Here is a 47,491-nt window from a genome sequence, read left to right as displayed (position 1 = left end):
CGTCCAGTAATTGATCTATGATTGCAAGCTCGACCGGCAACTTTCTAACAGATTCCGGGAGAATGGCATCCCAGATGGTCAATTGCTCGTCTCGAAGTTTCAACATTTTCTTCACCTCTTGGAAGGATTCCCGAGGGCTTCTGTTGAACTCCTATAGCAAAGGAATTCTTCCCTCGGGGTGTGGAACTTTGTTATCTCGTCAATAACAATTTCCATTTTGAGGTGCTGAATTCCTTTTAATTATGCTCAAAACACCCTGACTTTTTCAGGGGAAACTAGCTATGTATTAATCACAAACGATGTATCTACCATAAATATATATACTGCAACCGATGAGCAACCGTAGTCTATGTAGAGCCGTACCTCCGCCCTTACAACCGACCATTGCGCCTGTACAACCAACCTTTGCGCCTGTATAACCTTTGCACCTGTACAACCTTTGCGCCTATGTAACCGTACCTCTGTGCCTATACAATCGTATCTTTTCGCCTATAATGGAAAAATCCAACCAAATGCGCCGATCAGGCACCGGGAGCCGGTCTATATTGGATATATCCAGTCTTTTGGTCCGCAAAAGCCGAATAAGCAAGTATCTCGGGCCATTTCAGTGGAGAAAATCCAACATACGGTCCGGAAAGGAGCGAAAGGAGCCGGCATCCTGCCGAAAATCCAATATAGCCGCTCGGGGTCATGTGAGGTACCGGACGGACTACATGAAGGGTGAGCAACAAGACTGGCGATAAAGAAGCGTACTGAGCGGACTTCATGACGGGGCAGCGGCAAGGCTGGCGGCAAAGAAGCGTACTGGACGGACTACATAACGGGTCGGCAGCGAGGCTGGCGGCAAAGAAGCGTACTGGACGGACTACATAACGGGTCGGCAGCGAGGCTGGCGGCAAAGAAGCGTACTGGATGGACTACATGGCGGGACAGCAGCAAGGCTGGCGGCAAAGAAGGGTACTGGACGGACTACATGACAGGGCAGCGACGAGGTTAACAGCAAAGAGGCGTACTGGACGGACTACATGATGGGTCGGCAGCGAGGCTGGCGGCAAAGAAGGGTACTGGATGGACTACTTGGAGGTGCACACTGCCGTACCCGGGGCGGCCCCTCCGGGCGGAGCTCACGTTAACCGGCTTTAACGCGCGGAGTTCCCGTCTGTTCCCTTCTTCAAGCCGAACGGCAACGCGGGTTCGCCCGTTTGAAGGCGGGTCCGCCCGTTAGCCGGAAGGGGCCCAACATAGACGGTTCAGCAGCCATCCCGAACACGGCCCTAAAAACACATGGGTCAGCCGTAAACAAAACGCGTTCCGCGGGCGCACCTGCGGAACGCGCGAACCGTCACGGCTTCCTGACCGGAAACTTCGGCTGTTGCCCGGAAAGGACGCGAATGACTTCCTCCGCGGCCATGCGGGCCATGCGGTAACCGGCCTCGACGGTATTGGAGCCTACATGCGGGGACGTTACGACGTTGGGGAGACGGACAAGATCGAGATGTAACGGAGGCTCGTGGATCAGCGTATCCAGACCGGCGCCTGCGATTTGTCCAGTCGACAGCGCTTCGTACAGATCTTCCTCGACGACCAGGTCTCCCCGGGCCGTGTTGATCAGGTAAGCCGTTTTTTTCATTTGCCTCAATGCGTCTTTGTTGATCATCCCGATCGTTTCGGGCAGGGCGGGCGCGTGCAGGGAGATGAAATCCGACTGCGCATACAGCTCCGGCAAGGTTACGTACTTGACGCCATATCGATCCACCAGCTCCTGGCGGACGTTCCTGCTGTACGCAATCACCTGCATATCGAAGGCGACGGCCCGCTTCACCACCTCCGTTCCGATCGCGCCCAAGCCGACGATCCCGAGCACTTTGCCTCCAAGTTCCGTGCCGGTGATGCGGTTCCAGCCGCCTTCTTTAACGCTCGCATTCATCTGCGGGATATGGCGTGCGACACACAGCATCAGGCTCATGGCCAGCTCCGCCACCGAACGGGTAGGAGCCCCCGGCGTAACGGTGACCGGAATCCCCAGACGGGTAGCCGCCTCCACATCGATGTTATCGTAACCGACGCCATACTTCGCGACGATTTTCAAGGTTGGCGCGCCTGCCTCCAGCACCTTTCCGGTCACTTCGTCGATGCCGGTAATCAGCGCATCCGCTCCCCGGATCAATTCCGCCAATTCCGACTCTTTCAAAGGCCGGCCCTCCGGATTCCAGACGATTTCCATGCCTGCGTTTTCCAACAACGCCTTCGCTTCTTCCGAACGGGAAAAAGAACGCGGCAATGCCAACACTTTTGCCATAATCAGATTTCCTCCTTAAAAAAATCCGCACTGCGCACGGTACGCCGATCAAACGCACCACGGTTCACCGATCAAGCATCCCTTGATCCGCCGAATAAACGCACAACAGTCTACCGCACTCTACCGATCAAGCGACCCTGGTTCACCGATCAAACGCACCATGGTACGCCGATCAAGCGATCCCTGGTTCGCCCAGCAATCGCACCCCGATAGGCCGAACAAACGCGATTCAGCCCCGGTTCCGCCGAAGCTTCCCCGGGGCCTTCCATCGCGCGTTCCGGAATCAGACCGCCACTTTCCGGCTCGGCACCGCATTCGACGGCGTTTTGACCGCGATGGTCATGACGACGGAAATGACCAGCGACAGCGCCATGAACATGTAAGACGCATCGGGCGAACCGGTCGCTCCGTTCAGGTAGCCGACGATGTAGGAACCCGCAAACGAGCCGAGCGCGCCGAAGCTGTTGATCAAAGCGGTTGCGCCGCCGGCGACGTTGCGCGGCAGCAACTCCGGAATAATCGCGAAGAACGGTCCGTACGGGGCATACATCGCGCCGCCGGCCACGACCAGAAGGGCGTAGGACAGCCAGAAGTTCGACACTCCGATCAGATAGGAACCGTAGAAGCAAACGGCGCCGACAAGAAGACAAATCCAGACCACGCCTTTGCGGTTCAACGTGCGGTCGGCATAGTAGGAAACGGCCAGCATGAGAATGACGGCCAACAGATAAGGGACGGAAGAAAGCCATCCGGCCGCCACAATGCCGGTATTGCCCGCCTGCTTAATGATCGAGGGGAGCCACATGACGAATCCGTAAACCCCGATGCTCCAGAAGAAATATTGAACGGACAGCATGATCACCTTCGGGTTTTTAAACGCTTCCCGGTAGTTTTTCACGGTTTTCATGCCCTTTTGTTCTTCCTGAAGCGCCTTTTCCACATCCTGCTTCTCGCTTTCGGACAGCCACTTGGCCTCCCTCGGCTTATCCTGAACGAGTTTCCACCAGAACAGCGCCCAGATCACGGAAGGCAGCCCTTCCAGGATGAACATCATGCGCCAGCCGAAACCATGCACCAGGTAGCCGGAAATGATCGACATCCACAGCACGGTCACCGGGTTGCCCAGGATCAGAAACGTATTGGCCCTGGAGCGCTCCTCTTTCGTAAACCAATGGCTCAGAAAAATCAGCATCGCCGGCATAACAGCGCTTTCCACCACGCCGAGGGTAAAACGGATCACGTACAAAAATCCGATGTTCGTAACCATCCCGGTTGCGGCCGCGCACAGCCCCCACAGGATCAGGCACCAGAAGACCAGTTTTTTGGCGCTTTTCTGGGCGGCGTAGGCGGCTCCGGGAATTTGGAAGAAGAAATACCCCAGGAAAAAAAGCGCTCCCAACAAAGACGACGCTCCGGCGGTAATCTTCAAATCTTCGGCCATGCCCGACGCCGCGCCGAAGCTGTAATTCGCCCGGTCCAAATAGGCGAGGCTGTACGTGATGAAGACAACGGGAATGATTCTAAGCCACCGGCGGGGTGCCAGTTTTTTCGTTTCCATTTGGTTTTCCCCCTATTGACGAATGCAGAATGAACTGATAAACGCTTCCAATTGAGGACGAGTCGGCAGCCCTTCCGAATCGCCCGCGGCCGTGACGGCCAACGCGCCGACGGCGTTGCCCCGGCGAACCGCTTCCCTGACCGGCAAGCCTTCCAGCAAACCGCTGATCAATCCGACCGCAAAGCCGTCCCCGGCTCCGACCGTATCCACCGCTTGAACCCGAAAGCCTTCGACGATGCCTTCTTCCGTCGGGGTGCGGTAGTAGGCGCCTTCCGGCCCCAGCTTGACCGCCACCAGCTTGACGCCCCGATCCAGGTAAAAGGCGGCGATATCCCGCGGCTCCGACCGTCCCGTCAACAGCTTTCCCTCGCCGATTCCCGGCAAGACCCAGTCCGCCCGGCAAGCCAGCGAATTGACGACTTCGATCATTTCCGCCTGGCTGCTCCACAGCCGCGGGCGGAGATTGACGTCGAACGATACGGTGCGGCCCGCCGCCTTCATGACGTTCAGCGCTTCGTATGCCAGCTCTCTCATGCTTTGCGAGATGGCGGGCGGTATCCCGGTCAAATGAAGGTGCTTGGCGCTGGTCAAAGTAGCCGGTTCTACGTCGGCAACGCACAGCGTGCTCGCGGCCGATCCTTTGCGGAAATAGTGCACCTGGGGATCTCCGTTCTCCACCTTGGACTTCAGTTGAAATCCCGTCGGGTACCGATCGTCCGTCATGACCATGTCCACCTCGACCCCTTCCTTGCGAAGGGACTCCACGATGAATTTGCCAAACGGGTCGTCTCCCACTTTGCTGATCCAGCGCACGTTGTAGCCCAGTCTGGCCAAGCCTATGGAAACGTTCGTTTCGGCTCCGGCCAACGCTCGGGTAAAATGCTCGACCTGATGCAGTTCGCCGGGGCGGTCGGCCATAAACATCGCCATCGCCTCGCCGAATGTTACGACATCGCTTGCTTTCATTCAACATCCTCCTATGCTTGCGCTATCATGGCCGCGTACCGCCGCAAAGCCTCGACCGTATCCTCGCCGCCGTCGACCGGAAATTCGATCGCCCGCGGCACGTCGCGGGGCAGCAAGGCGACGATGCGCCGCCAACCGCTGCCGGCTTCCTCCGGAAGAGGGACGGTTACCGTATCTCCGTTCACGGTTTCCACGTGCTTCAAGTGAACGTAAACGACGTACGGCCGCAAGGCTTCGGCCGCCTCCACTCCGTCCCACCCGGTCCAATGCCAGTTTCCGGCGTCGAAGGTCATGCCGACGGGCAATCCCGCTTCCCGGCAGTCCTCGAAGAAACGCTGAAGCTTCCGCACGTCGCCGCCGTGGGGCGTTTGATCGTTTTCCACCGTCAGCTTTAAAGCGCTTTCTTTCGGTACATGACGCGACCAGTAACGTTCCAGCTCCGTCAGATCGGATTGTCCCGGCCTGTAATGCCCGAGCGACACTTTCAGCCATGCCGCTTCAAGCGCGAGCGCCTCCGGAACGATGATATCCAGCATCTCCGCATTCAGCGAGCCGTTTGGATTCCATAGTTCGACCGGAGCGGAATAAGCGCTTACAAGCCGCTCGTCCTGAATCCGCCGCTTCAGAGCCGACAAATCCGGGGGATGTTCTTTAAAAAGCTCTCTCCGGATTTCAATTCCGTCGCATCCCGCCGCCTTGACCGCCGGAACGCAGGCTTCCTGTCCCCGGCGCACGGCGAGCGTCCCGAGAGACGACGTCGTGGCAAACACCTTCATCTCCAATTGCTCCTATCCCTTTGTTACCGAAAATTGTAAGCGTTTAATGGAATCGGTTTACGGAATCGGTTCCATTAAACGGTTTAAGGGAAGCCGTCTCCCCGAAAGACGGCTTCGGATGTGAACTTGCCGATTCATTTGCGCAAATGAAGTATGGTGGAATCGATTTACGGAATCGGTTCCACAACTTAAAATTACAACAAGGACGGGATCCTCGTCAATACGGTTTTTGTTATATTTTTTTTAATTGGGACGGGGTCGAACCTCTTACGATCAATTTTCCGGGCAAGGCGATGCGCTCCTTCTCGCCGTCGTCGCCGCCGAGCCGCTGCAGCACTTTCTCCATGGCCTTTTGTCCGATTTCATACGTAGGCTGTTCGACGGTCGTGATGCCCGAGCCGACCACAGGCGCCCAGTCCGAATCGTCGAAGCCCGCAATGCCCATATCTTCGGGAATGCTCAGCCCCCGCTTTTGCAAAGCGTTGATCAGCTTCAATTGCGTAATGCCGTTTACCGCAAACAGCATGCGGGATTGGCCGTCCGTTTCGGCGATAAACCGATCCAGTTGCGCCTCCAGTTGCTCGCTTTTCCGGATTTCGAACTCGTAAAGGTCTTTCGCGCTGGGGTGGTCGGCGTTCCGGAGAACGTCCGAAAAGGCGAGGAACCTTTCCGTACGCGAGCTGACATGCTTAATCGGCTGCGAGAAGAATCCGATTCGTTGATAGCCCTGATCCAGAAAAAAACGCGTCGCTTCGGACATCGCGCCGTAATTGTCCGTTCCCACCATATCGAAAGCCAAACCCGGAATTTCGCGGTCGATCAGGACGACGGGAATTTGCTCGTCCGCCATTTCGCTGAGGATGTCCTTGTTATGACCCGTCGGGTGGATAATCAGACCGTCAATGCGGTGGGCATGCATCATGGCGATATAATTTTTTTCTTTGACGGGATCGTTGTCGGTATTGCAGACGATGATGCTGTAGCCGTTCCTTGTGCATACGTCCTCGGCGCCGCGAAGCACGGACGTGGAATACGGATTGGAAATGTCGGCAAAAATCATTCCGATGGAATAGCTTCGAGCCTGGCGAAGGCCTCTGGCCATCCGGTTCGGCCTGTAACGGAGCTCCGCTATCGCCTCCTCGATCCGCTTGAGGGTGCCGGCGGATATCGACTTGTAATCTCCGCTTAAATAGCGGGAAATGGTCGTTTTGGACACGCCGGCGGCTTTGGCTACATCGGCGATCGTCGCTTTTTGCGGCGATTTGGGTGACTCGTTGATCGAACTCATGGCTTTTCCTCGTCTTACATCGGATTTTGACCGCTTGGCCTTGATGACGACCGCTTTCGTGCGGCCTTGCAGTACAAGTATAGCAAGATGATCCATTTGTTCCAAGTTCGGCTTGATTCCCCTCGTTGCGGCTTTTAGGAATCGATTCCCCTAACCACCGACCCGCGTCTATTCGGCATCGCCAAGCGCGCACCTTACCGCTCACGAACCATGCGGTTCGTCAAGGCGCCCAGCTTTTCGATCTGAACGGTGACGATATCGCCTTCCTGCAGATAGACTTGCTTCTCCGGAGGATAGCCGAGCACGACGCCCTCCGGCGTGCCCGTCAAAATAACGTCGCCTGGCTCCAGCGTCATATGGCGCGAAATGTAGCTGACGAGCTCGCCGCAATGGAAGATCATGTCCGACGTATTCGAGTTCTGACGCACTTCGCCGTTGACGATGCAGCGGATGCCAAGTCCGTTCGGATTACCCACCTCGTCGGCCGTCACCAGATAGGGACCGAGCGGCAGGAACTTGTCGCATGTTTTGCCCAGCAGCCACTGCGGCGTCCGCATTTGCAAATCCCGCGCCGAAAGATCGTTCGCATTGCAATAACCGAACACATAGTCCAGCGCCTGCTCCTTGCCGACGTTTTTGGCGGTTTTGCCCATCACAATCGCAAGCTCCGCTTCATAGTCGACCTTCTCCGAGACGGCCGGCAGCGGGATGTCTTCGCCATGTCCGGCTAGCGCATTGTTGAACTTGCTGAACAGAATCGGATATTCGGGAATGGGGGCGTTCGTTTCCTCGGCGTGCTTGCGGTAGTTCAGGCCGACACAGACGATTTTGCCCGGATGGGGGACGCACGGCCCCAGCGTCAGATCGGCTTCCTTCAGCCAGCCGTCTTCGGCCTGCTCCGCGATCGCTTGCAACGCGGAAACGGCTTGCGGTCCGCCTTCGATCGCTTCATGCAGCCGGGTCGGCGCCCGGCGCCGCCCTTGGCCTACAGCGCTTTCGACATCCAACACGCCGCGGTCCGTTCGGATTCCAAGCGCGTAATGCCCGTCTTTCAGAAAAGTCAGCAGCTTCATATCCCGTTGCCTCCTAAAGTTCGATCCGCTTCCATGTTTTCGATCCCGCCACGGCTTTCTCCTGCTCCTTAAGCTTTAAGGAACGCTGAAGTGCTGCGGGGGCCGGCGGTTTCCGCCTCACGGGTAAAGGGTCGATACCGACAAAAAAAATGACTCCCGACGAATGCGGGAATCATCTCCCGGCCACTCAAGCCATGCGTACGCTTTCTTTAAAAGGTCCGCGTAAGGGGGGCGGTTCAATGAGAGCGACGGTCCTCAGTCCGATGACCTTTCCGTTACAGCAACTTTAAGATGCGCTGCTCCTCCGGCGTGAACACGCGCGAGCGCGTCAGAAATCGCTTGCCCTCGGGCCCTTCCAGAGAGAACATGCCTCCCCGTCCGGGAACGACGTCAATGATGAGCTGCGTAAACTTCCAATATTCATACTGCGACTTGCTCATGTAGAAAGGTGCGCCGCCGATCTCTCCCATATGAACATCGCTGTCCCCTACCATAAACTCTCCCAACGGATAACACATGGGCGAGCTTCCGTCGCAGCAGCCTCCCGATTGATGAAACATGACCGGACCGTACTTTGCCGTCAGAAACGCGATCAGCTCCAGCGCAGCGTCCGTCGCGACGACCTTGCGAACCGGTTCGTCCTCCCTGGCCATTCGCAGGCCCCCTTTAGAAAAGGCCAAGCGCGTTCGGACTGTAGCTGACGAGAAGATTTTTGGTCTGCTGATAATGATCCAGCATCATGAGATGGTTCTCGCGTCCGATTCCCGAGGATTTATACCCGCCGAAAGCGGCATGGGCCGGATAGGCATGGTAGCAGTTGGTCCAGACGCGGCCGGCTTCGATCCGGCGGCCGACGCGGTAAGCGGTTCGGATATCGCGCGTCCACACGCCCGCTCCCAGTCCATAAAGCGTGTCGTTGGCGATGGCGATCGCTTCCTCCTGGTCCTTGAACGTCGTGACCGCAACGACCGGACCGAAGATTTCCTCTTGGAAAATCCGCATCTTGTTGTGCCCTTTCAAAACCGTAGGCTTGATATAAAAGCCGTTCGCCAGCTCGCCGGACAATTCGGCCCGTTCTCCGCCAATCAGGCATTCCGCGCCTTCCTGCTTGCCGATGTCGATATAGCTTAATATTTTCTCCATTTGTTCGGTAGACACCTGGGCGCCGATCATCGTGGACGGGTCCAGCGGATTGCCCTGCTTGATCGCCGCCACCCGCTTCAATGCCCGCTCTATAAATTCGTCATAGATCGATTCCTGAATCAACGCGCGGGACGGACAGGTGCACACCTCTCCCTGATTCAACGCAAACAGCGTGAACCCTTCCAGCGCCTTATCAAAGAATTCATCATCCTTAGCCAAAATATCCTCGAAAAAGATATTGGGAGATTTGCCGCCCAGTTCAAGCGTCACCGGAATGAGATTTTGCGAGGCGTATTGCATAATCAGACGGCCCGTTGTCGTCTCCCCCGTAAACGCGATTTTGGCGATCCGGCTGCTGGACGCCAGCGGCTTTCCGGCTTCCAGCCCGAATCCGTTTACAACGTTCACGACGCCGGGAGGCAGCAGATCCCCGATCAGCTCGATTAATACCAAAATCGAGGCCGGCGTTTGCTCCGCCGGCTTCAGCACGACGCAATTGCCGGCCGCGAGCGCGGGAGCCAGCTTCCACGTCGCCATGAGCAGCGGGAAGTTCCATGGAATAATCTGACCGACGACCCCCAGCGGCTCGTGAAAATGGTACGCCACCGTATCGTCGTCGATTTGGCTGATCGATCCCTCCTGCGCCCGAATACAGCCGGCAAAATAACGGAAGTGATCGATCGCAAGCGGCAAATCCGCTGCCAGCGTCTCCCGGATGGGCTTGCCGTTATCCCAGGTTTCGGCGACCGCAAGCGCTTCCAGGTTCTGCTCGATGCGATCGGCGATCCGGTTCAGGATAACCGCCCTTTCGGCGGCGGAAGTGCGCCCCCAGGCCGCTTTCGCCGCATGCGCCGCATCCAGCGCCAGTTCGATATCCTCCGATGTCGAACGGGGAACCTCGCAGAAAACCTCGTTGTTCACGGGCGATACGTTGTCAAAGTATTGTCCCCGAACCGGCGGAACCCATTTGCCTCCGATATAATTCTCATAGCGCTTCTTGAATGTGACCTTCGAGCCGTTTTGTCCGGGCGGAACATAGACCATAAACAATCCTCCTTTATCGTCATTGCTATGATCTTATTCCTTCCGTCGTCCGAAAAGTACAAGGCCGGACCGATTCTCGGCGCCGAAGGGAACACGCCGGCAGCACCGTCCCGCCGCGGCCGCCGGACGGCTATTTCCGGATCGGGACCGGGCTCTCGCCGGTGCGCCAGATGTGGAAAGTCTCCCACAGTCCTTCGGTAAGCTCCTGCAGCTCCCAGATCGTGTTGCCGAGCATCCTTGCCGCGATGCCCGCCGAACCGGCCAGACGGCTGGCGCCCGCCAGAAGCCCGGAATACGCGTCCATCCGCTGTCTGATCGCCGCCAGCAAAGCTTCGTCGGCCGAGGTGTGGATCATCCATACGGTGGCGGCATGCGTGTAATGCTCGAAGGCGCCGGAGGCCTGCAGCCGGTCCTTTCCGGGCTCCGCCGCAAACCGGTCGCAGGCGGCCAACTCGCCGCCCACGTAAATATCGGTGAAGGAAGCGTAAGAGAGGTATTGAAACGTTTCTCCCCGGGCGGTTCGTCCGGGCGTGAGCAGGTCCGCATAGAACAAACTGGCACCCGAAGTAAGGCGGAATTCGGTGTGCGCGCGGTATCGGCTGTTCCGGAAAGGGATGAGCGGCTCCGGCATGTAGTCGAGATGGGCGCCTTCGGCCAGGTCGGCCCGCATGTTCACGGTTGCGCCCCGGAAAGGGCTCGGGTGAATTTTCGTAAACGACTGGTTGGTCAAATAAACGCGCGCGCCGGGCTTGAGCAGGAAGCGGTACTCGTACGCGTCCCCGTCCAGCATGCCCGGCGAACAGTCCATCATGCAGACGTACAAACCGGTTCCACCGGGCAGGGTATGCGTTTTGGAGATTTTCAAGGGTGCCGCCTGCCGGCGTTCGGTCATGACCGTTTTTCCGTTGGCCAACGCAAACGTGCCTTGAATGAAAGCCGTTCCCTCACGATACGGCATGGCTGTGGCTGTGCGGATGCATAGGGCTGATCTTGCGGTCTCCGTCGTGACCGGGATGATGGACGTCGGCATGGCCGTGATCGTGACGGCTGTCCGTGCCCGCGAATTCGTGCTCGATCCAGTGCGCGATCGCCTCGAGCCCCTCGCCCGACATCAGGTTGGCGAGCACATAAGGCCGGGTGCCGCGCATCCGCTCCGTATCTTCGCGCATGACCTGCAAGTTCGCGCCGACGTGAGGCGCCAGGTCGATTTTGTTGATAATGAGCAGATCGGACCGCATGATGCCGGGACCGCCTTTGCGGGGAATCTTTTCGCCCTGCGCGACGTCGATGATGTAAATAAACCGGTCGACCAGCTCGGGGCTGAACGCCGCCGCCAAATTGTCGCCTCCGCTTTCGATAAAGATCATCTGCAGGTCCGGGAACCGTCCCGTCAGCTCCTCCACCGCTTCGAAATTCATCGACGCGTCCTCCCGAATCGCCGTGTGCGGGCAGCCGCCGGTCTCCACCCCGATAATGCGGTCTTCGGGCAGCGCTTCCGCCCGGTTCAGAATGAGCGCGTCTTCTTTCGTATAGATATCGTTGGTGATGACGGCAAGGCTGTACCGGTCGCGCAGCCGTTTCGACAGCTTCTCCACCAGCGCCGTTTTGCCGGAACCGACCGGCCCTCCGATGCCGATGCGCATCGGCCGGTCCCGCTCGATGGACGGCGTTTCCCATTGGTCATGCGAATGATTGGCTCCTTGGCACATTGCAAATCCCTCCATGATTTAAAATTTGGCTGTTCGATTGTTCCGCGTCAGGACATGAACAGCCTGGAATAAAGCGTTTCGTGCTTCATGGCGTAAATTTCCTGGGCGAACGCGAAGGAGCGGATCGGCGGCAAGGCCGGCGCATCCTCCAAGGCGTCCGGAACATGGCGAGCCAGCCAGCGGTCCCATTCCGCCGCGATGACCGGAATACACCGGGCAATCACCGCCTGGCCTTCGGTCTGCCCGATGGACATGAGCCGAATCGCGCCGTTTACGAGCGTGGAGACGGAAGCGTACAAATACCCGCGCACCGCGTCGTCCCCCGGGACCCCAAGATGCCAGACGATCCAGGCGTGCACGACGGGCAGCGTACAGCCGCCGCTCCGCTCCGTCAGCCGCTTCAGCTCGCCGATCCGCATCTTTGGGTACAGCGTTTCCGCCAGCTTGAGCAGCCGCTTGCCCATCTTCGCCGTTCCGTCCCGGGATTCCCTCGCGCCGCGCTGGACATACACGATCCGGTCGGTTTCGGCCACAGCGTCCGGATTGCCCCGTTCCAGCGCCGCATACACCCGATAGACGGCGCAGCCGTCAACCGGCACGAGGCTGTGTTGCAGTGCATCCTCTATGTAGGTCTGCAAATCCGCCAACGTCTTAATCCGCCCGCTCTGCACACACGTCTCCAATCCGAACGAATGGGCGAACGCACCGATCGGCAAAGCCGAGTCCAGCATCTGAATATAGCTGAGCAGCCGCGTTCCGGAAAGCTTCGCCTCCGTCACTCCCGTCGCCTCCTTCGCTAGAACAAGCGGTCAGAACAGAAAATACCGCTGCGCCATCGGCAGCACCGCCGCCGGCTCGCAAGTTGCCGGCTCGCCGTCCACGGTCACGGTGTACGTCTCCGGATCGACCCGGATGTCAGGCGTCGCGTCGTTATGGATCATCGCTTTCTTGCCGATGTTCCGGCATCCTTTCACCGTCTCGATCCGCCGCCTCAGCCCGAGCTGCTGCGGCACGCCGCGCTCGAGCGCCGCCTGCGAGACGAACGTGATCGATGACGCCTGCGCGGCCGGACCGAAGGCGCCGAACATCGGCCGCCCGGTCACCGGCTGCGGCGTCGGAATGGAGGCGTTGGCGTCGCCCATCTGCGCGTAGGCGATCATGCCTCCCTTCAGCACCAGCTCCGGCTTGACTCCGAAAAAGGCGGGTTTCCACAGCACGAGATCCGCCCATTTGCCCGGCTCGATCGAGCCGACCACGTGCGAGATGCCGTGCGCAATGGCAGGGTTGATTGTATACTTGGCGATGTACCGCTTGATCCGGAAGTTGTCGCCGGGTTCGGCCGCGCCCGATTCGGAGCGCAGGATGCCGCGCTGGCGCTTCATCTTGTCGGCGGTCTGCCACGTCCGGATGATGACTTCGCCGACCCGTCCCATCGCTTGCGAGTCGGAAGAGATGATGCTGAACACGCCCATGTCGTGCAGGATATCCTCCGCGGCGATCGTCTCCGGTCGGATGCGGGAATCGGCGAACGCCACGTCTTCGGGAATCGAGCTGTCGAGGTGGTGGCACACCATCAGCATGTCGAGGTGCTCCTCGATCGTATTGACCGTAAAAGGACGGGTCGGGTTCGTGGAAGAAGGAATGACGTTCGCCTCCCCCGCCGCGCGGATAATGTCGGGAGCATGCCCGCCCCCCGCGCCTTCGGTGTGATAGGTGTGAATCGTCCTTCCCTTGATCGCGGCCAGCGTATCCTCCAGAAACCCGCCTTCGTTAAGCGTGTCCGTATGGATCGCCACCTGCACGTCGTAGCGGTCCGCTACCGACAGGCAGTTGTCGATCGCCGCCGGCGTGCTGCCCCAGTCTTCGTGCAGCTTTAGGCCGATCGCGCCGGCTTCGATCTGCTCCTCCAGCGGCCGGGGGAAGCTGGCGTTGCCTTTGCCGAGAAAGCCGAGGTTGACCGGGAAAGCCTCGGCCGCCAGCAGCATGCGCCCGATATGCCACGGGCCGGGCGTGCAGGTGGTGGCGTTCGTTCCGGTGGCGGGCCCGGTTCCGCCGCCGATCATCGTCGTGACGCCGGAAGCGAGCGCCGTTTCGATCTGCTGCGGGCAGATGAAATGAATGTGCGTGTCGATGCCGCCCGCCGTCACGATCATTCCTTCCCCGGCAATCGCCTCGGTGGACGCGCCGATCACCATGTCGGGACGGACGCCGTCCATCGTGTCGGGGTTTCCGGCTTTGCCGACCCCGACGATCCGGCCGCCGCGGATGCCGATATCCCCCTTGACGATGCCCCAATGGTCGATGACGAGCGCGTTCGTAATGACGGTGTCCAGCACCCGATAGCCGTTTTCTTCCCCGTCGCGAACCGCGCCCGAAGATTGGCCCATTCCGTCCCGGATCACTTTCCCGCCGCCGAACTTGCACTCGTCCCCGTAGACGGTATAATCCCGCTCCACTACCGCCCACAGATCCGTATCGGCCAGCCGTACCGCGTCTCCTGCCGTCGGGCCGAACATCGAAGCGTACTGTTCCCGGGTCATGTTTGCCATCAGCCGTTCCCCTCCCAACTGCCGAGAATGCCGTTCAGCCGCTTCGGGTCCGGCTTCGGATCGAGCGGACCGGACACCAGGCCGGCGAAGCCGTAGACGCGCCGATTCCCGCCGAAATCGGTCAGGACGACCGGCTTCTCCTCGCCGGGCTCGAAGCGCACCGCCGTTCCGGCCGGAATGTCGAGCCTCATGCCGTAAGCGGCCGCCCGGTCGAACGCCAGCGCGCGGTTCGTCTCGAAGAAGTGGAAGTGCGATCCGACCTGCACCGGACGGTCTCCCCGGTTGGTGACGAGCAGGCGGATTTGCCGGCGCCCTTCGTTGATGGCGATCGTCCCTTCCTTCGTTCGGTACTCTCCCGGTATCATGCGTCTCCCCCTATCGAATCGGCTCGTGCACGGTGACCAGCTTCGTTCCGTCCGGGAACGTCGCCTCCACCTGCACCTCCGTGATCATCTCCGGGACGCCTTCCATGCAGTCCTCCCGGCGCAAAATTTCGCCCCCGGCGCTCATGAGCGCGGACACGCTCATCCCGTCGCGGGCCCGCTCCATCAATTCCGCCGTCAGCAGAGCGAGCGCTTCGGGAACATTCAGTTTGAGCCCCCGTTCCTTGCGACGCCGGGCCAGATCGGCGGCAACCGTAATCAGCAGCTTTTCCTTTTCCCTCTCGGTGAAGCGCATGGAAACCTCCTTCTCGCCAATGGTATTGTGTAATTATTTGTAACATAAATTACGAGTAATGAAAATCATTTTTTGTTTTTACCGCAATATCTTTCTAAATTTATTACATTATTCGTTATTTTATTCGAATTTTCACCAATGGAAAAAGCCGTATTCCGTGTTATATGTTATATTTATTGACATACATTTTTTTCTTGCCTATAATACGCTCAACGATTGTTGTTCCGCACATAACCGCACATAACAGAGAGCGGATCGGACAATGTTCGTATTTTTGAGAACAAAAAAAGGAGTGGGCGCGGTTGAAGAAAGGCATGTTTCATGGGGCGGCGGCTTTCATTCTGATCCTCTCGGTCGTTCTGGCCGGCTGTGCGCAGAAAGCAAACGAAAGCGGGTCCGGCAGTCCGGCCGCCGCATCAAGCGGAGGCTCGCCGGCGGCGTCGCCGTCCGGGTCGGGGAGCGCATCGGAATCGGGAGATACGATCAAGGTCGGCATCCTGCATTCCTTGAGCGGCACGATGGCGATCAGCGAAGTGTCCGTCAAGGAGGCGGAAGAGCTGGCGATCGAAGAAATCAACGCGAAAGGCGGCGTGCTCGGCAAAAAAATCGAGGCGATTGTCGAAGACGGCGCTTCCGACTGGCCGACGTTCGCCGAGAAAGCGCGCAAGCTGCTCTCGCAGGATAAAGCGGCCGCCGTATTCGGAGGCTGGACATCGGCAAGCCGCAAAGCGATGCTCCCGGTGTTCGAGGAGCTTAACGGACTGCTCTGGTACCCCGTTCAGTACGAAGGGCTCGAATCGTCCAAAAACATTTTCTACACCGGCGCCACCACGAACCAGCAAATCGTTCCGTCCGTCACGTGGCTGCTTCAGAACAAAGGAACGAAATTTTTCCTGCTCGGCTCCGACTACGTCTTCCCCCGCACGGCGAACAAAATCATCAAAGCCCAGCTTGCGGCCGAAGGCGGACAGACGGTCGGCGAAGAATATACCCCGCTCGGGCACACCGAATTCAGCACCGTCATTTCCAAAATCAAAGCGGCCAAACCCGACGTCATCTACAACACGCTGAACGGGGACAGCAACGTCGCGTTCTTCAAGCAGCTGAAAGACGCGGGCATTACGGCCAAGGACATTCCGGTCATGTCCGTCAGTGTGGCCGAAGAGGAAATCAAAGGGATCGGCGCCGACGTGCTGGCCGGCCATTACGCGGCATGGAACTATTATCAGACGACCGACACGCCGGAAAATAAAACATTCGTGGCCGCTTACAAGGAGAAATACGGTCAGGACCGGGTAACGGCCGACCCGATCGAGGCCGGTTACAACGCGGTGTACCTGTGGGCGGCGGCCGTCGAGAAAGCAGGTTCCACCGACGTGGACAAAGTGCGCGAAGCCGCCAAGGGGATCGAATTCAACGCCCCGGAAGGGAAAGTGACGATCGACGGAGAGACGCAGCACCTTTACAAAAAGGTCCGGATCGGCGAAGTGCAGCCGGACGGGCAATTCAAGGAAGTCTGGTCGACGCCAGATCCGGTGAAGCCCGATCCGTACCTCAAAGGCTACGATTGGGCCCAAGGGCTCGGCAACGGAGGCTGATTTTGCCGCGCGGAAGCTTGCCGGAAGCGGCAGACCGGCCACCCGGCCGGCTGCCGTTTCATGATTACGACCGGCAGGAAGGAGAATGAGGAAGATGGAAGCGTTCGCCTTGCAATTGTTCAACGGCTTAAGCGCCGGTTCCATCCTGCTGTTGATCGCGCTGGGCCTTGCCGTCACGTTCGGGCTCATGAACGTCATTAATATGGCGCACGGAGAGCTCATGATGGCCGGCGCCTACGCGGCGTATATCACTCAGAACCTGTTCAAGGACTATTTGCCCGCCTCCTGGTTCGACAGCTACTTTATCTTGGCGCTTCTAGTATCTTTCGTTGTGTCGGCGCTGATCGGGCTTGTTCTGGAAACGGCGCTCATCCGCTTCCTGTACGGCAGGCCGTTGGACAGCCTGCTCGCCACATGGGGCGTCGGCATGATGCTTCAGCAACTGGCCAGATCCGTGTTCGGAGCGCCGAACGTGGCCGTCATCAGCCCCTCCTGGCTCGATGGAGGGTGGCAGGCAGCCGGCGGCGTTTTGCTGCCTTACAAACGATTGTTCATCATCGCGCTCGTCGCCGTCGTCCTTGCCGGCATGTATCTGTATATTTACCGGAGCGCGGAAGGCCGGCGGATGCGGGCCGTGATGCAGAACCGGGACATGGCCGCCTGCCTCGGCATCTCCACCCGGCGCGTCGACGCCCTCACCTTCGCGCTCGGCTCCGGCATCGCCGGCATCGCTGGCTGCGCGCTGACGCTGATGGGACCGATCGGGCCGTCGCTCGGCACGTACTACATCGTCGACGCCTTTATGGTCGTCGTGATGGGCGGCGTCGGAAAGCTGATCGGCACGTTCGCGGGAGCGCTCGGCATCGGCCTGGCCAACACCTTGTTCGAAGCGTGGACGAACGCCTCGCTCGGCAAAGTGCTCGTGTTCGCGTGCGTCGTGGCGTTTCTGCAATGGAAACCGATGGGGCTGGCGGCCATGCGAACCCGTTCGCTCGACTAAGAAAAGAGGAGGTGCGACATGTACCCGAAAATTCGAGCGTTGCCCCGGCCGCTGCTGCTCGCCGGATACGCGGCCGTCCTCGTCCTGCTGCTGGCCGCACCGTTTGTCCTTTCGGACTTCCGCTTGAACCTGTTGTCGAAGTTTTTGGCGTTTGCCGTTTTGGCCGTCGGTCTGGACCTAATCTGGGGCTACACCGGCATTCTCAGCCTCGGTCAGGGAGTATTTTTCGGACTCGGCGCCTACTGCATGGCGATGTACCTGAAGCTGGAGGCGAGCGGCGGACGGCTTCCCGACTTTATGGAATGGAGCGGCTTGACGCATCTTCCCTGGTTCTGGGTGCCGTTTCAACATCTGGGGTTCGCCTTGCTGATGGCCGTGCTGCTTCCGGTGCTGCTGGCGTTCGCGCTCGGCTTTTTCACCTTCCGCAACCGGATTCGCGGCACTTACTTTTCGATTCTGACCCAGGCGCTCGTCATCATCGCGGTCACCCTGATCGTCGGCCAGCAGGCGTACACCGGCGGGACGAACGGCATCACGGGGTTTCGGTCGCTGCTCGGCTATTCGCTGTCCGATCCCATTATGAAAACGTACCTGTATTTCATCACGGCCGGCGTCCTCGTCCTCGTCCTGCTGCTGTCGCGCTGGCTCGTCGGCACCCGGTTCGCCCGCGTGCTGGAGGCGATTCGCGACGGAGAGAACCGCGTCCGGTTCATCGGTTACGACCCGGCCGCCTACAAAATGTTCGTATTCTGCCTGTCCGCCGCGTTCGCCGGCCTGGCGGGCGTCCTGTTCGTCCTGCACGTCGGCATCATTTCGCCTTCCATGATCGGCATCGTCCCCTCCATCGAAATGGTGCTGTGGGTGGCGATCGGCGGCCGGGGCACGCTGATCGGCGCGGCAATCGGCGCCATCGCGATGAACGGGGCCAAAAGCTCGCTCAGCGAAATGTACCCCGAATTCTGGCCGCTGCTGCTCGGAGGATTGTTTGTCGTTGTCGTCGTCTTCCTGCCGGGCGGATTGATGGGTCTGATCGGCCGGACCGGCGCATTTTTCCGGAAGAAGGTGTCCGCTTATGAAACCCAGCCTCGTGCTGTCCTTGGAAAAAGTAACCGTCAGCTTTGACGGCTTCCATGCGGTGAAAGAGATGGACTTTTCCTTAACCGAAGGGGAGCTGCGCTTCCTGATCGGCCCGAACGGGGCCGGCAAGACGACGCTGCTCGACGCGATCTGCGGCAAAGTAAAGCCCGCTTCGGGCAAAATCCTCTATTACCCGGAGCATCGGGCGGAGCCGATTGATATTGCCCGCAAAGAGGAGCATCGGATCGCGGAGCTCGGCATCGGCCGCAAATTCCAGGCGCCGTCCGTGTTCTCCAATCTGACGGTTCGGGACAATATGGAAATCGCGATGTCGCAAAAACGCGGGATCATGGCCGCTTTGTTCGCCAAGACGACCGCGGAACAGCGGGAGATGATCGAACGCGAGCTGGAACTGATCGGCCTCGCCGACAAGGCATCGTGGCGTGCCGGCAGCCTGTCGCACGGGGAGAAGCAGTGGCTTGAAATCGGGATGATGCTGATCCAGGGACCTCGCGTACTGCTGCTCGACGAGCCGGTGGCGGGGATGACCGACCGGGAGACGGACAAAACGGGCGAACTGCTGCAGGAAATCGCGAAAAAAAGAACGGTGGTCATCGTGGAGCACGATATGGAGTTCGTCCGGAAATTTTCCAGCCGGGTGACCGTCATGCACGAAGGCTCCCTGCTCGCGGAGGGCACCATCGAGGAAGTGCGCGCGGACGCCCGGGTGGCGGAAGTCTATCTCGGCAAGAAGGCGGTGTAACATGCTCAACGTCGAACATCTCGTCTCCGGGTACGGGGAAAGCATTGTGCTGCGGGGCGTCAACCTCGAAGTGCCGGCCGGCAAAGTGGTCTGTCTCATGGGGCGCAACGGCACCGGCAAGACGACCTTGGTGAAGACGCTGATGGGGATCATCCGCGCGCGGGAAGGCCGCATCCGCTTCGAAGGCAAGGATCTCACCCGCTCCGCTCCCGGCGCCCGGGCCCGTCAAGGCATCGGCTATGTGCCGCAGGGAAGGGAAATTTTCGCGCAGCTCAGCGTCAGGGACAATCTGCTGCTAGGGCTTGAAGCGGCCCGGGACGGCAGACGGGACGTTCCCGAAGAAGCCGTCGCCCGCTTCCCGGCGCTGAAGGAAATGATGAACCGCCGGGGCGGCGATCTGAGCGGCGGACAGCAGCAGCAGCTCGCTTTCGCGCGGGCGCTCGCCGCAAGCCCGAAGCTGCTCGTGCTGGACGAACCGACCGAAGGGATTCAGCCGTCGATCGTCAGCGACATCCAGGACGTCATCCGCGAGCTGAAAGCGGCGGGAACGATGGCGATTCTGCTGGTGGAACAAAGCTTCGAGTTTGCCAAAAGCGTAGCGGACTATTTCTGCATCATGGAGAAAGGCGTCATCGTCGCTTCCGGAACCGTCGACGAATTGGACGAGGAAGCGGCGGGACGGCATTTGGCGGTATAGCTGGGAACGACTAACTTCCTTTCCTAAACGCAATTTCTACTTGTTCAACCATCTCCATGATCAAATAGCGGAAATGACGGTCAAATTGTAAACGTCAAGAAACAAAGCCCAGGCATGCCTCTCGCTTGGGCTTTGTCAGGTTAAGTTATAGGTAAATGCGACTCTGAAATTGTTTTCCCATTACGAGCGACACTCAGCACTCCACATGCACCGTATGCCGGAACGTAGCCTATTGACCAACATTTATCCTGAGCCTTGATTGATCATATCCGCGTGCTGTCCGTCGTCCGAAACGTCCAAATCGAATGAAGCACGTAGTTAAAAACCGGAACGGCAATAAGCGACACGGATTGTCCGAAAAGATAGCCGTAGTTCAATAAATGGACGGCGACGTACATCAAGCCCGAATTCAACAACAGGCCGCCGACGGACACGAGGACATAACGAACCCATCTGCCGGCGATCCCCGCCGAATGCGCACGAATGGAAAACGTCCAGTAAAGATTCAGGTAAAAGGAAAGGATCACCGTGGCGATAAATCCGATCGATGTGGCATAGACGGGTTCGGTCCCGAACCCTTCGACCAGTCCGATGAGAATCCCCCAATGGACGAGCGTGCCGACGACCCCGACCACGGCGTACTTGATCAATTTTCGCATATTCAGCAAACGGTTATTGCCGCTCATGGCCTTCTCCTACGGTCGTGCTGATCAAATAGCGGGGACGTCTTTTGATTTCATTGTAAATCGCCGCGATATATTCACCGATTATGCCCAAACTGACCATGATGATGCTTCCGATAATCAATTGAAGCAAGATGACGGTCGTAAAACCGGTAACCGCGCTGCCGGTGATTTTTCGAAACAACGTCTGTCCGCCCAGCAAAACCGCACCCAGCAAAAAGAAGACGCCGAAAATACTCACGGCCCGCAGCGGAAGCGAGGAGAAGGAGATGATCGCCCCGACCGCAAGCTTGATCAAAGCATATAAACTCCACCTGCTGGGTCCGTTGATCCGCTCCATGACGTCGAATTCGATCTTGACCCGGCGATAACCCATCCATTGCGTCATTCCCCGGAAAAAGGTATTGATCTCCGGCATCGTCTGCCAAGCCTGCAACACTTTGCGGTCGAGCAATTTAAAGTCGGTGGCGCCTCTCAGATCGTGGCCCGTAATGAGGCTCAGCAATCTGTAAAACAACCGGGAACCCGCCGCCTTCAACACCGTTTCCGATCCCCGCGTTTTCTTGACGCATTCCACAATCTCCGCTCCGTTGCGCCATTCCGCGACCATGGAGGCGAGCAGATCGGGAGGATGCTGCATGTCGGCGTCCATGACGATAACCGCGTCGCCCCTGGCGTGCTCCAGACCGGCGCAGATTGCGGCTTCTTTCCCGTAATTGCGGCTTAGGAGGATGCCCCGGATGCGAGGGTCGGCTTCCGAGACATGGCGGATGACCTCCCATGTCGAATCCGACGAGCCGTCGTCGACGATGATCACCTCGTAGGAATCCGAAACCGAAGATAGATGCTCGGTTACGGCGCCGACCGTCCGGGATATTCCGTCCGACTCATTATATGCGGGAATCACGACACTGATTTCGGGACGGCTTCGATCCATTGAGCCTTTGCTCATGTGTTTCCACCTCTATTCCGGCTGCTTTCGGGTTCGATGATTTTGTACAACCGCCAGTTTCCGTTTGCGTACTCCTGCACCAACTGCGCCCAATCGGCTCCGTGCTGGAACAGGTTCGGGTACACGGAATTGATGGTGCTTCGGGGCGCCCCGGGCGACGGCTTGGGGAGCAGGATGTAGTCCACGCCGTGCCGCCACGGCTCCGACATGGATTTTCGGAACGTACGGTCGCTCGTAATGAGAAAGCGTTTCGGATACTTGGTGTTTACGATAATCGTGTAGGCGCTCGCGGAATCCATCATGATCGTTTTGTCGGGATAATGCTTGTCCAGGTCTTTGGCGATCTGCTTTTCCTGCTTCTGCGTTTCATAGTAGAGACCCAAAGTAAGGGTCGTATGTTCATCCGGGGCGATCTCCGGATCGGAAATGGCATAACCGAGCACGCCGGCGCTCATGACCATGGCCGCCATGGCAATCGAAACCATGGTTTTTTTATATTTCGTTTTGCTGATTTCATACGGAATCCAGGCGACGGTAAGCGGGAGCACATACATGAAATACCGAAACCAGGCGAAGCTGGCTCCCTTCAGCAACATGAGCCATTGAAGCGCCGGAATGCTCGCGAACAGCAGGATCAGGATCAGCATGTCCCAGCGGAACAACCGTTTTTCCATCAGACGGATCAGACACACCAGCAAAAACGGAATGGAAAAATAAGATGTTTTTTGGACGACGAGGCTCAACGATTTTAACGGGCTGGCGAACAATTCGGCAAAACGCTGGTCTTCGCTCAGCGGAGAAGCCTGCGCAAGATTGGAATACTCCGAGTTCAGGAAATACAACGAGTTGTCCATAATAATGTAATTGAAACCGATCCACATCAGCCCGGAATAAACGGCGGGCGCCAACAAAATGCACCAGGTCCCTTCGATGACGCGAAAACGGTATCGGATGCCTCCCTGCAGTTGGCTGTAGCTTCTCATAAAAAGGATGGCAACCACGCTGCCGGCTGCCACCGCGACGCCGAGGGGAACCGCTTCGTAACGGGTCCAGAAGGCCATCGCCATGCTGAATCCCGCCTTGATCAAATGCCCCGGCTCGTCATTGTCCAACCAGAACAGAAATTGGATAATCATGTAAATGAGAAAAAAGTTAAAAGGAGCGTCGCTTAGCCCTGTAAATCCAAAATAAAAAATCAAGGGATTGAAAGCATACAACAGGGAAAAGGCAAGACTCGGCCCTTTCCCCAACCCGAAACGGCATCCCGCATAAAACAAGTACGACGAGGTCGCCGCGGCAAACAGGGAGCTCATCAGCACGCCTGCGACTCCCGCAGATGCAAGCGCCGGAATAAGCGGACTGAACACCAGGAACGCGAGTTCGACCATGCTCGGCAGAGGCGGCCAAACGAAACCGATCGCCGCCAAATGCGGATCGCGGCTGAACAGGACATAGTATGCGTTGGCCACACGGCTCATCGCATCCAAGTGCATGTAGCCAAGAACATAACTGTAATAGAAGCCAACGGCGAATTCCGCCGCAAATACGCCCAGGAACAAGAGCGCCGCCATCTTCTTTTCCGTCACATTGCCGCCTCCTTGCCGGTCGATCCCGCGTATTCCTCGGCAAAGCCGTGCTCGGTTTTTTCCCAGTAAGACGGTTTGGTGATCAATTGCCATAACGCTTTGACGGCCGCAACGCTCATCAGCCCCCAATAAATCGGAGTCGACAGCGCATACTTCACGAGACCGTACGAGAAGGTTTGGTCATTCTTTTTGTGCATTTCGTTGATGATCCAATACATCCCCGCCGCGTTATTGAACACGAAGAAAAAATTGCCCACCAGCAATCCGACGGAAGCCATATAATAGATCGGTCCCGGAAAAAACAGGGGCACAAAGCCCGCTTTCCAGCCGAACCACAATCCAAGCATGATCCAGAACAACGGATTCAGCAAAGGCAAAACCGGGGTCGCCAACACCATCACCTGAAAGCCGATGAATCCGTTCCTGCCCAGTTCCTTCCACAAACGGACGGGGTTTCGCATATGAACCAGCCACGTTTGCATGTAGCCTTTAATCCAGCGGGAGCGTTGGCGAATCCAGTTGCCGACCCTGCTGTTTGCTTCTTCCCATGTGCGCGAGTCGATGATCCCCGTTTTGTAGCCTTTTTTGTACAGGCGTATCCCCAGATCCGCGTCTTCCGTCACATTGAACGGATCCCAGGCATTGATCGACTTCAACGCCTTCATTTTGAAATGGTTGGAGGTTCCTCCAAGCGGAATCGGGATATCGAGCTGCATGACCCCGGGAAGCAGCAGTTCAAACCAGACGCTGTATTCCGTCGTAAACCATCGGGTCAACAAATTCTGCTCGCTGTTGAAATAGTTCAATTTGGCCTGAATGCAGACCACGTTCTCAGGCATCTTGCTGAAGGCGAGATGCACTTTCTTTAACTGATCCGGATCCGGCCGATCTTCCGCATCGAAGATGACGACATACTCGCCGCGGGCATGGATCAACCCGTAATTGCATGCTTTCGGCTTCGTTTTCGGGTAGCTGTCCGGAACCACGATAATGGAATAATATGGGGGGAGGTTCATCGAATGCAGCACTTCCAGCGCTTCGGTATCGTCTTCCTCAATCAGCAGCCTGACATCCAGCTTTGCCTTCGGATAATCCAACCTTTCTATATTTTTCATTAATGTGGGAATGACCTTGCTTTCCTTATACATCGGTACAAGGATGGTATAAACCGGGAGTTCGCGTTCATCAAGCTTGTCCAACTCTTCCGGGGAAATGCGGATTTGCGCCGATTTTTGCGCCCCCTTCAAGATAATGTAGAATTTGAACAGCGTCATCCCGAAATAAAAAGGCTGGATGAGGCAATTCAGGACGATCAGTGTGGCCAGCCAATTCCATGCCAGTCCCGACAGCAAACCGAAAAACAGCAGACCGAATACCAGCAGCTGGGTTCGCGTGAACGTCACGTGGGCCGAATTGTCCGGCTGCTCGGTAATGATGCTTTTAATGCTGATATCCATCAGCTCTTCATGGTAAGCCTTCTTCCAAAATTTCTCCATCTCCTGACGGGTGGCCAGCACCTGCTCGATCGGTCGGGACAAACAATCTTCGATTTTGCGGATTTGGGCATCGGACAGAGGGGTGCCGACAGCGACCAAATACCGGTTTGATCTTTCGGCAATCACCACCGCATTCATCTCCCGGGCGAGATCTACCGGAAGTTTCGGAAGCGAATCCAACTGAACGACATGCCCGATCCGGCCGATTCCCGTCTGGGTGGCAAGGGCGCGATACAGTTTCTCCGGTTCGATGAATCGAAGGGACATCAAAATATCCCCGAGCAAGCCTCCGCTTTTCCTTTGGAATTCCAATGCCTGATCCAACTGCTCCTGTGTAATGTGGCCTTGCTCCAGCAGCATTTGTCCCAGCCATTGTTTCGGCGTCTGCGTCTGCAGTACCTCCGCGAGCTGCTCGTAAGAAATGTATCCCAAATCGACAAGAAGATCCCCTAATCTCCCCCCGTAACGTTGCTGATGTTCAATGACGGCGTTCAATTGCTCTTCCGTTATGAAACCTCGGCTCAACAGCAATTCTCCGATTCTGGCCCTTTTGGGAGGCAGCCTCGTTTCAGGGGCGACATCGGAACGTTGGCTGTTTTCCCTGCGGCGCAGTTCCTCGAGAAGCTGCCTTTCCTTCTCCAGTTCTTCGTCCCTCTGTTCAAGCTCAGTCCGGAGCTGCCGATCGATCAGATGCCTGAGGCTGTTAATTTCTTCCTGTAGACGCTTCAGTCGTCTGTCCGTCTCCCGGATGTTCAGTCCCCATAATGTTTTTCGTATTTTCATGGCTTCTCCCCATGTTGCAGCTGACTCTGATCTTCGCATTCTATCGGTTAAGCCGCTCGGATAGAGCAGCCAATCTTGCCCTGATTTGTTTGCGTTCCTCGGCCAATTTACGGGATTCGCGAATCATAAGGGCTTCCAGCCTTATTTTTTCCGTTTCCAGCATCCGCTCCGCCCGCTCAACATCAGCAGGGTTATAGCCGTAAATGCTCCTTCTTATTCTCATAATCCAACCCTCCAATCCCGTAAAAAAAATAAACCGACCCCATACGATAATTGGGTCGGTTGCACTACTCGCTCCCAGCCATTCAAGTGCCCAGTTGAGAATGACTGATCATCGCTTCCACAATGATTTATTCTATAAAAATTTCGTTTACACATCCGATTTTCTAAAAAATCGCATTTCGGGTCTGTTGCGGACATGCAGGACCATAGTCATGCTTTTATTATATACGATCGAAAAGTGATTTCAATATTCTATAAAAGGAATTCAATGATCATACAAAAATTACATATATTGAACTTCATATAAAGAAGATTGGAGAAATTCCATAATATTGATTTCTTTCGCATGAGAGCATTGTAAAATTATAAACAAATTTTATGCGCGTACCGATATATGAAATGGTAAAATAGTCCTAGTTTCTTTTCCGCAAAGGAGACCTTCGAGTATCCGATTATTCTGTTCGTGAATCACGCGTTTTGATAGCCATGTATATCTAGGAGGAGGACATTCGATGCAGCGTGGTTTTAAAACCAAATTGATGCTGATCATGGGCATTTTCAGCATCGCCTTGACGCTCAGCGTATCGTTGGTGAACCAGCATCGCTGGAAGGATAATTTAATCACAAACTACATGAGAGAGGTCTCTTTGGTCGAAGACATCATCGTCAACGCGGTCTCGGATGCCGACAAAGCGTTTCAAATGCTGGATAGCGATATCGAGAAAAAGATGAAGGAATATTCGGACCGGCTGTTGGAGAAATACCGGGAAAACCCGAATGTGGCCTCATGGGATTACCAGGCGCTAAAAAATGAATTTGGCGGGATGGACGTCTACATCATCGATGACACGCAAACGATCCTTTACAGCAGTTTTGCCAAGGATATAGGATTGAATTTCCGAGAAAAAGACGGCACCTTGGGTCCATTCGCACGGATCTTGAGAGACAGGCTGAACGGAAACCAATTCGTAGCGGACGGCTTGGACCAGGAAACGAATACGGGCAAATTAAAAAAATTCAGCTACGTCCCCACGCCTGACCATAAATATTTGATCGAACTTGGCTTGTACCTGGAAGACAATCCGATTTTCAAGAGCTTTAACTTCCTTGAAGTCATCAATAAATTAAAAGAAAAATATTGTTATATCCATGACATCACCGTGTTTACCACTTCGGGAAAAGCCATCGGCAAACCGGGCGAAGATGGAAAGTCGCTCCTGGTCGCCGACGAAAACAGGCCTTTTTTCGAAAAAGCGGTCCGTGAAAAAACAATACAAGAAGTCAAAAGAACATTAAACGGCGATCCGATCACTTATCGCTATGTCCCATACACCATTCAGTTTGAAACGGATGTGGCCAAGCATACGGATCACCGAATTATTGAAATTGTTTACAACGAAAAAGAGCTGAACAACCAACTCAAGCAAAACAATCAAATCTTCTTGCTCCAACTATTGGCTACCATCGCCTGTGCCTTGATGGTCTCCTACATTATCACAAGGTTGGTTGCAAGACCTATGTACCTGGCATCCCATGATTTGCTGACGGGCCTTTCGAATCGCGCGGTTTTCGAAAATTCGCTCACGTCGAGTATTGAGAAAAACAAGAAAAAAGGAAGAAAAACCGGGTTATTGCATATCGATCTTGATAATTTTAAGAAGATCAACGATACGCTTGGACACGAAGCGGGAGATTACTTTCTCAAAGAAGTGGGCGGGAGAATCCGCTCCGTTGTTCATGATCCGGACGATATCACAGCACGTCTTGGAGGAGACGAATTCGTGGTCATCCTGAACAATATTACGGATGAAAATACAGCTTCGGAAGTTGCACTTCAACTTATTCAAGAGTTACAGCGCCCAATCGAAATTAAAGGGACGGATGTCATCAAAGACTTTAACATTACGGCATCGATCGGCATTGCGCTTGCTCCCGATCATGCTCAAGACGCGGACGAATTGTACAACTGCGCGGATCAAGCGCTCTATCACGCAAAACGCACCGGAAAAAATACATTTAGCGTGTACAGCGAAAATATTCCCGGATAGTTGAATACGGAATAGCCGGCCGTCGTACCGTTTCAAAAAATGGAGACGGCCCCCTTGCATCATGGCCAGGAGGCCTGCCGGTATTCCCCCTAACTGACAATTTCGTTCAGGCTCTGCTTTTTGGGAGGATTGGCTTTCTTAACCAACTTGCCCCCATCGAAATGCCGGCCGTATGTTTTGACGAAGGACGTAATTTCTTCGGGAGAAGGAAGCGGTCCCTGATGTTCCCACGTTAAAAAATAGGACTGCACTTTACCGCTATAAAACACCCAGCTAAAAAATTTACGGGCGAACTGGTGGAACCCTCTGGTCCTGAATCGATTCATACACTTTGCGTCCTTCCAAACGGTCATGGTTTGACCCGTTCCTCCTTGCAGTTGACCCGTCAGCTCCGCATATAACAAGTCTTCATTCTTGATCATTCTTTTCATAATGAATTGATTCAATATTCCATTGATGATCAGTCTCGGAATATTGAATTGTTCCCCTCTAGTAACGGAAATTACCGCACCCGGGGGCAATTCGATATTTCTGTCTCCCAAAGTAAATGTCGCCCCATACTTATTATGGGGATCTTGATGTTTGACCCATGTTCTCATGGCAATCCCTCCGATATTCATATCCGCCGGTCGTTATGTAGAGCATTTCGGACCTTTTAGCCCATGACTTTATTCGTCATTCTTGCTTTTAGTATAATAAATAAGAGAAGAGGTGCCAATAAAATCCAAAAAACAGAAACGAATCCAACGCCATTGTAAAATAATCGAGTAGGAGGAGGCGGTTAACCCCCGTCCTCTCACACCACCTGGCATGCGGGTCCGCACCAGGCGGTTCCAAAAGGTTGACGAAGTACCATGTAGCGAGTAAGCATGCTTTTCAGCCCTTTCGCTTCCCAGTAGGAAGTCGGGAGGGCATTATTGATGTTCCGGGACATTTCCCACGGTCCGCGTCGGGAGTTGGCCATGGCGAAGCATGCCCAATCCGGCACCCCCAGTGCCCGTAATTCACGGATTCGGGTTCTTACCCGTTTCCATTGCTTCCACAAGCACATCCTCAGCCTTCGGCGAATCCACTGATCGAACCGCTCACAATGGTTCTTCATCGATGCCAGCCGGAAATAACTGACCCATCCCATGGTGTACTGATTCAATCGTCGGATTCGCTCTTCCATCGGAATAGGGCGCGAACGGCTCGTGATCTCCCGTACCCTCTCCTTGAATCGGGAGATGGTTTTCGGGGCGAGCCGAATCGTCGCCTCTTTGTCCGACAGAAAGCTGAAGCCCAGAAATTTGCGCTTCCATGGGCGGTCCACCGCACTTTTGTCCCGGTTCACCTTCAGTTTCAGCTTCCCCTCCAGAAAGCGAATCGCCGATTCCATGACACGTTCCCCGGCACGTTTGCTGGCTACGAAGATGTTGCAGTCATCCGCATAGCGGACAAATCTCAGTCCGCGTCTGGTCAGTTCCTTGTCCAGATCGTCCAGCAGGATGTTCGCCAATAGCGGGCTGAGCGGCCCGCCTTGCGGTGTTCCTTCTTCCGTTCTCTGGCACACTCCGTTGATCATCACTCCGGCATTCAGATACGCCCGGATCAGTTTCAGGACGCGCTTGTCCTTCACTTTCCTTGCTACCCTTGCCATGAGCATGTCGTGGTTCACCCGATCAAAGAACTTCTCCAGATCGAGGTCCACCACCCATCTGTAGCCGTCACGGATGTACCGTTGTGCCTGCATTACCGCGTCATGCGCCCTCTTCCCCGGCCGAAAGCCGTAGCTGTACCATGAAAAGTGAGCGTCAAAGATCGGATTCATCACTTGCAGAAGCGCCTGCTGGAGAAAGCGGTCCATAACGGTCGGGATGCCGAGCAGCCGTACGCCGCCTCCGGGTTTGGGGATTTCCACCCGCCTGACGGGTGCTGGTCTGTATGTCCCCGCAAGGAGTTCGTTCTTCACACGGTCCCAGTGGGTGTTCAGGTACGATTGCAGTGCCGCCACCGTCACTCCGTCCACCCCCGGTGCTCCTCCGTTCCGGACGACTCGTTTGTACGCGAGCCGCAGGTTATCCCTGTCCAGCATGCGTTCCAGCAAGTCCCAATGGCCTTCGCGAGAGGAAGGTTCGACTTGTGCCGGTGCAGAACTCCGCGCTCCAACAGGCCCTTGCGGCTTCACCGCTGCTCCCTGTCGGCAGCTCCCTTGCGGGATCTTCTGCTTTCTTCGCTCTTCACTCGAACGCATCGGCTTCCTCTCTCCTTTCGGTTCGGCCCTTCCGCTTTCCGGCGTCCCGTACTCGCGTACTATGGCCTCTGCTGACTCCTGCGGGTTCAGCGCAACCTCCCGGTTGCGGTTACGAAGTCTCTTCGCGTATTCCGCAGGCCTCCCCAGATAAGAACGTCATCTGTCTGCCCGCGACCACCCAAGTCTACAGGACTAGCCCTTGGCGGCTTTGGATTTCGTTGTGTTTTGGCAACTCATCCGACTGGCCCTGCCTCAAATCCAGTTCGTGTACCTTGACCCGTGCGTTTGCCTTAGGCTTCCTTCAGATTCGGCCTCGCGGCCGACACCCTTGCCCTCGGCTAATGGTAGGCGCTCGCCAGCCCCCATTCCGGACTTTCACCGTAGAGATGACGCCCATGCTGGGCGTACAAAAAAACGCGCCGGACCTCTGGGTCCTGCGCGTTCGATATGCCGCAGGGAGACCGGCGCGAGAGGCGGTGCGGCGCGATATGAGGATTTACTTCTCGTACGCCCGAATCTCCACCACTTCGGCACGGGGGCCGCCGTTAGTCGACTCGATGACCAGGCGGAGCCGGTCGGTTACAACCGAGCCGTCCAACTTGTGGATGCGCCTGCGCTTGTAATTGCTTCGGTCTTCGGCGACCGTCGTCCACAGCCCGCCGACATAGGCTTCGATCCGGTAATCTCTGGCCAACTCCGGGATAACCTCGAAGGGCGTCCGATGATGATGCAGGTTGATCAAGTCCTCGTTTACATCGTCGTTGAACGTCACCTGCACGGTGCGCACGGTGACCGGCCGCGGCCAACTCAGTTCGAGCCATTCCGGCCTGCCGTCGGCCATTTCCGCCGAAGACCACATGTGGGGGCCGCCGTACGGCCGGTGATAGCCGTCGATCGCTTTTGCCGGCGCAAACGCTTCGGTCGGCGACGTTACGCGGAAACAGAACGGCCTGCGGACGAACCGGCGCATGCTCCACTGTACGACCGGCTGTTCGAGCCGATGGTTTTCCAGCTCTTTGGCCGCAAGCGGCTCCGCTCCTTTCTGGAAGCAGAGCACTCCGGTCAACGGCCGGTCGGAAACGTGAATCGCGACGCTTGCGTTCGCCTTGATCACGATAAACGCGTTCTGCGCCGTGTCCGGCCGCCAGGAGAGGTTCAGTCTCACCCATTGTTTTTCGCCTTTTGCTACCTTGACGGCGGCGGACGCCTGCAGCGTATGAGGCACATAGTTTTCGGGGCGGCCGGTGCTCCAAAGCTCGGCGGCCAGCTCCGTGTCGGCGGACGCGTCGATCAGAAGCTCGAGCCCGTCCAGCGCAGGCTCCACCGGTACGAGCAAGCCAACGTCCGAGGCAAGCGGAAACGTCTCGGCCGAGCGCTCGACGGCCAACCGTGTCAGCGTGCTCGAGGCGATTGCCGCCGCCGCGCGCGCCAAATCGTCCGGGTCCTCGTTCCGCAGGCCGAGAACCGATGCGTCCTGGCGCAGCAGAACCTGCTGCAGCTCGCGCATGTGGCGGGCATGCAGCTCGCGCGGCGTCACGCCTTTCTGCACGCACAGCGCAGCGCCGGTACCGGCGGCTTCGCCCATGATCGCGCACGTCGCCATCACGCGCGTCGTCCCGAACGCGACGTGGGTGGCGCTGATATTTCGGCCGGCGAACAGCAGGTTGGCCACATTGACGGAGTAGAGTGAGCGGAACGGGATATGGTAATTGCCGTCCATGTGCATATGCTTGGAGCCGCTCTCCGTCGAGTACACCCCCTGCGGCGGATGCAGGTCGATCGACCAGCCGCCGAACGCGACGCGGTCGTCGAACAGCCGCTGCGCCACAATGTCGTTCTGGTTCAGCACGTAATCGCCGACAAAACGGCGGTACTCCCGTTTGCCCGGCACCGCGCCTACCCATTCGAGCGTCATATTGTCGGCGTCGAACTTGCCCGAGTTTTTAATGTAATCCCAAATGCCGTAAATAACCGACCACAACTCGTCGCGGATGCGCTCGTTGTCGTGCACCGTATCGAGCTCCCCGCCCCATTCGATCCACCAGTACGCGCAGCCGTTGTCGCCGCTTCGGATGACCCGCTTCATCGGAATCGTCGTTTGCGCAATGTCCTTGGCAAAGCGGGGCGGCACGTACTTGACCGGATGGCCCGCGTCTTTCGTGTAAAACAACAGCGTGCTGCCAAGCGTAATGTCGTCGGCGGCAAGCGGCGCCCAATCTTCGTTGTATTCGTGCCGCGCTTCGCGCCCGATCCGGTATTTCGCTCCGGCCATAAAACCGATCAGCCCGTCCCCGGTACAATCGAGAAACAGTTTGCTTTCAAACCGGATCTTCCGCTCCGAGCCCATCATCCAGCCGGTCACCGAGCGAATCGTCCGGTTTTCCCCGTCGCCGTCCGCCTCCGCCTCATGCACGTCCGTGTTCAGGAACAGCCGGATGTTGGGCTCGGCAAGCACCGTCTCCAGCACCACGAGATCCCAAATATACGGGTTGCCGTCGATGTTGCGGAACTGGTTTTCAATGAACATTTCCCCCATAATTCCCGTTTCGCGCGCATATCTGTGCGTGCCGTGAGCGGTCGCGCCGCATACCCATACGCGCACCTCGCTGCTCGAATTGCCTCCAAGCACAGGGCGGTTCTGCACAAGCGACACCGATTGTCCGAGCCTTGCTGCGGCCACCGCCGCACAGACACCGGCCAACCCGCCTCCGACGACCGTTATATCCGATTCGACAACCTCATGCTTCACTGCCATCCACTCCATTCCGGCGAAATCAGGTCATACACCGAACGACAAACGAAACGGTTGTTCAGCGTTTCCGCATCCGTGCCTTCCGGCAAATCGCATGCAGGTTCTTCGCTTTGCCCCCTTACATGTCCGCAGGTCCGGCCAACACCGCATTTCCCCACAGTCCCCTGTCCCCGGAATTGGCATCGGTGCCGTTCCACATATACTGCCGCATCCGGGTGATCCCGTCCTCGCTGTCGTCAAAACCGAAATCGAACAGCATCTCTTTTCCTTGGGCCGGATTGACGTTAAGCGCCGTCCACGGCACCGCCGCTTCCAGCGTATAGCCGCTGCCGCCGTCCATCGGCTGCACCGCCATGCGGATGTCCGCCTGTTCGCTCGTATTGAACCATCGCCAGTAGGGGCTTCCGTTCGCAACGGCGGCGCTCATGATCAGCTGCCGGTCTTTGGACAGCAGCCCTTCGCGAATTTGGATGTCCTCGGGACCGACGAACAGTTCGACGCCGTCGCCCTTCCAGACGCTGCTGTTGCGGTAGCTGTTCAGCATCGGAGTCGGTTCCCGCACCTGCGCCAGCACATACAAATTCGATTCGTCCCAGCCAAAGCGGTATTCCGCCTGAATGTCATCGCCGCCCGCGCCGACAACGCGGTTGGCAGCGGTCAGCTGCACGGCGGGAACATCTTCGAACGCCGGGTCTCCGTTGCCGTCGATGACCGGCGGAATGTTCAGATGCGGAATGTCGATCGATTGGGGCTCCCCCGACACCGGATCGCCGAAGTCGTAATGGAACGGCGGCCGCTGGCCGAGGAGCACGCTGTAAATATCGTCGTTGCTTGTTTTGACGCCTTGCAGGAACGTTTTGTACGGTCGATCGGCGACGTTGACAAGGCCGGTGTTATACCGTTCTCCCGTATATCCCTCCCACCAGCGTCCGGTGAGCGGCTGATCGACGTAGTTGAACCAATGCGTGCCGATGACGAAGCCGAGGGACGCAGCCTGCTCGACGTAATTGCGGTACCGGAGCTGGCGTTCGTCCTGCGTTTCGACCGAAACGACGCCGCCGTTCAAGCCCTGGTCCGACGTGCCGTAATTAAATTCGGTAATCAGCACGGGCTTGCCGCCGGACTTGTCATGGACGCTGCGCAGAAAATCGGTATCCAGGTTCCGGTCGTAATAATTGATGCTGATCGCGTCGAAATATTTTCCCGCCGTCTCCGCCAATAGGTCGCGCAAGCGCTCGTTGCGCACCGCTCCGATCAGCCAGCGGTCGCCCAGCAGCAGATGGTTCGGATCGTATTTGCGGAATACTTTGGCCACCGTGCCGTAGAGCGTATCCGCATACAGCCCGATGAAGTCGTACATATCATCCAGCGCCTGCGGCGTTCCTGCGCTAAGCGGCGCTTCGTACAGCTCGGAAAAATCGGCCGCATTCGTGTTCCAAGCGGTATTAAAGGCTGCAATATCCCCGTTGTATTTTTCCTTCAACAGATCGACCAGCCTGCGCTTGGAGGCCACCTTGCTCGCCTTGGCTGCGGGAATGGCGCTTGCGATTTTGTGGAAGTGAATCTCGTTTTCCATGAAATACCCGATCAAGTAAGGGTCGTCCTTCCATGCCGGAAGCTTTGCCGCAAACGCATCGTCGATTTTCTGTTCGGCCCCGTCGGCGAAAATGTCGAAATAATGCAGGCCATCCACCTGAGCCCACGCCATATCGGATGACGAAGGCAGCATTTTCGCGTAGGGAAAATGCTGCGCCGAAGCGGTGCTCCCCGACCACGCGCCGGCCGTATTGAAGCCCCACTTGCGCAGCCGGTCCACGGCCTCCGCAAAGAAGGCGTTCGCATCGTACGGCTGTTCCGTCTTCTTGATCCGATTGGCGAGGAAATAGGAGAAGTCGTTCGGATTGCCGCGGAAAGCCGTTGCGAACGGCCCCGTAAACGAAGGAATCCATTCGTAAATGCCTTCCCTTCCCGTCACTTGCGTATATGTTTCATTGGCCGTAATCCCGTTTACGCCGAGGCTGAAAAAGATATTGCCGTCCGGGTCCGTCATCACCGTCCGTCCGCCTGCCTGCTGAATCGCGAAAAAGCCCGTCTTTTGCAAACCGTAGTCCGCCGCGCTGCCTAGCAAACCGCCGTAGCCGTCCCGGTCGTCCGGAACGGCCAAGCTCCCGTAATACGTCCGGTCCCGCTCAAGATCGTCCTGAAGCTCCTGATCGGACGACACTTTATCGGCAAACGGCGTTTTGATCGATTGTCCGTAGCGGTCGACCAGCAAATCCGACTTCATAAAGTATCTGAATGTTTTCGGATAACTCGGTTCGAGACCGTCCGCCTGCGCATAAGCATCGATGCCCGTTTGGGATGCAATGTCGATCGGCCCTTGGTACGGCGTGTATTGCGCGTCGGTGTCCCGTTTGTAATAAATCGCGGCCCCCGGCGCCGATGCGGACAACGTCAGCTTCGCCGGTCCGTCCAGGATCGTTCCCGAAGGAATATCCGCCTGAACGGAAGCGGTGCCCGCATTGATCATGACCTTCGAAACCTGCGGCGTCCACGCTTTGGCCGCGCCTTCCAACTGAAGTTTCAAGTACCTCGTTCCAGCCGGAAGCCCTTCGCCTTCGTACACGAACAACTGCCAGCTCTGCACGGGCTTGCCGGACGGGTACGCGGCAACCGGAAACTCCGTGTAGGTTACGCCGTCGGGCGAGACGAAAAAACGGAGATCGACGACCGGCGTTCCCGTCCAAAAATAAGCGCCCACCGTAAAATGCTGCACGTCCGTATCCAGTTGATAGGTAAAGTAGCCGGGATCGGTGGTGTTTCGAACCGCCCTTGCCGTATCGTTGCCGAAATTGCCCGGGTTGGACGAGTCCAGCCCGACGTTCCACGAATGCTTGTACGTGAGGCTGAAATCGTTCAGCGGATCGACAATGCGGGCGGTCTCCGCGCGGACGGGCGCTCCGAATGCAGGCAGCAACGCCGCCGTGAGCAGCCAGATCAGCATCCGAAATCGAACCTTGCGACCGTTCATCGTTCATCCTCCTTAAATGAATGAAGTCGGATCAAGCAGCAGCCGATGATGTTCGTCCGGACGCATACGGATGCGCAGGCTTGCCGGCGCCCTGCCCGGAATGCGCCAATGGGCGCGGATAAAGCCGTCTTTCTCTTCCACGTCCGCGTCGAAGACGGGAGCGCGCTCCGAAATCGCAAACGCAAAGATCGCGCCGGCTTCGGTCACGGTACGCAAATCGATCGTAGCCGCAGGCCCGGAATAAAAGACAAAATCAAGGTGTATCCTCCCGTCTTCCTGAGCCAGCTCCCACTCGAAGCCTCGCCGTCCGTCCCAAGCCGCGGCCAGCGTCCGTACGGCCAGATGAAGGTTCTCCCCGCGCAGCCCTGCCTGCGCGCCTTCGGCATACGCTTCCATTCCTTCCGTTATGCCGCCGATTTCCAGTCTTACGCGCAGATCGGAAGCCGCGATCTTCCCTTGCGTCGGGTCCAATGCCGGATGACGGCCGCCGCCGTCCGTCGCAAACTGGATGCCGAACAGCACATGACCTTCCCGCTGCTCGCTTCGGAACACGGCGGAGCAAAAATCGTAGCCGTCGTGCAGCACGCGCAGACGCGCATAGGCGCACGCTTCCGGGCCTACCCCGAAGTAAGCCAGCATATTGCGGCACTGATTCCACATGATGTTCTGCGTGAACGTGCCCAACGAAAAACGTTCTTCCATATGCATAACAGCCCATCTGTCCTGCGACCCGTCCGATCCCCGGTTCACCAACTGCCGGATCTCCCGCACGCCGTCATAGGCGCGGAACCAACCGCGATACGGCTTAGGACAGCTTATATTCAAGCCGAACCAAGGCGGCTCGAACACGAAGCGCTCGCTAGCCGCCAGCTCGACGTCCCCGCCGCATGCCAATTGCAGGAAGGAAAGTTTGGCATCCGGCAGCAGCGTATCGTATGCCCTGCCGTGCGGCCCGGACCACTGCTTCAGCAGCGGGTGAAAGTGAACGGCCACCATCCGCCAGGCCATGTCCAGAAGCTCCTCCGTCCATCTGCGCGCCGACGGGTTTTGCGCATAGGCGGCCAGACCCGACAATTCCTCGATGGCGACCAGGCTGTAGGTCGGGCTGTTGTATTCGTTAAAGGTTCCCCGTTCCCGGGTATACTCGTAAAACCGCTCCAGCCGCTTCAGTCCGTATTCGGCAAAGCCCGGGACCGCGTAATGTTCTCCGGCGACGAGCGTAACGAGCGCCCCCATGATCGCGATGTTCGTATATTCCGGACCGACATTCCGCCTGCGGATCGCTTCGCAGCTGTTCAACACCGCCCTCCGGACGGCTTCGGACAAATCGGACGGAAAAGCGGAGCCGTGCCGAATCGCGGCAAAGAGCAAGCGCTTGCCGCAGAAATCGGCCCAGTTCCAGTCCGGAGGCGCCATCCGCTCGATCGGCTCCTCGTAAAACCAGGGCCAGATGCCGAACGTAGGCGAGGCGGGATCTTGATCCTGAAGCGATACTATGTTCGCCAGAATGTCCCATGACCGCTGCCGGTAAGCGGCGAATTCGCCGTCCAGCAGAGCGAGCGCATAATCGAGCGTCTCCCGGATCGGATGCACAAATTCGGCGGATCGGATGGTCGTATGGTAACCCGGACTTTTGAACGGACGGCGCAGCATCCGGATCGGCTCGTTGTAATCCGCATGCATGGCCTCCACGGCCCGGACGAAGGCATCCCTGTGGCCCGGATTCATTCCCCTTCCCCCCGCAGCGCTTCGGAAACCAGCATAAGGGCAAGCCCTTGGCCGTACAGCGTAGGGTATTGCGGAATCGCGTTGTACGCTTCAACGCTTTCCAGGACCGGCGTTCCGCCGGATACGCCGCGCACCTCGCCCCGCTCATCGACCGCGGCCGTGACCGCGTCAATCGTTCTTTCGGAATGGACGCGCATGGAAGGCTCCAGCCACCCGCTCCGGACGCCCCGGAGAATACCCGCCGCAATGCCCGCGCTCCCGGACGTTTCCGGATAAAAGCCGCTGCGGTCCAGCACCGTCGGCCATAGACCGCTCGGCTGCGCAAACGCGAGCAAGCCGTCAATCAGACGCCGGTAACCGTCCGACGCTTCCGGCGGAATCGGGACCAGGCCGCGGATATTGTCCAGGATCATCGGCGTCGCAAGCGCGATCCATGCGTTGGCGCGCGTCCAGCGGGCCGCCGACATATGATTCCCGGCCGCGCAGTTCCAGCCGTGGAACAGAACGGCGCTTTCCTCGTCGCGAAGCAATCGGTAATGCAGCAGCAGCTGGCGAAGCGCTTCTTCCGCGAAGGCGCGGTTGCCGTATGACTTGGCCATCTCGGACAGCGGCAGGACGGCCATAAACACCGTGTCCGCCCATACCTGCTCGGCGAACTGGACGGCTTCCGTGACCGTATGCTCCAAAGCGCCTTCCCGGGTGCGCGGGGCTTCCCTAAGCAGCCATTCTCCCGCCGCAAGCGCCAGATCCCGGTACAGGACGTCCGACGTATGACGATGCAGTTCGGGGAACACGGCAAAGGGCGCCATCGCATTGACGGCCCGGCTGCCGCCCGCTTTGCCCCGGTTTTTCTCCGCCCAACGGACGAGAAAATCCATCGCATCGGTACGGCCCGTGCTCTCGTAATAATCCCGAATCGCGATGACGCCCACTCCCGGAACCCAGTCCCACTGGTCGAAATCCAGTCCCCAGTTGCCCGCGTGATCTTCCGTCATGTACGCGAACAAGCGTCCGGCCGTCTCCCTCAGCGAATGATTTCTTGCGGTGCTCATGCGGTTCACCTCATCTCGAATGCGGACAGCCCGCCCGGCCGCGGCGCTTCGGCGAAAGCCGGGCGGCCGCGGATTACTTCATGCCCGCTTTGTTCTGGTCATACCATTCCTGCACCAGCTTCTCGACGTTGTCGCCGCCGAGCCGCTTCCATTCCTTGCGCAGCTCGTCGAGCCCCGCCTGCGGCGTCATCTGGGCTCCGCCCGTGACCACCTTCGCCTCGATCTGCTCGGCGATCGGCGAGAACGCGGAGATCAATTGGTTCGCTTCCGGCAGATCCGGATTGAACGGAATATCCCGGCGGTATTTGTTTTTCATGGCGACAGTCAGCGAATCGGCCTTGGCCTTGGCGTATTCCTGCGAAATCGGGTCCTGCGCGGCCATAATCGGGAACCATTCGGGTTTCGGGCTATACTGGTTCAGCACGGCGTACTCGCGGGCATAAAAGACTTCCTGGCGAAACTTTTGCGGATCGATCGTTTGCGGCACGCCGTTCACCAGCTTGTAGTGGACGTTTTCCTCCCCCAGCTTGAGGGGCTGCCAGCCTTTGTCGATCATCCAGTCGAGGAACTTGACCGCCGCTTCGGCCTGCTGTTCTTTCATGTCTTTATTGAACGTCACGTAAATGTACGGCGCGTTTTCCTGGTACAGACCGTTTTTGCCGTACGGGGTTGCGACCGGCTCGAGCGCCACCGGCTTCGCCGACGGATCGTTTTTCTTCAAATCGCTGTATTCGTTCGGCATATCCCACGATCCGAGGAAAATGCCGGCTTTGCCCGTCGTCCAGAACTGCTTCGCGCGTTGGGCGTTTTTGTCCGTAATATATTCCTGATCGATCAGACCTTCGTCGAACAGCGTCTTCTCAAACGCGAGCACATCGGCATAACGGTCCGCGATCCGGCCGAATTCCAGCTTGCCGTCGTTCAAATACCACTGATTCTCGTGGGTGAAGAACAGGCTGCGCATAATTTGATAGCCGTTGGCGTTAAAAACGATTCCGTACGTGTCGGCTTTGCCGTTGCCGTCGGGATCGTCCGTTTTGAACTTGCGGGCCGCATCCAGCAGCTCGTCGATCGTCGTCGGCGTTTTCAGCCCCAGCTTGTCGAGCCAGTCCTGGCGAATCCACATGCCGTGGTTCGCGATCGTGTCGATGCCGCGCACCGAGGCGACGGCGTACAGCTTGCCGTTGATCGTCAGGTACGGTTTCAGCTCCGGATGAGCTTGCAAATAAGCTTTGTAGCTCGTGCTGTACTTGTCGATGTATTGATCGATCGGCTGGATCGCGCCCTGCGAAGCCAACGTCGAGATGTATGCGCGGTCGTACTCCCAGATCAGGTCGGGCGCTTCTCCCGCCGCGATAAGCGTATTCAGCTTTTGCTGCGACTGGTTGCGCGGAACCGGAATCCACTTGACCGTCGCCGGCGCGTTCTCGTTGATCCATTTCGTCCATCGGTTGCTCTCGTAGCTGCCCTCTTCCGCCGACACTTCGCCGCGGTCGAAAATCGAAACGCTGATTTCCGGTTTCTTCGCTTCTTTCGCGTCTGCGGGCGCGGACTTGCCGCTGTCCTTGCCGCACGCGCCCAGCATCGCGAGCGATACCGCCAAAGCCAACAGCACCGCTGCCGTCTTGCGTTTTTGCTGCCTCATCGTGTTTTTCTCCCCTTCAGCAAATTCGTTTTATATCAAGAGGCGAATGCCTCCCGACATCATCCTTTGACCGAGCCGATCAAAACGCCCTTGACGAAATGGCGCTGCAAAAACGGATACACGCACAAAATCGGCGTAACCGACAGCACGATCGCCGCCGCCTTGATCGCCTCCGGCGTCAGCAGCGCCTGGCTTGCTCCTTCGCTGCCTCCCGCGCTGTTCAGCAGACTCGCGTCGACCTGATTGATCATTTGGTAGAGCTTCACCATCAAGGTTTGTTTCGTCGATCGGGTAATATAGAGCAATACCTGAAAATACGAGTTCCACCAGCCTACCGCGTAAAACAGCGAGAGCGCGGCTAATATGGGCTTGGACAGCGGAAGAATGATTTTGGCCAAAATCGCCAAATCGTTGGCGCCGTCGATGGAGGCCGACTCGTCGATCTCCTCGGGCAGCCCTTCGAAAAAGCTCTTCATCACGAACAAATTGTAGGTGCTGATCAAGGCCGGCAGCCAAAGCGACCAATAGGAATTTATAAGGCCCAGCGTTTTGATCAGAATGAAATTCGGGATCATGCCCGACACAAACAGCATCGTAAACGTGATGAACAGCAGCAGCCCGCCGCGTCCCATGAGCCTTTTTTTCGACAGCGGATAAGCGGCCAGCACCGTCATGGCCATATTGAGCAGCGTGCCGACTACCGTCACCAGGACGGTGTTCTTCGCCGACACGAGCAGTTGTCCATCGTCCAAAAGCCGCTTGTAGGCGTCCGTATTAAACTCGACCGGCCACAGGAACACCTCGCCGGATGTAATGGCTCTGCTGCTGCTGAACGAGGACGCCGCTTCGTACCAGAACGGATACAACGTGAACAGGGACAGCAGACCGAGCGCCGCATAGTTGACGGCTGCGTACGTTTTCGCGCTGAAGCTGCGGCGGGATTTCATCGCTTACCTCCTCCTACCATAACCCTTTCTCCCCAAAGCTTTTGATGATCCGGTTTACGCTCAACACGAGAATGAACCCGATCGCGGATTGAAACAAGCCGAGTGCCGTCGTGTAGCTGTAATTGGCGTTCTGCAGCCCGACCCGGTACACGAACGTGCTGATCACGTCCCCCACTTCGAGAACGGCGCTGTTTTGCAGCACAAGCGTTTGTTCGAGGCCCACGTCCATCATTTGTCCCATTCGCAAGATCAGCAAAATGGCCATCGTTCCCCGAATCCCCGGCAGGGTAATATGCCAGATTTGCCGCAAGCGCGACGCTCCGTCCATTTTGGCCGCCTCGTAAAGCTGCGGATCGATATTCGCCATCGCCGCCAAATACAGGATGGTCCCCCAGCCGGCTTCCCGCCAAATCGAAGACAGCGTGTATACGACCGGCCACCACGTGGTGCTCGCCATAAAATAGATCGGATCGATGCCCATCGATCGGAGAATCCAATTGACGACGCCGGTGCTCGGCGACAACAGCGAAATGAAAATGCCGCCCAGAATAACCCATGAAATGAAATGAGGCACATAGAGCAAATTTTGCACGGTGCGCTTGTACCATTCTTTGCGGACTTCGTTCAGCATGAGGGAAAGGACAATCGGAACGGGAAAGCCGAAAACCAGGTTGTAGACGTTCAGCAGCAGCGTGTTTCGCAAGATTTTCCAGAAGTCCGAGCTTTCGAACAGCATGCGAAAATGCTTGAGTCCTACCCACTTGCTCCCCCAAATTCCGTCCACGAAGCGGTAATCTTTAAACGCGATCACTTCGCCGACCATCGGTGCATATTTGAAGACCACATAATATCCGATAACCGGCACCAGCATCAGATATAAATATTTGTCGCGCGAAAGGCGACGTTTGAAGACCGAACCGGTTCGCTCCGCCGCACGCGGATGAAAGGCGGCCGCCTCCGCACCGGCTTGGGAAACGTTTCCCGTCATGCTATACACCCCTTTATTCTCTATCCTGATGTTCAAATCTTCTCGCCGCCTTCAACACGGCTGCACGACTAATCGTAATCTGTAAACGCTTTATTGACTATTTGAGGATTTTAAAAAGAGGTCTCATTTCTTGCCATTGAGCGATGTAACTTTTTTATACGGGTTTGATTTTTCTGTCATCCGGCGCAAAAAAGGGCCTCTCCCGCAATGGGAGAAGCCCTTACTCCGCTAACGGCCCGGAGGCTTCGGGGGAGGCGTGAGCCGCAATCAATTCCCGGTATTCCGTCGGCGTCATGCCCGTATATTTTTTAAACGTCCGCAAAAAGCTGTGGATATTCGTATACCCGACTTCCTCGGCAATTTCGCCGATCTTTAATTTCCGGTCCGCGAGCCGCTCTTTGGACGCTTCCATTCGGATGGCAATCAAATAATCCATGAAGTTCTGTTCGGTATGTTCCTTGAACAGCTTGCTGACGTACGGCGGCGTTAACTGGAACTGCTGGGCCAGTAAGTTCAGCGAAAGATCGCTGCGTCTGTAATGCTCATGGATATAGGCCAAAATTTTGTCGACGGTATCGTTCTTTCCCCGCTGATTCCGGCGCTCCACCACCATCTGAAGAAACTGGCAGAGCAGCCCCTCCGTCACCTGCTGCGCTTCCCGCCAGTCCCGGCACTGGCTGAGCTGGTCGTGCACTGCGGTGATTTTGCCGGCGTACGGCCGCATGTCCAATCCGATCGACGCCGCCATTTTATAGGATTTAAGGATAAGATCGAAGCAAAGCTGCCGGATCATGTCGGGCGAATAACTGCTGCGCACCGATTCCTCGAACACGGCCCGCAGCGATTCCAGCAGCCTGCTTCGGTCCGCCTGCTTGAGCGATTCCACGACGGTATCCGCAAGCTGCAAAATCCGGTCATACGCTCCGCCATTCGCCTGCTGAACGTCGTCGATGGAGACGACCGCCCCCGCGCCCATCACCATCTTGTACTCAAGCGCACGGAGCGATTCTTCGTAGGATTGGGAAAGGTCTTTCATGGCGGAGCGAAATCCGCCGATGCCGAACGTGACCGTAAGGCCGAACTGCCGCTTCATGATGTCGCGGATCGAATCCGCGGTCGCCAAAGCGCGCATTTGATTCTGCTCCGCATCGCCGCCTTCGAAGCTCATGATGATCGCCGCCAATCCGTCCTTCATTTCGACGGCGACCCCCCGGTTTTCCATGTTGATCAATTCTTCGGCGATATTGCAGAGCGCATACGTATACAGCATCAGATCCGTTCGGCTCATCCCCTGCTTGTCTCCGCTGATTTCCGCGCTGCAGACGATATAATGGGCCGGGTACAGCCGGATGCCCGCAAACTCCAGGCGATGCTTCACGGCGGCGTATTCCGTGCGGTAGCCGGTCAGCAGATCGGACACCATCCGCATTTTCAACGCAGGCCGCGAATCCCGAACCTGCTTCTGGAGAGCCTCCCGGTCCGTCATCATCTCGTCAAACACGGATTCGAGAAACGTCAGGCTGCCGGCATCCGGATTCGCCTTCTGCGGCAGAAAGCGCCGTTTGACGGTTCCCAACACCCGATCCAGAGGCCGGAAGGTCCACCGGTTGACGAAAATAACGGCGGAAATGGCTGCGGCAAACATCAAAGACGCCAGGACGAGCAGCAAATTCCGCGTCACGGTTATCGGGCGGTTCATCTGCGCTTTCGGTACGATGCTGACGATTTTCCATCCCGTGTATTTGGACGCGGCATAGAAGATCGTCTCTTCTTCCCCGTTTTCCTTGACCCGGAAGTAACCCGTATCCGTTTTGCCTTGCAGAAGCCGCACCATATCGCTTTGGTTTTTCAGACTTTGAAACAGCATCGTTTTGTCGTCGTGGGAAACGACATTCCCGTCCACATCGATCACGAAGATATGGCCGAGCCGTCCGCCGTTCGCATCCTTGATCAAATTGTACAGCATCGTCTCATCGATATTGACGGCCAACAGCCCCTTGCGATAGCCCGGACTGCTGACAGACGGGTAGACGCGCACCAGCGTCACGACATTGCGGGCGTTGGTCCCTGCCCCGATCCGGTGCGTCGTGAGCCACTTGGAATAGCCCTCCATATCCATGTATCCGCTGAGCCAGCGCAGCTCGGGATTATCCCGCCCTTCGATCAGCGTCTGATCGGTCAACACCTCTCCGCTGATGCCGGAGTAGATGTAAATGGAAGAAATATACGGATCTGAATTCATAAGCCCTTTCATTTTGTTGCTCAGTCCGTAATAATTGCTGTATCTGTGGGCATTGTCCGAATAACTGTCATACATAAAATAAACGAATTCGAGCTCCTCGCTCAGCTTCAGCAAATCCTTGTCGAGCTCCTTCAGGACCATTTCGATTTTTTGGTCGACCTGCTTGAGGAGCGCGATATTCGTAGAGTTGACTTCCGATTCCAGCCGACCGGTCGAACCGATATAGGAAAGCCAGAACGTCATGCCGATTACGATCAAGAAAATGGCGCCGTAAAGCGCTATAAATTTATTCGATAAGCTCGTTTTCCATCGCATGTCGATCGCCTCATGTCCATTGTAGCGCACCGACGCGAGAAGCGTTAGCCCATCCTGCATATTTGCAGGCGGGCTAACGCTAAAATGAATATATTTGTCACAAAGTAAGAGCGAAAAAAAGCGCCCGGTAACTGTCATATAAAAAATCCGATGAGCACAAAAGAAAGTGCGAGTGGCATACGGTAACGAGTTCCATCAACCTCGAAGAGGCAAAAATAACGACAGGAAACAAACATGATAGTAGCTAAATAGATTTAGGGTTATTTTCAAAATCTTCAGAAAAATTATTGAAAGGATTATTACTTATAAAATATCCCCGCTTTATTATCCTTGAGTGTCCTCGTCACTTTTGTATTCTAAAATATGGAAGCGTCCCGTCAAGTGGTGTAAAATCGATTTCTACCGAGTGACCCAGATTTATTTCTGAGTCGCGTCACTTTAGTAGAAATCATACCGTGGCTTCCCTTGTCAAGAAGCTCGGTGCCATTTTACACCACTACTAGGGGCTATAACACTGCTTTGGGATAGACTGCGTTAGATTACTGCTTTGTTTAGGCGAATGCGGTCAAGATGACAGCTATTGTATTGAATACTCCGTGAATGATCATGGCCGGAATCACGGATCCAGTACGTTCGTAGGTCCAGGCAAAGACGACCCCGCTGATAAAATTTACTGGCATCGCATTGAAAGTAGGATAATGTGCCGCTGTAAAGATTAGCGAGCTAATTACAATACTCCATCCTGCTCCTGTGCGTGTTCGCAACCAGCGGTATACAAAGCCGCGATAAAAAATCTCTTCATATACCGGTGAAATGATTCCAGCGGACACGATTCCGATTAACACAGTGAACCCGTTAACTTGTTGTTTGAGGGCTTCTGTCTTGCTGTTATCTACACTGTTGCCGAATAAACTGGTGATCATGACGGCTGCTATACTGAGGGCAATAAGCACCAGGAGCCAAATCAAGATCCGCGACCAATAGCTTGAGGGAAAGCTGCGTACCCCTACAGACTGCCACGTCAGTCCATGGGGGCGCAAGGCAATAACATATAATCCGGCTAACAGGACAATCGCAATGGTTAGACCGGTCAACGTACCGGCATAAAGGGGAACATTCAGCCATTTTTCGTATAAGGACTGCACGCCGTGTTTGATGACAAAAATGACAAATCCGAATTCGAGAAGCAGTAAGGCGGAGAATTCACGCCAAGACCACGGATCATTGTGTTTCCATTGTTCTGCTGTTTGCATACATTCATCCTCCAGTACAAGTCTGATATAATGACTATACAGGGTGACGCAACGTCACCCACAAGATTTATTTGTCAGGAGAATAGGCATGAACAAATGGACAACTGGGCAAGTGGCCAAACAGCGCAACATTTCGATTCGAACGTTGCGCTATTATGATCAGATTGGTTTATTGTGTCCCAGTAGTAAGGATGAGCATGGCAAGCGATATTATTCCGAAGAGGACCTGTTCAGGCTTGAGAAAATTATGCTGCTGCGTTCATTGGCGTTGCCGCTTGATGAAATCTCCCGGTTGCTGAACACAATGTCTTATCGGGAAGTGCTTGTGGCCCATCATAACTATCTGCAAGACCAGTTAGTCACCATACAGAAACAGATTGCCCATACCGTGTCTCTCATCAACATGGTTGATTTGGAGGATTCACTGTCTTGGGAACGCGTGTCCGAATTGGTACGACAAGCGGATACCACGCCGAAAAGATGGGTCGATTACTTCACGGAGGATGAACAGGCATTTTTGCACAAATCGCTGCCACGTTTGGAAAGCGGAGATCGGATGACGCAGCAATATGTATCTCTGCTGCGTCGTATCGAATGGTGCCTTTCCCATGGCATTGGTCCACAAACAGAGGAGGGGCTGGCGATTGCTGCAGAACTCATCGAGTTATCTCACAAGACCTTTGGCGGAGATCAGGCATTAGCGGATAAATTTTGGGAAGTGCGCAAACTTCCAGCCAAAGAATCGGGATTATATCCGCTGACGGAAGAAGTATTGCAGTTTGTGGAACAAAGCATTGCCTATGTGGAGCAGCAAAAACAGACCGCCAAAGGGGAGGAAATCTGAAAGAACAATCTGGAGGTCATTGGACCTCAGTCAATAGATTGGACACATAAAATCGAGAAAATTACGCAGCTTGGCAAAACATACGTTCGTATTGATTTGGCGTAAAATACCCTATAGCAGAGTGGATTGTTCTTCCATTATAGAAGCACGCGATGTACTCAAAAATCTTCTCCCTGGCTTCTTTCTTTGTTTTGAACTTATGCAGGTAAACGAGTTCTTTTTTCAACACACTATAAAACGACTCAATACAAGCGTTGAGTAGCCCGGGGGGATCGCACCCCCAGGCTCTCTCAGAACCGGACTTGAACCTCTCGGCTCATCCGGCTCCCATTATCCAGCCCAACTTAAATAATTCTTCTCCCATTGGACGAAAAGTTTGGGTTCCCGCTTCGCAATCTGTATGAGCCAATTCCAGGCCCGCTTGCGTCGCTGTCTGAACCTTTTGTACTTTCTCATCGTCCACTCTAGTAGCG

General features: G+C 56.4%; 37 protein-coding genes and 1 riboswitch. Of the genes, 7 read left to right on the top strand and 30 right to left on the bottom strand.

Annotation, left to right across the window (positions count from 1 at the left end; genetic code table 11):
- Positions 1-1,342: 1,342 nt before the first annotated feature.
- From F560_RS0117480 to F560_RS0117415, 14 genes are all read right to left on the bottom strand, one after another.
- Positions 1,343-2,299: a phosphoglycerate dehydrogenase gene (locus F560_RS0117480; RefSeq protein WP_019007059.1), complete on the bottom strand. Its 957-nt coding sequence runs from the start codon at positions 2,297-2,299 to the stop codon at positions 1,343-1,345.
- 283 nt (positions 2,300-2,582) lie between these two features.
- Positions 2,583-3,857 carry an MFS transporter gene (locus F560_RS0117475; protein ID WP_019007058.1) on the bottom strand — a complete coding sequence of 425 codons (1,275 nt, stop codon included), beginning with the start codon at positions 3,855-3,857 and terminating at the stop codon, positions 2,583-2,585.
- Between the two features lie 12 nt (positions 3,858-3,869).
- Positions 3,870-4,823: a sugar kinase gene (locus F560_RS0117470; protein ID WP_019007057.1), complete on the bottom strand. Its 954-nt coding sequence runs from the start codon at positions 4,821-4,823 to the stop codon at positions 3,870-3,872.
- An 11-nt stretch (positions 4,824-4,834) separates the two neighbouring features.
- Positions 4,835-5,599, bottom strand: coding sequence for a sugar phosphate isomerase/epimerase family protein (locus F560_RS0117465; protein ID WP_019007056.1), 765 nt, complete (start codon positions 5,597-5,599; stop codon positions 4,835-4,837).
- Between the two features lie 232 nt (positions 5,600-5,831).
- Complete coding sequence (locus tag F560_RS0117460) at positions 5,832-6,887, bottom strand: LacI family DNA-binding transcriptional regulator (protein ID WP_169449913.1); 1,056 nt, start codon at positions 6,885-6,887, stop codon at positions 5,832-5,834.
- 194 nt (positions 6,888-7,081) lie between these two features.
- A complete protein-coding gene (locus F560_RS0117455) occupies positions 7,082-7,960 on the bottom strand; it encodes a fumarylacetoacetate hydrolase family protein (protein WP_019007054.1) in 879 nt (292 codons plus the stop codon).
- A gap of 275 nt (positions 7,961-8,235) precedes the next feature.
- On the bottom strand, positions 8,236-8,613 hold the full coding sequence (locus F560_RS0117450) for a DUF779 domain-containing protein (RefSeq protein ID WP_019007053.1): 378 nt from the start codon (positions 8,611-8,613) through the stop codon (positions 8,236-8,238).
- 13 nt (positions 8,614-8,626) lie between these two features.
- Complete coding sequence (adh, locus tag F560_RS0117445) at positions 8,627-10,147, bottom strand: aldehyde dehydrogenase (RefSeq protein WP_019007052.1); 1,521 nt, start codon at positions 10,145-10,147, stop codon at positions 8,627-8,629.
- A gap of 130 nt (positions 10,148-10,277) precedes the next feature.
- A complete protein-coding gene (locus tag F560_RS0117440) occupies positions 10,278-11,060 on the bottom strand; it encodes an urease accessory protein UreD (RefSeq protein ID WP_211214129.1) in 783 nt (260 codons plus the stop codon).
- A 31-nt stretch (positions 11,061-11,091) separates the two neighbouring features.
- Positions 11,092-11,856, bottom strand: coding sequence for an urease accessory protein UreG (gene ureG, locus F560_RS0117435; protein ID WP_019007050.1), 765 nt, complete (start codon positions 11,854-11,856; stop codon positions 11,092-11,094).
- A 47-nt stretch (positions 11,857-11,903) separates the two neighbouring features.
- Positions 11,904-12,635, bottom strand: coding sequence for an urease accessory protein UreF (locus F560_RS0117430; protein WP_019007049.1), 732 nt, complete (start codon positions 12,633-12,635; stop codon positions 11,904-11,906).
- Between the two features lie 30 nt (positions 12,636-12,665).
- A complete protein-coding gene (gene ureC, locus F560_RS0117425) occupies positions 12,666-14,405 on the bottom strand; it encodes an urease subunit alpha (RefSeq protein WP_019007048.1) in 1,740 nt (579 codons plus the stop codon).
- The gene (locus F560_RS0117420; RefSeq protein WP_019007047.1) at positions 14,405-14,770 is read right to left on the bottom strand and encodes an urease subunit beta; all 366 of its coding nucleotides are present in this window, start codon (positions 14,768-14,770) and stop codon (positions 14,405-14,407) included. The genes ureC and F560_RS0117420 overlap by 1 nt, the downstream gene beginning before the upstream one ends.
- 10 nt (positions 14,771-14,780) lie before the next feature.
- Entirely contained in the window at positions 14,781-15,083 is a 303-nt protein-coding gene (locus F560_RS0117415) for an urease subunit gamma (RefSeq protein WP_019007046.1), read from the bottom strand.
- Between the two features lie 314 nt (positions 15,084-15,397).
- On the opposite strand from F560_RS0117415, the gene urtA reads away from it, so the two are divergent.
- From urtA to urtE, 5 genes are all read left to right on the top strand, one after another.
- On the top strand, positions 15,398-16,681 hold the full coding sequence (gene urtA, locus F560_RS0117410) for an urea ABC transporter substrate-binding protein (RefSeq protein WP_156829037.1): 1,284 nt from the start codon (positions 15,398-15,400) through the stop codon (positions 16,679-16,681).
- Between the two features lie 94 nt (positions 16,682-16,775).
- Positions 16,776-17,681 carry an urea ABC transporter permease subunit UrtB gene (urtB, locus tag F560_RS0117400; protein ID WP_019007044.1) on the top strand — a complete coding sequence of 302 codons (906 nt, stop codon included), beginning with the start codon at positions 16,776-16,778 and terminating at the stop codon, positions 17,679-17,681.
- An 18-nt stretch (positions 17,682-17,699) separates the two neighbouring features.
- Positions 17,700-18,803, top strand: a complete 1,104-nt coding sequence (gene urtC / locus F560_RS0117395) for an urea ABC transporter permease subunit UrtC (RefSeq protein WP_019007043.1) — start codon at positions 17,700-17,702, stop codon at positions 18,801-18,803.
- A complete protein-coding gene (gene urtD, locus F560_RS0117390) occupies positions 18,754-19,521 on the top strand; it encodes an urea ABC transporter ATP-binding protein UrtD (protein WP_019007042.1) in 768 nt (255 codons plus the stop codon). The genes urtC and urtD overlap by 50 nt, the downstream gene beginning before the upstream one ends.
- A 1-nt stretch (position 19,522) precedes the next feature.
- A complete protein-coding gene (urtE, locus tag F560_RS0117385) occupies positions 19,523-20,218 on the top strand; it encodes an urea ABC transporter ATP-binding subunit UrtE (protein WP_019007041.1) in 696 nt (231 codons plus the stop codon).
- 263 nt (positions 20,219-20,481) lie between these two features.
- On the opposite strand, the gene F560_RS0117380 is transcribed toward urtE, so the two are convergent.
- From F560_RS0117380 to F560_RS0117365, 4 genes are read right to left on the bottom strand one after another with little or no spacing between them, the layout of a single operon-like run.
- A complete protein-coding gene (locus F560_RS0117380) occupies positions 20,482-20,904 on the bottom strand; it encodes a GtrA family protein (RefSeq protein ID WP_019007040.1) in 423 nt (140 codons plus the stop codon).
- Positions 20,891-21,853 carry a glycosyltransferase family 2 protein gene (locus F560_RS0117375; RefSeq protein ID WP_019007039.1) on the bottom strand — a complete coding sequence of 321 codons (963 nt, stop codon included), beginning with the start codon at positions 21,851-21,853 and terminating at the stop codon, positions 20,891-20,893. The genes F560_RS0117380 and F560_RS0117375 overlap by 14 nt, the downstream gene beginning before the upstream one ends.
- Positions 21,850-23,424, bottom strand: a complete 1,575-nt coding sequence (locus F560_RS0117370) for an ArnT family glycosyltransferase (RefSeq protein WP_033396352.1) — start codon at positions 23,422-23,424, stop codon at positions 21,850-21,852. Before F560_RS0117370 ends, F560_RS0117375 begins: the two co-directional genes overlap by 4 nt.
- Positions 23,425-23,435: 11 nt before the next feature.
- Positions 23,436-25,718, bottom strand: a complete 2,283-nt coding sequence (locus tag F560_RS0117365) for a cyclic di-GMP-binding domain-containing protein, MshE-related (protein ID WP_026298359.1) — start codon at positions 25,716-25,718, stop codon at positions 23,436-23,438.
- Positions 25,719-25,986: 268 nt separating this feature from the next.
- Positions 25,987-26,069, bottom strand: a riboswitch (cyclic di-GMP riboswitch).
- A 383-nt stretch (positions 26,070-26,452) separates the two neighbouring features.
- Between F560_RS0117365 and F560_RS0117355 the strand changes: the two genes are divergently transcribed.
- Positions 26,453-27,988 carry a GGDEF domain-containing protein gene (locus tag F560_RS0117355; protein ID WP_019007034.1) on the top strand — a complete coding sequence of 512 codons (1,536 nt, stop codon included), beginning with the start codon at positions 26,453-26,455 and terminating at the stop codon, positions 27,986-27,988.
- Positions 27,989-28,077: 89 nt separating this feature from the next.
- Here the strand turns inward: F560_RS0117355 and F560_RS0117350 are convergent, their stop codons facing one another.
- The 11 genes from F560_RS0117350 to F560_RS0117295 all read right to left on the bottom strand — a co-directional run bounded on the left by F560_RS0117350 (position 28,078) and on the right by F560_RS0117295 (position 46,174).
- A complete protein-coding gene (locus F560_RS0117350; RefSeq protein ID WP_019007033.1) occupies positions 28,078-28,587 on the bottom strand; it encodes a hypothetical protein in 510 nt (169 codons plus the stop codon).
- A 197-nt stretch (positions 28,588-28,784) separates the two neighbouring features.
- Positions 28,785-30,221 (bottom strand): group II intron reverse transcriptase/maturase, encoded by a 1,437-nt coding sequence (gene ltrA, locus F560_RS0117345; RefSeq protein ID WP_019007032.1) that lies wholly within the window; start codon positions 30,219-30,221, stop codon positions 28,785-28,787.
- A 496-nt stretch (positions 30,222-30,717) separates the two neighbouring features.
- Complete coding sequence (locus tag F560_RS0117340; protein ID WP_019007031.1) at positions 30,718-32,970, bottom strand: FAD-dependent oxidoreductase; 2,253 nt, start codon at positions 32,968-32,970, stop codon at positions 30,718-30,720.
- 121 nt (positions 32,971-33,091) lie between these two features.
- Positions 33,092-36,004, bottom strand: a complete 2,913-nt coding sequence (locus F560_RS23550) for a sugar-binding protein (RefSeq protein WP_019007029.1) — start codon at positions 36,002-36,004, stop codon at positions 33,092-33,094.
- Between the two features lie 12 nt (positions 36,005-36,016).
- The gene (locus F560_RS0117325) at positions 36,017-37,732 is read right to left on the bottom strand and encodes a hypothetical protein (protein ID WP_019007028.1); all 1,716 of its coding nucleotides are present in this window, start codon (positions 37,730-37,732) and stop codon (positions 36,017-36,019) included.
- Positions 37,729-38,784, bottom strand: a complete 1,056-nt coding sequence (locus F560_RS0117320; RefSeq protein WP_019007027.1) for a glycoside hydrolase family 88/105 protein — start codon at positions 38,782-38,784, stop codon at positions 37,729-37,731. The genes F560_RS0117325 and F560_RS0117320 overlap by 4 nt, the downstream gene beginning before the upstream one ends.
- A gap of 73 nt (positions 38,785-38,857) precedes the next feature.
- The gene (locus tag F560_RS0117315; RefSeq protein ID WP_019007026.1) at positions 38,858-40,429 is read right to left on the bottom strand and encodes an extracellular solute-binding protein; all 1,572 of its coding nucleotides are present in this window, start codon (positions 40,427-40,429) and stop codon (positions 38,858-38,860) included.
- Between the two features lie 59 nt (positions 40,430-40,488).
- Positions 40,489-41,376, bottom strand: coding sequence for a carbohydrate ABC transporter permease (locus F560_RS0117310; protein ID WP_019007025.1), 888 nt, complete (start codon positions 41,374-41,376; stop codon positions 40,489-40,491).
- A 13-nt stretch (positions 41,377-41,389) separates the two neighbouring features.
- Positions 41,390-42,364 carry an ABC transporter permease gene (locus F560_RS0117305; protein WP_019007024.1) on the bottom strand — a complete coding sequence of 325 codons (975 nt, stop codon included), beginning with the start codon at positions 42,362-42,364 and terminating at the stop codon, positions 41,390-41,392.
- Positions 42,365-42,584: 220 nt separating this feature from the next.
- Positions 42,585-44,921 carry a helix-turn-helix domain-containing protein gene (locus F560_RS0117300; RefSeq protein ID WP_019007023.1) on the bottom strand — a complete coding sequence of 779 codons (2,337 nt, stop codon included), beginning with the start codon at positions 44,919-44,921 and terminating at the stop codon, positions 42,585-42,587.
- A gap of 551 nt (positions 44,922-45,472) precedes the next feature.
- A complete protein-coding gene (locus tag F560_RS0117295) occupies positions 45,473-46,174 on the bottom strand; it encodes a CPBP family intramembrane glutamic endopeptidase (protein ID WP_019007022.1) in 702 nt (233 codons plus the stop codon).
- Positions 46,175-46,262: 88 nt separating this feature from the next.
- Here F560_RS0117295 and F560_RS0117290 point away from each other — a divergent pair, with 88 nt between their 5' ends.
- A complete protein-coding gene (locus F560_RS0117290; RefSeq protein ID WP_019007021.1) occupies positions 46,263-47,018 on the top strand; it encodes a MerR family transcriptional regulator in 756 nt (251 codons plus the stop codon).
- A gap of 61 nt (positions 47,019-47,079) precedes the next feature.
- Here the strand turns inward: F560_RS0117290 and F560_RS26635 are convergent, their stop codons facing one another.
- Complete coding sequence (locus F560_RS26635; protein ID WP_083932118.1) at positions 47,080-47,265, bottom strand: IS3 family transposase; 186 nt, start codon at positions 47,263-47,265, stop codon at positions 47,080-47,082.
- Between the last annotated feature and the right edge of the window lie 226 nt (positions 47,266-47,491).

This window comes from Cohnella laeviribosi DSM 21336, from assembly GCF_000378425.1.
In the GTDB taxonomy this organism is placed as follows: domain Bacteria; phylum Bacillota; class Bacilli; order Paenibacillales; family Paenibacillaceae; genus Cohnella; species Cohnella laeviribosi.
This window is presented reverse-complemented; position numbering and strand designations above follow the sequence as displayed.

Bases quoted from the DNA above. Each gene is read 5' to 3' on its own strand.
- F560_RS0117480 (WP_019007059.1), bottom strand. From the start codon at position 2,299: ATGGCAAAAGTGTTGGCATTGCCGCGTTCTTTTTCCCGTTCGGAAGAA.
- F560_RS0117475 (WP_019007058.1), bottom strand. From the start codon at position 3,857: ATGGAAACGAAAAAACTGGCACCCCGCCGGTGGCTTAGAATCATTCCC.
- F560_RS0117470 (WP_019007057.1), bottom strand. From the start codon at position 4,823: ATGAAAGCAAGCGATGTCGTAACATTCGGCGAGGCGATGGCGATGTTT.
- F560_RS0117465 (WP_019007056.1), bottom strand. From the start codon at position 5,599: ATGAAGGTGTTTGCCACGACGTCGTCTCTCGGGACGCTCGCCGTGCGC.
- F560_RS0117460 (WP_169449913.1), bottom strand. From the start codon at position 6,887: ATGAGTTCGATCAACGAGTCACCCAAATCGCCGCAAAAAGCGACGATC.
- F560_RS0117455 (WP_019007054.1), bottom strand. From the start codon at position 7,960: ATGAAGCTGCTGACTTTTCTGAAAGACGGGCATTACGCGCTTGGAATC.
- F560_RS0117450 (WP_019007053.1), bottom strand. From the start codon at position 8,613: ATGGCCAGGGAGGACGAACCGGTTCGCAAGGTCGTCGCGACGGACGCT.
- adh (WP_019007052.1), bottom strand. From the start codon at position 10,147: ATGGTCTATGTTCCGCCCGGACAAAACGGCTCGAAGGTCACATTCAAG.
- ureG (WP_019007050.1), bottom strand. From the start codon at position 11,856: ATGTGCCAAGGAGCCAATCATTCGCATGACCAATGGGAAACGCCGTCC.
- ureC (WP_019007048.1), bottom strand. From the start codon at position 14,405: ATGGCAAACATGACCCGGGAACAGTACGCTTCGATGTTCGGCCCGACG.
- F560_RS0117420 (WP_019007047.1), bottom strand. From the start codon at position 14,770: ATGATACCGGGAGAGTACCGAACGAAGGAAGGGACGATCGCCATCAAC.
- F560_RS0117415 (WP_019007046.1), bottom strand. From the start codon at position 15,083: ATGCGCTTCACCGAGAGGGAAAAGGAAAAGCTGCTGATTACGGTTGCC.
- urtA (WP_156829037.1), top strand. From the start codon at position 15,398: ATGTTTCATGGGGCGGCGGCTTTCATTCTGATCCTCTCGGTCGTTCTG.
- urtB (WP_019007044.1), top strand. From the start codon at position 16,776: ATGGAAGCGTTCGCCTTGCAATTGTTCAACGGCTTAAGCGCCGGTTCC.
- urtC (WP_019007043.1), top strand. From the start codon at position 17,700: ATGTACCCGAAAATTCGAGCGTTGCCCCGGCCGCTGCTGCTCGCCGGA.
- urtD (WP_019007042.1), top strand. From the start codon at position 18,754: ATGAAACCCAGCCTCGTGCTGTCCTTGGAAAAAGTAACCGTCAGCTTT.
- urtE (WP_019007041.1), top strand. From the start codon at position 19,523: ATGCTCAACGTCGAACATCTCGTCTCCGGGTACGGGGAAAGCATTGTG.
- F560_RS0117380 (WP_019007040.1), bottom strand. From the start codon at position 20,904: ATGAGCGGCAATAACCGTTTGCTGAATATGCGAAAATTGATCAAGTAC.
- F560_RS0117375 (WP_019007039.1), bottom strand. From the start codon at position 21,853: ATGAGCAAAGGCTCAATGGATCGAAGCCGTCCCGAAATCAGTGTCGTG.
- F560_RS0117370 (WP_033396352.1), bottom strand. From the start codon at position 23,424: ATGGCGGCGCTCTTGTTCCTGGGCGTATTTGCGGCGGAATTCGCCGTT.
- F560_RS0117365 (WP_026298359.1), bottom strand. From the start codon at position 25,718: ATGAAAATACGAAAAACATTATGGGGACTGAACATCCGGGAGACGGAC.
- F560_RS0117355 (WP_019007034.1), top strand. From the start codon at position 26,453: ATGCAGCGTGGTTTTAAAACCAAATTGATGCTGATCATGGGCATTTTC.
- F560_RS0117350 (WP_019007033.1), bottom strand. From the start codon at position 28,587: ATGAGAACATGGGTCAAACATCAAGATCCCCATAATAAGTATGGGGCG.
- ltrA (WP_019007032.1), bottom strand. From the start codon at position 30,221: ATGCGTTCGAGTGAAGAGCGAAGAAAGCAGAAGATCCCGCAAGGGAGC.
- F560_RS23550 (WP_019007029.1), bottom strand. From the start codon at position 36,004: ATGAACGGTCGCAAGGTTCGATTTCGGATGCTGATCTGGCTGCTCACG.
- F560_RS0117325 (WP_019007028.1), bottom strand. From the start codon at position 37,732: ATGAATCCGGGCCACAGGGATGCCTTCGTCCGGGCCGTGGAGGCCATG.
- F560_RS0117320 (WP_019007027.1), bottom strand. From the start codon at position 38,784: ATGAGCACCGCAAGAAATCATTCGCTGAGGGAGACGGCCGGACGCTTG.
- F560_RS0117315 (WP_019007026.1), bottom strand. From the start codon at position 40,429: ATGAGGCAGCAAAAACGCAAGACGGCAGCGGTGCTGTTGGCTTTGGCG.
- F560_RS0117310 (WP_019007025.1), bottom strand. From the start codon at position 41,376: ATGAAATCCCGCCGCAGCTTCAGCGCGAAAACGTACGCAGCCGTCAAC.
- F560_RS0117305 (WP_019007024.1), bottom strand. From the start codon at position 42,364: ATGACGGGAAACGTTTCCCAAGCCGGTGCGGAGGCGGCCGCCTTTCAT.
- F560_RS0117300 (WP_019007023.1), bottom strand. From the start codon at position 44,921: ATGCGATGGAAAACGAGCTTATCGAATAAATTTATAGCGCTTTACGGC.
- F560_RS0117295 (WP_019007022.1), bottom strand. From the start codon at position 46,174: ATGCAAACAGCAGAACAATGGAAACACAATGATCCGTGGTCTTGGCGT.
- F560_RS0117290 (WP_019007021.1), top strand. From the start codon at position 46,263: ATGAACAAATGGACAACTGGGCAAGTGGCCAAACAGCGCAACATTTCG.